The sequence below is a fragment of the Sphingopyxis sp. LC81 genome, assembly GCF_000756375.1.
Taxonomy (GTDB): Bacteria; Pseudomonadota; Alphaproteobacteria; order Sphingomonadales; family Sphingomonadaceae; genus Sphingopyxis.
Genome location: NZ_JNFD01000036.1, coordinates 56,722 through 114,392 on the forward strand (window position 1 = coordinate 56,722; position 57,671 = coordinate 114,392).

Consider the following 57,671-nt stretch of genomic DNA (forward strand, 5'->3'; position numbering starts at 1 on the left):
GCGGGCGCCTTCGGCGCCGAGGCCGAAGAGACGGTATCGGTCGTCGGCTGCCTCTGCACCCCGCTCGACCGCCTCGGCGACCAGGTCGCGCTGCCGCGCGCCGAGGTCGGCGACCTGATCGCGATCTTCCTCGCCGGAGCCTATGGTGCGAGCGCCAGCCCCGCGACCTTTCTGGGGCAGGGGCCGGCGCGCGAAATGCTCGTCTGATACGCCTGAATCTGTTCCTTATCGGGACATCTTCCGACAAGCGCGGTCCAAACTTAGTTCAATACTAACATTATGTTCACCCTTTTCGAGCAATGGCGGAAGCTGACGCAATGGCTGTCGCCGCGGAGTTTCCGGACCGCGGTTCCCCTGACGGCTCGAAAGGTTGATGGATTATGGCTTCGTTCCCCTCGCTCCGCATCGCGCGCACCGCGCTCGTTTCGGGCATCGCCGCGACCGCGCTGACGGGCTGCATGGGCGCCGGCGGTAACGCGCCGCAACTGCCGAGCGCGAACTTCGTCCAGAACCAGGAAGGGCCGGGCGAGGAATATATCATCGGCCCGCTCGACGAGCTTCAGATCTTCGTGTGGCGCAACCCCGAACTCGGCGGCAAGGTGCAGGTGCGCCCCGACGGCCGCATCACCACCCCGCTGATCACCGACATGCCCGCGGTGGGGAAAACCCCCACGATGCTGCAACAGGACCTCAAGCTCCAGCTCAGCCAATATATCACCGACCCGATCGTCAGCGTGATCGTCACCAGCTTCAACAGCACCTTCTCGCAGCAGGTGCGCGTCGTCGGCGCGACCGAAAAGCCCGCGTCGATCCCGTTCCGCGCCAACATGACCGTGCTCGACGCAATGATTGCAGTCGGCGGTCTCGGCGAATATGCCGCTGGAAACAAAGCGCGACTCGTCCGCTTCGACAAGGGCAGCGGCAAGCAGCAGGAGTTCGGCCTGCGGCTTAATGACCTGATCAAGCGCGGCGATATCAAAGCGAACGTGCGGCTGCAGCCCGGCGATGTGATCATCATCCCCGAAAGCATGTTCTGATATCGACCGGCCGCCACCCACCCATCTCCCAAGGATAGATTGCGAGCGATGACCAGCCTTTACGACGAATTCAGGGTAGCGCTGCACAGCGTCTGGACGCGCCGGTGGCTCGTGCTGGCGGTGGCGTGGGGCATCTGCATCCTCGGCTGGCTCGCGATCGCGTCGATCCCCAACCGTTATGACAGCCGCGCGCGGCTGCTCGTCGACGTCAACGAAATCCTGCCCGACGACGCGCAGATCGGCGGCGGACGCCCGCAGATCGACCAGATCCGCGAAACGCTGACCAGCGCGCGCAACATGGAAAAGGTCGCTGCGACGACCGGCCTGCTGCCCGCCGGCGCGAACGAACGCGAAAAGGCCGGCGCGGTCGGCATGCTGCAAAAGAGCATCAAGGTCATCCCGCAGCAGGACAATATCTTCGAAATCACCTCGAGCGTCGCGGTCGGCAGCCTCTCGGACGCCGACAATGCCAAGCTCGCCTCGGGCGTGCTCGATAGCCTGATTACTGTGTTCCGTGACGACCAGCTGCGCGGCGGCCGGATGAACGCGCGCGAGGGCCTGAAATTCCTCGACGCCCAGATCGCCGACCGCGAAAAGGCGCTGCGCGAGGTCGAAGCGCGCCGCGCCGCGTTCGAGGCGCAGAATATCGGCCTGATCCCCGGTGGCAGCGGGTCGCCGGCGCAGCGCGTCGAAGCCGCGCGAGCCGAACTCGGCCAGATCGATTCGCAGCTCGTGTCGGCGCAGGCGCAGCTCGCGGCGGCCAACGGCCAGCTCTCCTCGACCCCCGCGACGATCAACATCCCGGGCATGGGCAGCGTCGGCGGCGGCGTCGCGCGCCAGCAGCTTGCCGGCGCGCAGAATGAACTCTCGTCGATGCGCGCGCGCGGGCTGACCGACGCGCACCCCGACGTCATCGCGCTGAAAAGCCAGATCGCCTCGCTGAAGGCCATGGCCGACCGCGAAGGCGCGGGCGGCGGTGGCGGCGGCAATTCGCAGAACCCCGCCTATGCCTCGCTGTCGGCGATGCGCGCCGAGCGGCAGGCGACGGTCAGCGCGCTGTCGTCGCGCAAGGCGCAGCTCACCGGCGACATCGCGAAGATCACCTCGCAGCAGATCCAGAATCCCGGCATCGCGGCCGAATACGACCGGATCAACGGCGAATATACCGCGTTCAAGGCGCAGTATGACAAATTGCTCGCGCAGCGCGAGCAGGTCCGCATGCGCGGTGAGGTGCAGACCGAAACCGACGCGATCAAGATCGAACTGCTCGATCCGCCGTCGAAACCGACGAGCCCCGCGGCGCCCAACCGGCCCTTGTTCCTGACGCTCGTGCTGCTCGCGGGCATCGGCGGGGGTGGCGGCGCGGCGTTCGGTCTCGGTCAGGTGCGCACCAGCTATGCGACCGCGGCGAAGCTCGAACGCGCCAGCGGCCTGCCGGTGATCGGATCGATCACCGAAGTCGTGACGCCCGACCGCCATCTCGACCGGCGCAAGAAACTCGTCTGGCTGGCGAGCGGTGGGGGCGCGCTCGTCGGGCTCTACGCCTTGCTGCTGGTCGCCGAATTCATCCAACGCGGCATGGTTGCGTGACGGGGGACGATGACATGAACGACCAACGCAAAGTCAAGCGCCCGCCCTCGCTCCTCGAACGCGCGGCCGACATGTTCGGTCTCGATCCCGCGGCCAATGCGCCGACGATCGACGTCTCGAAGCTGCCGCCCGAAGCGCCCAAAAAGGCGAAGACGGCCAAGCAGGAACCCGCCGCGGAAGCGCCGCAGCCTGAAATCCTCGATCCCGTCGTCGAGGCGGCACTCGCTGTCGAGGCCGCGCCCGCCGCGCCCAAGCCGTCGCCGCGCAAGGACGTCGCCAAGGCCGCGCCCGCCGTCGTCCCGACGCGGCAGGGAACGATCGACCGCGCGCGCCTCGCCTCGCGCGGCATGATCGTGCCCGGCACCCCGGTGACCGGCATTTCCGAAGAATATCGCATCGTGAAGCGCGAGCTGATCCGCAATTTCGGCGGCAGCGGCAATCGCCCGATCCTGCCGCGCGGCCACCGCGTGCTGATCGCGTCGGCGAACCCGGGTGAGGGCAAGACCTTCTCGGCGGTCAACCTCGCGCTCAGCCTCGCGGTCGAGGCCGATCACGACGTGCTGCTGATCGACGCCGACATCGCGAAGCCGAGCGTGCTCGAAGCGCTCGGGCTCGACGACGGCCCCGGCCTGATGGACGCGCTCGCCGATCCGCACCTGCCGCTCGGCGACTGCCTGATCCAGACCGACATTCCCGGCCTGAAAGTCATGCCCACAGGCACCGGGCATATGCACGACACCGAACTCCTCGCGTCGGCGCGGACCGAGGCTTTGCTCGCGCAGCTCGAACAGGGCGCGCCGGGCCGCATCCTCATCATCGATTCGCCGCCGGTGCTCGCGGCGTCGCCCGCGGCGGTGCTCGCGGGGCATGTCGGGCAGACGATCATGGTCGTACGCGCCGACGAAACGCTCGAATCGGCGCTGCGCGACGCGATCGGCCTGATGGGCGCGTGTCCGCACATCCAGCTGCTCCTCAACGGGGTCAAATTCTCGCCGGGCGGCCGCCGCTTCGGCACTTATTACGGACAGGGAGGCGCGTGATGCGCACGGCGACCACCATGCGTCATGGGGCGACGCTGGCGGCCCTCTTGCTCGCCGGGACGGCGACGGGCGCGCACGCCCAATTTTCGGGCGATCCCGGAACGGGCAGCGGCAACGCGCCCGCGGCCGGCGCGCCCGCATCCGAAGGCCGTGCGGCGAAGCGCGCCGAAGGGCGCCGGTCGCAGCGGCAGGTCGACGTCAGCCCCTATCTCGAAATCGGCCAGGTCTTGACCGCCGACCTCAAGAACGGCGGCGATGTCCTCACCTATACGAACCTTGCGGTCGGCATCGACGCGTCGATCGTGACGAACCGCGCCGAACTCGCGGGCACGCTGCGCTACGAACATAATATCGGATGGAATGGCGGCCTCGGCGATTCGGACACGATCAGCGGCCTCGCCCGCGGACGGATCGAGGCCGCGCGCGGCCTCAATCTCGAAGGCGGCGCGCTCGCCACCCGCTCGCGCGCCGACGGGCAGGGCGCCGCGAGCGGTCTGTTGATCGGCGACGCCAGCAACGTCGCGAACCTCTATTCGCTCTATGCTGGCCCGACCTTCGCGCGCCGCATCGCCGGGCTCGACGTCGGCGCCGGCTATCGCTTTGGCTATACCAAGGTCGATGTGGACCAGCCCCCGATCCTCTCGCCGGGCGCGCAGCCGCAGGATATTTTCGACAGCTCGACGAACCATGTCGCATGGGCCAGCGTCGGCGCGCGGCCGGGCGACCTGCCGTTCGGATGGCAGGTGTCGGGCGGGTACGAGCGCGAGGATGCGAGCCAGCTCGACCAGCGCTACGAGGGTAAATATGCCCGCGCCGATGTGACGGTGCCGATCGGCCCGACCGTCGCGCTGCTCGGCGGCGTCGGTTACGAGGATATCGAGATCGGCCAGCGCAATCCGGTGGTCGACGCCAATGGCGTCCCGGTGCGCGATGCCAGCGGCCGCTTCATCACCGACAAATCGACCCCGCGCCAGCTTTCGTTCGATACCGACGGGCTGATCTGGGACGCCGGCGTGATGTGGCAGCCGAGCCGCCGCACATCGCTTACGGCAAGAGTCGGCCGCCGCTATGGCGATACCATCTACACCGGCAGCTTCACCTATCGCGCCGATCATGCGACCTCGATCCAGGTCGGCGTCTATGACGGGCTGTCGAGCTTCGGCCGCGGCCTGTCGGGCGGGCTTGCCGCGCTGCCGACGCAATTCGACCCGATCCGCAATCCGATCAGCGGCGACATCAATCCGTGCGTCTTCGGCCAGCAGGGCGGCGGCTGCCTCAGCAACCAGCTCGGCAACGCGACCTCGGCGCAATATCGCAGCCGCGGCGTGCAGGCGACTTTGTCGTCGCGCTTCGCCGGCTGGAGCTACGGCGTCGGCCTCGGTTACGACCGGCGTAAGCTGCTCGCGCCCTTGCTGTCGCCGATCGGCAGCCTCAACGGCATCAAGGACGAGAATTATTATCTCTTCGTCTCGGCGGCGCGTCAGCTCGACGTCGATTCGGACCTCTCGCTGTCGGGTTACGTCAATTATTTCGACAATGGCGCGCCGGGCGCCAGCGACGTCCAGTCGGCCGGCCTGACCACATCCTATTCGCGGCGCTTCTGGCGCGGCCTCACGGGGACCGCGGCGGCCAGCCTCAACGCCTTCGACCAAGAAGGCTTCAACAGTCAGCTTATCGGTTCAGCTTTGGTGGGACTTCGTTACAACTTCTGACCAAGCAACGGGAATTTTTGCGATGTACGATCAGTTCTATGGTTTCACCGGGCGTCCGTTCCAGCTGACGCCAGACCCGCATTTCTATTTCGAAAGCGGCACCCACCGCAAAGCGATGTCCTACCTGGGTTACGGCCTTGCGCAGGGTGAAGGCTTCATCGTCATCACCGGCGACGTCGGCGCGGGCAAGACGACGCTCGTCGGCCATCTGATGAACACGATCGACGCCAATCGCCTGACCGCGGTCAAGCTGGTGTCGACGCAGGTCGAGGGTGACGATCTTCTCCGCCTCGTCGCCGAACAGTTCGGCATCGAGTGGGAAGGGCAGAGCAAGGCCGAACTGCTGCGCTCGATGGAGCAATATCTGCGCGAACAGGCGCGCGCCGGCCGCCGCACGCTGTTGATCGTCGACGAGGGGCAGAACCTCGCGATCTCGGCGCTCGAAGAGCTGCGCATGCTGTCGAATTTCCAGCTCGGCGGCCATTCGTTGCTGCAGATCTTCCTGCTCGGCCAGCCCGAATTCCGCCAGACCTTGTTCCATTCGCCGGCGCTCGAACAGCTGCGCCAGCGGGTGATCGCGACGCACCACCTCGATCCGATGGAACCCGAAGAAGTCGAACCCTATATCCTCCACCGTCTCGGCAAGGTCGGCTGGACGGGCAACCCCAGCTTCAGCCCCGACGCGTTCGAGGAAATCTTCGACTATAGCGAGGGCGTGCCGCGCAAGCTCAACGTCCTCGTCAGCCGCCTGCTGCTCTACGGCGCGGTCGAGCAGATGAACCGCATCACCGCGCAGAATGTGCGTTCGGTCGTCGCCGAGATCGAGGCCGATCGCGGCATCGACGCGACGACACTCGCGCCGCTGCCCGTCGAAGAGGTTGTTGCCGCCGCCGCCGCCGCCGTGGCACCGACTCCCGCACCCTTCGCCGTTCCGACGCCCGCGAATGAAGCGCCGCTCGAATGGCCGCAGCGCGCCGCCGAGCCCGCCGCCGATGGACGTCCGCCCTTCGCCGCGCCCGCCGAACCGGCGCGCGTTGTCCCGCTGACCCCGCCGAAGCCGGTGGAGCCCGAGGCCGAGGTTCTGGAGCTCGCGCCCGAGGCCGCGGCCGAAGCACCCGCTCCGGCGGCACCCGCGATCGACCCCGAACATCTTGCGGCGCTCGAAGGGCAGATCGCCTCGCTCGAGGCGCGGCTCGTCGAACAGGATGCCGCGCTGCGCCGCGTGCTCGACCTGTTGATCGAATGGGTCGAGCGCGATCCGGACAATGCACCCAACCCGCAGAATTCGCGGACCTGGGCTGCCTGACAACCCGGCCAAAATCGGCTATCCCGCTGATGAAGGTGAGGAAAAATGCAGAACGGCCTGTCGGTCGATGTCGAGGACTGGTTTCAGGTCGGCGCCTTTGAGCGCACGATCGACCGCGCCGACTGGCCGACGCTCGAATGCCGGGTCGAGGCGAATTGCGACGCGGTGCTGCAGATTTTTGCCGATGCGGGCGCCAAGGGCACCTTTTTCACCCTGGGCTGGGTGGCCGAACGCTATCCCGCGCTGATCAGGCGCATCGTCGCGGCGGGGCACGAACTTGCCAGCCACGGCTATGACCATAAGCGCGTGTTCAACATGACCGCCGACGAATTCGCCGCCGACCTGAAGCAGACACAGGCGATCCTTGAAGACCTCGGCGGGGTCGCCGTGCGCGGCTATCGTGCACCAAGCTTTTCGGTCGATACGCGCACGCCATGGGCGCATGCCGTGCTCGCCGAACAGGGCTATGCCTATTCGTCGAGCGTCGCGCCCGTCGTCCACGACCATTATGGCTGGCCGCAAAGCCCGCGCCATGCGTGGCGCCCGCTTCCCGATAGCGACCTCGTCGAATGGCCGGTCACGACCGCGCGCTTTGCGGGGCGGACATTGGCCGCGGGCGGCGGCGGCTTCATGCGGATGCTGCCCTATCGCTTCACGCGCTGGGCGATCGCGCGGATGAACGAAGAGGGGCATCCGGCGATCCTCTATTTCCACCCATGGGAAATCGATCCCGGCCAGCCGCGCGTCGCCGATGCGCCGATCCGGTCGAAGATCCGCCATTACAGCGGCTTGTCGGCGATGGCCGGCAAGCTCTCGAAATTGCTCGCCGATTTCGAATGGACCCGCGCCGACGCCTTGCTCCCCGCGCAGCAGCAGCGCGCGCAGCCGTGGCGCGCCGCGGCGTGAACGCGCCCGTGTCGATCGACCAAAGCTTCACCGCCGCACCGCTGTCCGACACGGCGGCGTGGGACGCCTATGTCGCCGCGCACCCGGACGCGACGCCCTTCCACACCCGCGCATGGTGCGAGGCGATCACCAAAGCCACCGGCCACCGCTGCCACCTCGTCACCGCGCGCGATGCGGGCGGCAAGCTGACCGGCCTCCTGCCGCTCCACCACATCCGCTCGCCCCTGTTCGGTCAGGCGCTCGTCGCCAGCGGCTTCGCGGTGGGCGGCGGCATCCTCGCCGACAATCAAGCCGTGGCGGCAACGCTCGCGCAGGGCGCGGCCGACATGGCGCGCTCACTCGGCGTCCCGTCGGTCGAACTGCGCGGCGGCCCGCTGCCCGAGGGCTGGCAGGTCGAGGAAGGCACCTACGCCGGCTTCGCCCGCGACCTCGCCGCCGACGACGACGCCGAACTCCTCGCCATCCCGCGCAAGCAGCGCGCCGAGGTCCGCAAGGCCCTCGAAAGCGGTCTCACCGTCACCACCGGCCGCTCCGAACAGGACCGCCGCGACCATTATCGCATCTACGCGACGAGCGTCCGCAACCTCGGCACCCCCGTTTTTCCTAAATCATTGTTTTCATGTGTTATTGAAGCCTTCGGCGACGACGCCGACATCCTCAATGTGCGCAACGATCGTGAAGTTGTCGCCAGCGTCCTCAGCCTATACTGGCGCGGCACGGTGATGCCCTATTGGGGCGGCGGCACCACCGACGCCCGCCGCCTCCGCGCCAACGAACTCATGTACTTCGCCCTCATGCGCCATGCCCGCGAACGCGGCTGCACCCGCTTCGATTTCGGCCGCTCAAAGCTCGGCACCGGCCCCTTCGCCTACAAGAAGAACTGGGGCTTCGAACCGCAACCGCTCGTCTACGCCCGCTGGCTCGCGCGGGGCGAAGCGCCGCGCGACACCAATCCGAACAGCGCCAAATACCGGTTTCAGGTCGATCTCTGGAAGAAGCTGCCTTTATGGGCGGCGAACCGAATCGGCCCGCTGATCGCCCGCGGACTCGGCTAGTGGCCGAAATCCTGTTCCTCGTTCACCGCGCGCCCTGGCCCCCCGACCGCGGCGACCGGATCCGCAGCTGGAACATGTTCGAAGCGCTGGCGAAGCTGGCGCCGGTGCATGTTGCGGCACTTGCCGACAATGCAGAGGATGCCGAGACTGCCCGCGCAAAGATGGCGCCGCTTTGCAAGAGCCTGACGATCGAAGTGCGCAAAGCTTCGCGCCCTGTCGCATTGGCGCAGGCCGTCCTGCTCGGCGAGCCGGTGTCGAACCATTTGTTCCGCAGCGCCGCGTTGTCCCGCCAAGTCGACAACCTCGTCGGGCGGGGCGGCATCACCCATATCGTCGTCTTCTCGGGCCAGATGGCGCAATATCTGCCCGCCCGGTTCGATGGCCCGGTGCTGATGGATTTCGTCGACGTCGATTCCGCCAAATTCGCTACCTACGCCGAACAGGACAAGCGGCAGCCGCTGAACTGGGTGCATGCGCGCGAGGCCCGCATTCTGGGCGCTTATGAGTCGGAAGTGGCGCGCCGCGTCGACACCAGCCTGTTCGTGAGCGAAGCCGAGGCGGCCCTGTTTCGCAAGCACAGCGAGCTTGGCGACGGCAAGGTGCGTGCTGTCGAGAATGGCATCGACACCGACCGGTTCGACCCGGCGATCGAGCTCGACGCGGTCGGGGCGGGCGATGGGCCGCTTGCCGTCTTCACCGGTCAGATGGACTACCGCCCCAATATCGACGCGGTTCGCTGGTTCGCGGCCGACATCCTACCGCTGATTCGTGGGCGCCACCCGCAGGCCCGCTTTGCGATCGTCGGCCGCGCGCCGACCGACGAGGTGCACTCGCTTGAAAAATTGCCCGGCGTGACGGTCACCGGCGAGGTGCCCGACGTGCGGCCGTGGCTCGCCGCCGCCGATACCGTGGTCGCGCCGCTGCTGCTCGCGCGGGGGGTGCAGAACAAGCTGCTCGAGGCGATGGCGATGGCGCGGCCCGTGGTGGCAAGCGCCGCCGCCGCAACAGGAATCGATGCGACGCCGGGCGAACATCTGCTCGTCGCCGACGATGCGGCCGCGATGGCCGATGCCGTGTGCTCGCTCTTCGACGACCGGTCCGGGGCGACAAAGATGGGGCAGGCGGCGCGCGCGCGGATGATTGCGCGCTATGGCTGGGACGCGCGTCTTGCGCCGCTCGGCGAATTGCTGGGACTGCCCGCATGACGCTGTGGCAACGCCATCTTGCTGTGCTCGCCTTCTTGTCCGCGGCGATCTTCGCGATCTTCTGGCGCGAAGCCGCCGACGTGGCGGGTATCTGGTGGAACAGTTCGACCTTTACCCATTGTCTGCTGATCGTGCCGATGATCGGGTGGCTGGTGTCGCAGCGTATCGAGCTACTGCGGCAGCTGACGCCGGTCTATTGGTGGCCTGCGCTGATATGGATGGCCGGCGCGGGGCTAGTCTGGCTGGTCGGTGAAGCCGCGGGCGTCGGCTTGTTCCGCCAACTCGGCCTTGTCCTGATGTTACAGGGCGCAGTCGCGGTAACGCTCGGCGAAAAGCTCGTGCGCGCTTTGCTCTTCCCACTCGGCTATGCGCTGCTGCTGGTGCCGTTCGGCGAAGAACTTGTGCCGCTGCTCCAGACGCTGACCGCGCATATGAGCATGGTCCTGCTCCACCTGTCGGGCATTCGTGCCGAGATGGAGGGTGTCTTCATCACCACACCGGCGGGCTTTTTCGAGGTCGCCGAAGCCTGCTCGGGGGTCAATTTCCTGATCGCGATGCTCGCTTTTGCGGTGTTCGCGGCGCATCTCTGCTTCCGCAGCTGGACGCGGCGGATCGTCTTTGTCGTGGCCGCGCTCGCGACGACGATCCTCGCCAATGCGCTGCGCGCTTACGGCACGATGGTCGCGGCGGAAATCTGGGGGATTGAGGCGGCGGGCGGGATCGACCATATCTTCTACGGCTGGTTCTTCTTCGCCGCCGTGATCCTGCTCGTCATGCTCGTCGCGCGTCGCTGGTTCGACCGGCCGGCGAATGACGCCGCGGTCGATGTGCGCGGACTGGGCGGGGTGCCGCGTTTTACCGGGCCGGCGAAAGCGGTGCTGCCCGCCGCGCTCGCGGTTCCGCTGCTTTTTGCCGGTTGGGGGACGCTGGTCGGCGGACGCAGCACACCCTTGCCCGAGACAATGACGGTCGAAGCGCCGCCGGGCTGGGGCGACGCGCGCGCCGAAACCATGGAATGGCAGCCGCGCTTCGATGGCGCCGATCAACGGCTGATCCGCCATTTCTCTAACGACAAAGGGCAGATGGTGACCGTCGCGGTCGGAGGGTACGAGCACCAGGCTGAGGGCCGCGAAGTCGTCGCCTTCGGGCAAGGCGCGATCGACCCCGACAGCAAATGGGCATGGAGCGCCTCGCTGCCCGCGGTCGAGGGCGCAAAGACCGAGCGGCTGCTTCATCCCGGCCCGGTGCTGCGCGATGCGGCGACCTGGTATGTCGTCGATGGCAAGGTGACCGGCGATCCGCGCCGCGCAAAGCTTGCGGGCCTCAAGGCGCGGCTACTCGGCGGCGATCCGCGCGCACTGTCGCTGATCATATCGAGCGAAGAACGGAACGGCGGCCGCAATGCGATAGAGGATTTCCTTTCCGCGTCGGGCGGAGCCAAGGCAATGGCTGACCGCGCGCTGAAAACGCGTTAAGAGCGGTTCCTATATGTGTGGGATCGCCGGCATCTATCATCTGGAAACGGCGAAACCGGTCGATCCGGCGCGCCTGCGCGCGATGCTCCAGCCGATGCAGCATCGCGGCCCCGACGGATCGGGCGAGTGGACCGCGCCCGGGGTCGGGCTCGGCCATTTGCGCCTCTCGATCATCGACATCGCGGGCAGCCCGCAACCGATGGCGAGCGACGACGAGATCGTCACGCTGACCTACAATGGCGAAATCTATAATTTCCGCGAGCTGCGCGCCGAGCTGGAGGATCGCGGCCACCGTTTCCGTACCAGCGGCGATACCGAGGTCATCATTGCGGCGTGGCGCCAATGGGGGCCCGATTGCCTGTCGCGGCTCAATGGCATGTTCGCCTTTGCGATCCACGATCATCAGCGCGGGTGCTTGTTCCTTGCGCGCGACCGGCTGGGCGTAAAGCCGCTCCATCATGTGCGCCTGTCGGACGGATCGGTGGCGTTCGCGTCGGAACTGAAAGGGCTGCTGCGCAATCCGCTGCTCAGGCAGGAAGCCAATCTGACCGCGATCGAGGACTTCCTCGCCTTCGGTTATGTCCCTGACGACAATTGCATCGTCGCGGGCGTCGAGAAGCTGCCCGCCGGCCATTATCTGATGCTCGAACGTGGCAAACCGGTGCCCAGACCGACGCGCTGGTGGGCGCCCGATTTCTCGAAGCGCGTCCGCGCCAGCGAGGGCGAGGCGACCGAGCATCTCGTCCATCTGATGCGCGCCGCGGTGACCGACCGCATGGTGTCCGACGTTCCGCTCGGCGCCTTCCTGTCGGGCGGGGTCGATAGCAGCGCGGTCGTCGCGCTGATGGCCGAGGCGAGCGCGAAGGCGATCAAGACCTGCACGATCGGGTTCGACCAGGCGGCGCTCGACGAAACCCAATATGCCCAACAGATAGCCGAACGCTTCGCGACCGATCATCGCACGCGCACCGTGTCGTCGGGCGACTTCACGCTCGTCGACAAGATCGCCGACCAGTTCGACGAACCCTTTGCCGATGCGAGCGCATTGCCGACCTATCGCGTCTGCGAGCTCGCACGCGAAGAGGTGACGGTGGCCTTGTCGGGCGACGGTGCTGACGAAGCCTTCGCGGGATACCGCCGTCTGGTGTTCCAGCATCAGGAAGAGAAGCTGCGCGGACTGATCCCGGGCTTCCTGCGCCGCGGCGTGCTCGGGCCATTGTCGCATGTGTGGCCGCAGTTGGATTGGGCGCCGCGCCCGCTGCGCGCGCGCGCGACGCTCGCCAGCCTGTCGAAAAGCGGCGCGGAGGGCTATGCCGAAGCGGTCGGGGTGACTGGGCAGGCGCAGCGCTCGCGGCTGTTCAACGATGCCGCGCACCATGTGCTCGGCGATCATGTCGCCGAGACGCGATACTGGAAGGCGATGGCCGAGGCGCCCGCGCGCGAGCCGCTCGACCGCGCGCAATATGCCGATCTCCAGATATGGCTCCCCGGCGACATCCTGACCAAGACCGACCGGATGAGCATGGCGGTCAGCCTTGAGGCGCGCGAGCCGTTGCTCGATTACCGGCTGATCGAATTCGCCGCGAGCCTGCCCGCATCGATGCGCGTCAAGCGCGGGACGGGCAAGGCGATCATGAAGCAGGCGATGGAACGCTATCTGCCGCACGACATCCTCTATCGGCCCAAGATGGGGTTTGTGACGCCGGTGTCGCACTGGTTTCGAGGGCCGCTTGTCGAGGCCGCGAAGGGGTTGGCGACCTCGTCGACGCTCGCGCGCTCGGGCTGGTTCGACATGGCCGAAATCGAACGCATCGTCGCGGCGCACCAATCGGGGCGGCGCGATCATGGACGGCTGATCTGGCAATTCTTCATGCTGGAAAAGTCACTGGCCAAACTGTTCGGGATCTGATTCTTCCTCCTTGGAAGGGAGGAGGATTAGATGATTTGCCACCCATCCTTAACGCTTGGCTGCTAGGCTCGCTGCCGATGACGGTCCATCCTGCCTTTCCGACAAGCGCCGCCGAAGCCGCGCCGCTCACCGTGCGCGTTGTCGATCCGCTGGCGCTGTCATCCGACCTTGCCGCGCAGTGGGACCGGTTGGCCGACGAGGCAAGCGAGCCCAATCCCTTTGCCGAGCGCTGGTGCCTGCAATCGGCGCTGCACCTGCTCGATCCCGACCGACACGCGCGGCTGGTGCTCGTGCAAGGCGGCAGCGACGGGCCGCTGATCGGCATCATGCCGCTCGCCTCCGCCGCGCACTATGGCCGCGTGCCGCTGCGGCATGTCACGGGCTGGGCGCACCACAATCATTTCCACGGCGCTCCGCTGGTGCGCGCGGGTTTCGAAAATTTGTTCTGGTCGATCCTGCTCGCGTGGTGCGATGCTGCGCCGTGGGCGCGCACGCTGCTGCATGTGCCGCGGCTGACCGAGGACGGCCCGCTCCACCGCGCGCTCGTCGATGTCGCGCGGATGCGCGGCGGCTTGGCCGAAGTCGTGCACCGCGAGGAACGCGCACTGCTCGAAAGCAATCTGTCGCCCGAGGAATATTGGGATGCCGCGGTGCGCGCAAAGAAGCGCAAGGAATTGCGGCGGCAGGCGAACCGGCTGGCAGAGCAGGGCGTAGTGGAATTTCGCCGGTGGCGGCCGGGCGAGGCGATCGATCCGTGGGTTGATGCCTTCCTCGACCTCGAAGCGCGGGGCTGGAAGGGACGCGCCAAATCGGCGCTCGCGAGCCAGAGCGACACGCAGGCATGGTTTCGCGCGATCCTCATTGCGGCGGGCGATGCGGGCCGGCTCGACATGCGCGCGCTCGACCTCGGCGGCCATCCGCTCGCAATGCTCGTCAACTTCCTTTGCCCGCCGGGCGGCTTCTCATTCAAGACCGCGTTCGACGAGGATTATGCCCGTTTCTCGCCCGGCGTACTGCTGCAACAGGCGAACCTCGACCTGCTGGGCGACCCGCAAATCGACTGGGTCGATAGCTGTGCCGCGCCCGGCCATCCGATGATCGACAGCGTCTGGCGCGAACGCCGGGCGCTGGTGTGGGTCAATGTTCCGTTGGCGGCGACGACCGACCGACTCCGCTTCGCCATGCTGACGAAGACCGAGCGCCTCTGGCGGCGCTGGAAGGGTGCCGCGGCGCCCGAAAATGAAGCAGGAAGCCCATCATGACCGCGCACCAGCCAATCACTCGTCCGGTGTTCCCCGCCGAAACGCTCGAACGGATGGCCGCGCTCTATCCGCTGCAGGCGGGGCTGCTGCATCATCATCTGCCCGACCACCCCTTGCTCTCGCTCGAAGCGCTGGCGCAGCTCGGCGAAAGCCTGCCCGCAAGCGAGGTCGAATATAATCCGGGCAATGTCCCGATTGGCATCCGCCCTGAAGATATCCCCTCGAACGGCCTGTCAATCGGCGAGACGATCCGCACGATCGACAGCAACGGCAGCTGGGCGGTGCTCAAGAATATCGAGAATGTCGAAGCGTATCGCGCGCTGCTGATGGACCTGCTCAGCGAACTGGAACCCGTGGTCGAACCGCGCACCGGCGCGATGCTGACGCCGCAGGGTTTCATCTTCATCTCGTCGCCGGGGTCGATCACGCCCTTCCACTTCGATCCCGAGCATAATATCCTGCTCCAGCTCAGGGGCACGAAGGTGATGAACGTCTGGCCGTCGGGCGACGAACGTTTCGCGCACCGCCGCGAGCATGAACGTTACCACACTGGCGGCCACCGCAACCTGCCTTGGCAGGACGAATATCACGACGATGCGCAGCAGGTGCCGCTCGGCCCCGGCGACGCGGTGTTGATGCCCGTGATGGCGCCGCATTTCGTCGCCAATGGCGATGCGCCGTCGATCTCGCTGTCGATCACCTGGCGCAGCGAGTGGAGCTATCGCGAGTCCGAGGCGCACGCCGCCAATGCGACGCTGCGCCGCATGGGGCTCGACCCCGCGATGCCGCCGCGCTGGCCGAGCTATGCGTGGATGAAAACAATCGGCTGGCGCATCGCGCGCAGGCTCAAACTCGTGTCCTGAAACCGCCTGTGACAGATTGCTTTCAATTGGCACAAATTGGCGTTATGGGCCCGCATCCTTGATTTCGAGCCCATAGAGGACTGATGGCGAAAGAAGAACTTCTGGAAATGCGCGGCCAAGTGGTCGAACTGCTGCCCAACGCGATGTTTCGCGTCAAACTGGAAAATGACCACGAGATTCTGGGTCACACCGCCGGCAAGATGCGCAAGAACCGAATCCGCGTTCTGGTGGGCGACGAAGTGCTCGTCGAACTCACCCCCTATGACCTGACCAAGGGTCGGATCACCTATCGCTTCAAGTGAGCGGCGCGGCGAACTTTCCCGTGCTGGTGCTTGCTTCGACATCGCCGCGCCGGCGCGAATTGCTGGCGCGGATCGGCCTTGTGCCGGCGCGCATCGCCGCGCCTGAAATCGACGAGACTCCGCTGAAGGCCGAGCTGCCGCGTGATTATGTCGCGCGGCTTGCGAAGGGCAAGGCGCTCGCGGTCGAACGCGCGCCGGACGAGGTCGTGCTCGCGGGCGATACCACTGTCGCGGTGGGCCGCCGCATCCTCGAAAAGCCCTCCGACGAGACCGATCTGCGCCGGATGCTCGGGCTGCTGTCGGGGCGGCGACACCATGTCTATTCGGGGATTTGCGTTGTCGGGACCGACGGCAAGGCGCGTGTGCGCGTCGTCGATACGGTCGTTGCGTTCAAGGCGCTGAGCGCCGCCGAGATCGACCGCTATGTCGAATCGGGCGAAGGCATGGGCAAGGCCGGCGGCTATGCGATCCAGGGCCGCGCCGAAACCTTTGTCCGTTTCCTGTCGGGCAGCCATTCAAACGTCGTCGGCCTGCCATTGTTCGAAACGCGCGCACTGCTGACCAGCGCCGGAATCGCGCTTGGCTGAGTGGCTCTACGAAGCCGGAATCGGCGAAGCGCGCGCGGCGCTGGTCGAGGATGGCGCGATCGTCGAAGCCCGGATCGAGCGTGACCATGAAGGACCGCCCGTCGGCACCGTGCAACATGCCCGGCTGATCGAGGCTGGGAAAAAGCCGCTGTCCATGCTCGACGGGCCTGGCGAACAGCTTGTCTCGCTCGCCAGATTGCCACCGGGCATCCCGATCGGTTCGCAGTTAAAGGTAGAAATCACGCGCGCGGCGCTGATGGAGCGCGGCCGCGACAAGCTCGGGCGCGTGAAGATCGCCGATCCCGACGCGGCGGTGGGCCCCGGCCCCGACTTGCGCGCACGGATCGCGGCGACGGGGGTGAAGGTCGTCGATCTCGGGGCACCGGGACCCGACCGGTTGGAAGAAGCGGGCTGGTCGGAGATCGTCGGCCATGTGCAAGCCGGCCATTGGCCGTTCGGCGACGGCGCGCTGTGGGTCGACGCGACGCCGGCGATGGTGCTGATCGACATCGACGGCGATGATGACCCGCTGGCGCTGGCCAGAGCGGGCGCGACTGCCGCGGTCAGGGTGATCCGCTGCTGCGACATCACCGGATCGATCGGTATCGATTTTCCGTCGCTGGCAAGCCGGGCCGACCGGCTTGCGATCGATGCGCTGATCGATACGCTTTTGCCGCAGCCCTTTGAGCGCACCGCAGTCAACGGGTTCGGCCTGATGCAGATCATCCGCCGCCGCGTGCGACCCTCCTTGATCGAACAGATTCGGCTCGATCCCGTCGCCACCGACGGCGCGTTGCTGCTGCGGCGGGCGGAACGCGCGGTGGGGGCAGGGGTTTTGAAACTGACCGCGCGCCCTGCGGTGATCGATCATATCGGCCGCCAGCCGCTCTGGATCGAAATGCTGCAAAGACGTACAGGCCGGCCGGTCGAACTGATCGCCGACGCCCAGATCAAAGGAATGGGCCATGCCCAATAAGACATCCGCCAAATCGCAATCCTGCCCGCTGTGCGGCAAGCCGCGCGAGCCCGAATATAAGCCCTTTTGCAGCCGCGGCTGCCGCGATCGCGACTTGCTCACCTGGTTCGGCGAAGGCTATCGCGTGCCCGTCGACCAGGCGCCCGACGGCACTGCCGAGGACGATCGTTTCGACGAAGGCTGACCTCGAAATAGAGCGTCACAAAGCCTCTGGACAGGATGCAAAGCCCTGCCTATAGCCGCCGCTCGCCAGCGCGACCGACCGGTCGTAGCGGCCGTGCCCGGGTAGCTCAGTTGGTAGAGCATGCGATTGAAAATCGCAGTGTCGGCGGTTCGACCCCGTCCCCGGGCACCACTTTCCTCCTCTTCGACTTGCCACGCTCTGCACGCGGATCGCTATCGCCCGCAAGCACCCGGATTTCGCCGGCAAGAAGCGTCCTGAAAGGACGCAAATGCGTGGATTTTCGCCTCTACCAATGGGCTGATGTGCGTGTTACTGCCGCGTGATGAACAGGATCGTGAACAAACTCAACCGGTTGTGGAAGGAGCGCGCGCACCGCGCGGCGGCCAATGCGGTGCTCGATACGCCGCCGATCGTGCCGGCCGATGACGGACTGATCCTGTTTTCCATGATCGGCACGCGGGTGCTGCTCCCCTATCTGGTCGCGGTCAAATCGCTGCACGCGCAGCTTCGCAAAGGGCGCATCGTCATCCTCGACGACGGTACGCTCACCGACGCCGACCGGCAGATATTGGCGGCGCACCTTGGAAATCCGCACATCGTGTCGATCGCGGATATCGATACCGCGCCCTGTCCGCGCGGCCAGGTCTGGGAACGCCTCCTCGCGCTTCTGGACATGCGGGCAGGCGATTATGTGATCCAGCTCGATTCGGACACGGTAACGCTGGGCGACGTGCCGGAGATCGCGGCCGCGATCGTGCAAAATCGCAGCTTCACATTGCGCGGCGATCCCGATTCCGAGTTGTTGTCCTTCGCTGAGATGGCGGCAAAGTCCGATGACGACGAGTTTCTCCACAATCCCGAGGCGCATGTGCAGGGTGCGATCGAATGTGGTCTCGACCGGGTTTCGCTGCCTGCGCTCACAAACCCGCTCTACGTGCGCGGATGTGCGGGTTTTGCCGGTTTCGCGCGTGGCGGCGACGGCCGCGCGCTTGCCGAGGCGTTTTCACGTGAAGCCGAACGATTGCTCGGGGCCGAGCGCTGGACGCGATGGGGCAGCGAACAGGTGACGTCGAACATCGTCATCGCCAACGAACCCGATCCGTTGCTGCTGCCTTACGATCATTATCTCAACTTCTGGGACGAAGGCGTGCCGGCCGACGCACGGTTCGTCCATTTTATCGGCAGCTATCGCTTTAGCGGCAATGCCTATATCGACGCGACGCGTACGGCGATCGCGGCGCTGGGTCGCGCCTAGACGGCGACAACGGGATCGGCCGGCATGCGTCGTCCGCGCACCAGTTCGATCAGATCCCGCACCGTCTCGCGCGCGAACAACGCCAGCCACAGGCAATAGATCGGTCCCCCGGTTGCGATGAGCACCGCCAGCCGCATGGGCTGGGGCAGTGCGGGCAGCATGCGATCGACCAGCGTCACCACCGCCGCCATGGCGGTGCCGGCGAGAACCGGCGGTGCGACCGCGCGCAACAGCTCGCCCGCCCGGATGCCGATCACGGGCAAGCTCCGTACGGCGGCAAAGGCGAGCAGCAACGGATAGGCGATCAGCCAGGCCCATGCGATGCCGATGATTCCCCACTGCGCGCCGGCCAGAAATACGACCGGCATCAGCAGCGCCCCTGCCGCGGCATTGCCCGACGCGATACCCGGGCGGCCGAGCGCGTCGGTTGCGGGCCGAAGCAGGGTGAACAAGGTCCAGAAGGGCATGGCGAGCGCCAACGGCAGCAGCAGTGGCACGATCTCGCGCCATTTTTCGCCGAGCAGCGTGAGTACGAGCGGTTCCGCCACGGCGGCGAGGCCAAAGAAGAACGGCATCGCCGCGACCATGATCGCGCGCGTCGAGCGCGTAAAGCCCGCGGCTAGCGCGGGCCGGTCGTTCTGCATTCGCGAATAGGCGGCAAAGGCCACCTCGTTGAGCGGCGGCACGACCTTGTTGTTGAAGATCTGTGTCAGCAGCAGCGCGGTCGTATAGATGCCGACCAAGTGTGCCTCGAACCAGCGGCCGGCGACCAATATGTCCGCCTGGCTCTGGACGAAGCCGAAAAACTGCGCGACCGCGATCAGCCCGCCATAGCGCGCGATCGAACCCGCGCCGCGGAAGTCAAAGCTGGGCCACATCCAGCTGCGCGCCGCGATCGTCAGGCCCAAGGCCCGCGTCGCGAACATGGCAATCGGTGCCCAGACCAGCGCCCACACGCCCCAGCCGGCCAGCGCGCCGCCGAGCGCCACGCCCGCGCCGATGAGCGCGGAGACGAGGTTGACCTGCGCCTGACGCTGGAATTCCAGCGAGCGTGCGAGCTGCGCATAGGCGAGTGCCGAGAAGGGAATAGTGAGATAGATCAGCGCCTGCACCCGCAGCAGATCGGCGACCATCGGCTGGCGATAATAGGCGGCCGCCAAGGGGGCGCAGGCAATCTGGGCCACCGCGAGCGCGCCGTTGAGCAGCAGCAGCAGCCCGAAAATCTGCCTCAGTTCGTGCGCGGCGACCTCGTCGCGCTGGATTACGGCACTGGCGAGACCATAGCCGTTGAGCAGGTTGAACAGCATCAACATCACTTGAGTGAGCGCGAACAGGCCATAATCTTCGGGCGTCAGGATGCGGATGACGAGGAAGGTGGAGGCCCAGGCGACGATCTGCCCCGCAATCTGCGACCCCGAACGCCAGATCACCGCGCGGCGGATCCGCTGACCGAAGTCGGGTTCGGTTGCGATATCCGGGCCGAGTGCTGTTTCGGGGGGGCTGGAGGGACCTGACATGGCGGCGAGCCTAGCAACTATTCGTTGGCAAAGCATTGCACGCGCGTGTCATCGCGGTGCGGCGCCGTTTTGGCGCACGGCATAATCGCCAACCGGCGGCCGGGCCACCGATGCGCGCTCCACCTTGACCCATATCGGCTTGCGCCCCAGCCGTGCGTTGAAGAGGCTGTTGAACGTCGCCGGATCGGGGGCGGGGGAGTCGAGCGCGTCGCCATATTCGCGGCGCACCGCCGCGCGATCATAGCCCATCGCATTCAGCAGCGTCGGAAAGATGCGATAATGGCTTGAGGCATCGAAATGACGCTTCGCGGCGGCGTCCCAGCGGCCGGGCGCGCCGATGATGGCGAGGGGCACCGCGCCCTCCTCGCCGGCGGGCGACGGGCTGCAATGAGTTGTCGTTCCCGAATCGCCGCGCTCGTGCAGATTCTGTCCGTGATCGGACGTATAGATGATCAGCGCGCCGTCGAGCCGGGTGTCGGCGAACAATCGGTCGAAGAAGCCGCCCACCGTCCATGCGACCGTGTTGCGATAGGCGTTGCGATAGAGGCGCCAGCTTTCGGCACCGCTGTACAGATTTTCGGGAAGCTGGGTTTCGGTCACGACCTGGGATTCGTCGCGCGGCAGTGCGGGGCTGAAGATATGGCCGCTGTCGGGATATTTGTCGGCGACAGGGAAATGCGCGCCCATCTTGTTGACGAGGATGAATTCGCGCCGGTCGTTGCCCAGCGCCGCGATCAGTGCATCCGCCGCCGCCATGTCGCGGTCGACGACGGGTATATCGTCAAACTGGACGATATGATCGATGTGCCGCCGCTCGGTATCGTCCATGCCGTTCTGATAGGCGCCGCCGGTTCGCTGCGCGTCGATGTAGATCGTCGCGAAGCCGGCGTGCTTCGCATAAGCGAAGATCGACGGCATCGTGGCATTGATCCGGTGATAGGCGTCGCGTGTCCCGCCGTAGCGAAGCGTCAGATTGCTTCCGAAACTGCAATTGGCGATCGACGCGGCGAGCCCGAAATTGCTGACGGCGATGCCGGGCGGCGGCGATGTCAGCCCGGATCGCACGCCCGCGGTATCGTTGATGTCGAGGTATCGGCCGGCGATGCTTTCGTCGACGATCAGGATGATGTCGCCCTGTTTCGGCTCCGGGCGATGCGCGATGGTCACCGGTTGGCGCGTCGTCGACGACTGCGTTGCGGCTTCGAATGCCGCGAGCGCCGAATAGGCGGTTCCGACCCAGGCGTTCGGCAGCCCGCGGCCACCTTCGCCCCCGCGCACGAACAGCAGGATGGTTAGCATCGTGAGCCCCGCCAGCGGCGCGAGCGCCGCAGCGAAGTTGGGCAGGGGGCGCCGGGCGCCGGGTTTCAGCCCGACGCCGACAAAGAGGAAGAATGCACCGGCGGCGGCCCATGCGATCGACGCGCCATATTGCGCGACGGCATCGTCGGCGAAGCCTGCCGAATGGACCATGGTGACGAAGGCGTCGTAGCTCATGGCATCGGCCGTGGCATCCTGAAAGCTGCCGACGAAGATTGTGGCGAGCGCAAACACCACGGCCCAGCCCCAGCGCAGCAATGGCCGGCGGATGAAGGCCGCGCCCCACAGGCAAGCGATCAGGCCGCCGTAGAGGCCGGCGTAGAGCAGGAGGGGCGGGGACAGTCCCAGCATGGCGATCCGCGCGGCGATGCCGGGAAGCTCAAAGGCCAGGCCGAATGCCAGCAGCAGTGTTTTGATCAGCGTGTTCGGGCTCGGCCGGGTCTGTGCCCGCATCGCTTGTCCTTCGTCTTCCGGGGCTGAGCTATTTGGCAGATTGCCTAATACACGTTTCGCATTTGACACATAACTGTAACCAACTCGGACGTTCGCCGTAACGTAAACTGTTGCTTTTTAGTCACGAATTCACGGAAAATCGGCCGTTTCGCGCGTGCGCGCGTTGACGCTGCCGGGGCGGGCGTTAGACCGGGTGTTTACCACCGGGCATCTCCCGATAAGCCTTTGGCTGCGCTTCGGTGGGTTTGGAGAGAGAGACTGACCATGACTTTGCGCAACATTCTGTTGGGCGCCACCGTGCTGTGCGCCGCCACCACCCCCGTCTATGCCTTTGCCCAGGATGCCGCGCCGGCCGGCGCCGGAACGACGGCCGATGACACCGATTATGGCAACGACATCATCGTCACCGCCAGCAAGCGTTCGCAGACGCTGCAGGACACGCCGGTCGCGGTCTCGGTGACGTCCGCGGCACAACTTGAAGAATCGCAGATCCGCGACCTCATCGACCTGCAATCGTCGGTCCCCAGCCTGCGCGTCTCGCAGCTCCAGTCGAGCGCCAACACCAATTTCATCATCCGCGGCTTCGGCAACGGTGCGAACAATGCCGGCATCGAACCGTCGGTCGGCGTGTTCATCGACGGCGTCTATCGCTCGCGCTCGGCCGCCCAGATCGGCGATCTTCCGAACGTCGAGCGCATCGAAGTGCTGCGCGGCCCGCAGTCGACTTTGTTCGGCAAGAACGCGTCGGCGGGCGTCATCAGCATCGTCACGCAAAAGCCGCAGTATGAATTCGGCGGCTCGGCCGAAGTTACCTATGGCAATTACAACGCGATCACCGTCAAGGGCGACGTCACCGGCCCGATCAGCGAAACCATCGCCTTCTCGCTCGGCGGCAGCTACAACCGCCGCGACGGCTATGCGCAGGATCTGAAGCTCGACACCGACGTCAACGACCGCAATCGCTGGGGCGTTCGCGGCCAGCTTTTGTTCGAACCGACCGACGCGCTGTCGATCCGCCTGATCGGCGACTATGACAAGATCGACGAAAATTGCTGCATCGCGGGCAATGTCATCGCCGGCCCGACCGTCGCGATCACCAACGCGCTCGCCGGCGGCCCCAGCGTCGATGCGAACGACCCCTTCTCGTACGACGTCTACAACAACTTCCTGTCGTCGAATAAGATCAAGAATTACGGCGGTTCGGCGCAGATCGACTATGACCTCGGCAACCTCGCGCTGACCTCGATCACCGCGTACCGCAAAGTGCAGGCCGACACGAACCAGGATTCGGACTTCACCAGCGCCGACCTGATCGGCGAGAAGAGCGACAATGTCGGCATCGACACCTTTACGCAGGAAGTTCGTCTGACCTCGGACTTCGACGGCCCGCTCAACTTCCTGATCGGCGGCTATTATTTCAACGAAAAGGTCGACCAGCAGAGCGCGATCAAGTTCGGCCAGCACTTCCGCCCCTATGGCGACGCGCTGATCCGGGCGGCGAGCGGCAATGCGCTCAACGTCGGCCTGCTCGAAGGTACGTTCGGCGCGCTCGAAGGCAATCCGGCGAAATATCTCGGCACCTTCTTCCGCGCGGGTAACGGGCTCGACGAAGATTATCAGATGAAGAACGAGGCCTTCTCGATCTTCGGCACCGTCGATTTCGAAGTCACCGATCGCCTGACGCTGACCCTCGGTGGCAACTACACGAAGGACCGCAAGCGCTTCTCGACTGACGTCGTCAGCAGCGATGTCTTCTCGGGCATCAACCTCGACGCCGCCGCATACGCGCCGTTCCGCAACCAGCTGCTCTTCCAGGGCGGTCGGGCGCAGGCCATCGGCACGCAGTTGGGTCTTGGCCGGCCGGCTACGGCGGCTGAAATCGGTGCTTTCGCCGGCGCCAATCCGGCCGCCTTCGCTGCCATTTCCGCGGGCGCGCAGGCGAATGCCAACGCCAATCAGAACAACCCCGCGGCGAACCCGCTCAACGGGTTGAAGGCGTTCCAGTTCCTGCCGCCCTTCCTCAACGTTCCGAACGCGGTCGAAAGCGGCAAGACCAACGACGGCGACTTCTCGTACAGCGTCCGCGCCGCTTATGAGCTCACCGACACGGTCAACATTTATGCGACCTATGCGACGGGCTTCAAGGCGAGCTCGGTCAACCTGTCGCGCGACAGCCGCCCGCTTGCTTCGGATCTTGCGGCGATTACCGCCGCGGGTCTGCGTACCCCGAACCTTGTGGCGGGTTCGCGCTTCGCCAATCCTGAAGAATCGACCGTCTATGAGTTCGGCCTGAAGGGCCAGTGGGACGTTGCGGCGGTGAACGTCGCGGTGTTCAAGCAGTCGATCAAGGGCTTCCAGTCGAACATCTTCACCGGCACCGGCTTTGCGCTCGCGAATGCCGGCAAGCAGTCGACGTTCGGGATCGAGTTCGACGGCTCGGTGCGTCCGGTCGCCGGCCTCAACCTGACGCTCGCGGCGACCTATCTCGACGCCAAATATGACAGCTTCGTCAATTCGGCATTCGGCGACATCTCGGGCAGCACGCCCGCGGGTATCCCCGAACTGTCGCTGTCGCTCGGTGGCACCTATACGCATGAATTCGCGGGCGGGACGAAGGCGATCGCGCACGTCGACTATGCGTATGAAAGCCCGGTTCAGATCGTCGAAGGCATGGGCGGCTTCCCGACGCAGGCGCAAGGGCTGCTGGTCGCGCAAAACCTGAAGCGCGAGGTCAACTCGCTCAACGCGTCGTTCACGATCCGGCTGACCAACGGCATCGACGTGGGCGTGTGGGGCCGCAACCTCACCAACGCGCAATATCTGACGACGGTCTTCCCGGCGGTCGCACAGGCGGGCAGCGTCTCGGGTTACCCGAGCCAGCCGCGCACCTATGGTGGCACCATCCGCTACAAATTCTGATCGTGAGCAGGGCCGGGGGCTCCTCGCTTCCCGGCCATCACACGGAAGATAAAAAGAAACCCCGGCCTCTCGATCGAGAGGCCGGGGTTTTTTTGTTGGCGTTGCCGCCCGTGCTTTAGAATTTCACCCCGGCCGCGATGCCATAGCGGCGCGGTTCGAGGGTGAAGATATTGGTGTAGTTACCCGACGACTGGTCGGTGATGTAGAGGCCCGTGACGCTGTTGGCGTCGAAGATGTTCTGGATGAACCCCCTCACATACCATTTGTCGTCGGCGCCGTTCAGCTGCACCTGGGCGTTGACCTGGGCATAGCCCTTGATCCGGTTCACATTGCCGTTGAAGATGCTGCCATAGCTTTCGCCGGTGTAGGCCATGTCGACGCGCGGGACGAGTGTCATGTCGCCGTCGCCCAGCCGCATCGTATGCTGGATGCCCGCGCTGAACTTATAGTTCGGCGCCTGCGGCAGCTGGTTGCCCTTGATATTGACCGGAACGCCGGCGGAGAAATATTCGATCCCGCCGAACGCGGTCGGATTCAGCCCCGCGGCGGCAAAGGCGCCGGCCGCGGCCGCTTCCATGACCCCGCAAATGCTGAAGGCTCCGGTCGAAGCGATACCGCCGTCGGCCGGGAAAGCGGTGGTCGGCCGAAGGTTCGCGCCCGCCTGTACACCCGGGACGAAGCCGCCGTTGATGACCTGCTGGACCCCGTTCACAAAGGCGTTGACCCCCGCGACATTGCCCGAGCGCGATGCGACGGCGCAGTTGGCGGCGTTGGTGATATCCTTGATGATCACCGCATCGGAGCGGCCGCCGCCAAAGTCGCGCGGGTTGCTCGTGAGTTTGTCTTCGGACACCTTGCTATGCAGGTAGCTGAAGCCGAGGTTGACGACCAGATCGGGGTCGGGGCGAACGATGGCTTCGGCTTCGAAGCCGTAGATGTCGGCGCTGACATTGTCGTTCACCGCGGTACGGGCAACGATCTTGCTGAGCTGCAGATCCTTATACTTATAGTAGAAGGCCGTCAGGTTCAGCTGGAGCGCGCCATTGTCGAAGCTGTTCTTCGACCCGATTTCGAAGGCGTCGACCTGTTCGGGCTTGAACGATTCGGGCACCGCGAAAATCGGCTGGAGCGGCGGGTTGATACCGCCCGATTTGTAACCGCGCGAATAGGAAGCGTAGAGCAGATTGTCGTCGGTTACCTTGAAATCGAGCACCGCGCGGCCCGTTAGCTTGTTGAATTTGACGCTGCGCTCCTGAATGATCTGGTTGCCCGGCGTGCCCGGATCGGCGTCGAATGATCCGACGAACGGCGAACCGAAGACGGTGTCGGTTGTTCCCGCGTGCGGTGCGAGGAAGCTCGCCAGCGTCGAACGCGCCGACACACTCTTCTTGTCGTTGTTGTACCGCAGCCCCGCCGTCAGCTTCAGCCGGTCGCTGAACTCGAAATAAGCTTCGCCGAACAGTCCCCATGACTTGATATTCAGGTCGTCGGTGTTGTTACGGAAGAAGGGTGTGGCAAGGAACGACGGCGGCAGCGGGCCACCGGCGGCCGGCGGGTTGGTCGCCGCCGTGAACGCGCCGAGAACCCCCGTCAGATAATCGATCGGGAAGGCGTTCACATAATAGCTGTTCTCGGTCAGATGGTAATCGGCATAGATCCCGCCGACCAGGAAGTTGAACGGCCCGTCAAGGTCGCTCGACAGGATGCTTTCGACCGACCAGCTGCTGTTATACTGGTTCGACCGGTCGAATTGCAGCGACTGGTCGCTACAGATTTTGTTGCCGCCAAAGCTGCCGTAGCCGCTTTCTTCCGCCAGCGACGTGCAAAGCTGGCCGGTGGGGCCATTGGGGATGATCGCCGCGGCGACGGGCCGGAAATAGGGCGCGAGGCCGGCGCCCAGCGCGCCGTTCGCCGCAGCCTGCAGTGTCGCGAGACCCGTGGCATAGAGCGCGCGGTTGCCGATATTGCTGTTATAGTCCTGCGATGCGTCGAGCTTGACCTTCTGATACTGGCCCGACACCTGCAGCGACACCGGACCGAAATTATGCTCGATCTGGCCCTGCAGCGTCAGTTCGCTGGTGAAATAGCTCGGCGTGTAAGCGGTATTCACCTCGCGGGGATCCGACGGGATCGTCGTGTTGGCATAAACGTCGGGGCCATAAAGGCTGCCGAGCGCAAACGCTTGCGGGATGCCGCGGATCGCCAGGAATTCGCGCGAGGTTAGCGCCGCGGTGAAGGTCGCGTTGCCGTTGAAGGGCGAATTGTCGAGGCGGCTGTTCAAACAGCCAAGGATGCCGGTCGGGTCGCGCTGGCAAAGCTGTTTCTGGATGCGCGTGCGCTTGTCCTTTTCGTGGAAATAGGATGCCAGCAGGTCGATCGTCGTGTCTTCGCTGGGCTCCCAGCGGAACGAGCCGCGGACCGAGTACAAGTCGCGGTCGTCGATGCGCGTGTCGAGGAAGGCGTTCTTCGTATAGCCGTCGCGGTTGAGGTAAATGCCCGCAACGCGAATGCCCATCGTGTCGCCGAGCGGGATGTTGACCATCGCCTTGCCCTTCATGGACTCATAATTTCCATATTCGGCTTCGGCGGCGGCTTCGAATGTTCCCAGTTTCGGCTTGGCGGTGATCACGTTGACCACGCCCGACGTCGCGTTGCGACCGAACAGCGTGCCCTGCGGGCCGCGCAGCACTTCGACGCGTTCGAGGTCGAAGAATTCGGTTTCGAACAGGCGGGTCGAAAACAGCGGGTCGCCGTTCAGGTGGATCGCGGTCGCACTGTCGCAGGTCGTGCCGACGCAAAGGTCGCCGATGCCGCGGATCGTGAAGCTCGCGCCGGTGAAATTGGTCTTGGTGAAGGTGACGTTGGGCAGGGTCAGCTGAAGATCGGACGGCGTCTTGATCTGCTGTGCTTCGAGCGCCTCGGTCGAGAAGGCGCTGACCGCGATCGGCACGTCCTGCAGACGTTCCGACTGGCGCTGCGCCGTGACGACGATTTCGCCGCCGAAAGCATCGCGTTCCACTTCATCCGCCGCGTCCTGCGCAAATGCCGGCGTCGCCACCGTCATCGCAAGGATCGAGGTTCCGATCAGTGCCTTGAACTTCATCTATAGCCTCCCTTTTTCGATCCCGCGCGATGCGGGGCCGCCCAACGTCAAATTGTGGTAAGGGGAGGGGAAGCGACCAGACATGGCAAAGGGCACCGGGCCAGAACGACCATGTGCCCTCGTGAATCCCACTTGCCAGCTGTGCTGGTCATCGTCCTCTCCCACCGGCGTCGGGGAAAAACGCCGGCCTCTCCGGAATACGACCCGCTTGAGCGAGTTCTGTATGACTTAAAGGTGCGCCGAGTTGACGAAAGCGTCAAGTGACTTGTTCGGCCCAAAAAAGGACGCGAAACCGCGCGTCTTGGAAAAGTGAAAAAGCCAAGATTCCGCAACGTAAAGTTGATGGGAGAGGACAATTTCTTCTTCGCCGGCCCTTGCTTATCGTCGCATTCGCCCCGAAATGTGCGACATGAAGGCAACAGTGAAAGCGGGGCGATGAGCGACAACGGACAAGAGTTGGGACCGGACGGCAAGGTGGTGGTCCCCGACCATGTCGCAGATGCCGTGCGCACGCTGATCGAGTGGGCAGGCGACGATCCGGCGCGCGAGGGACTGCTCGACACGCCGCGCCGCGTCGCGCGCGCGTGGAAGGAATATTGTTCGGGCTATGCCGACGATCCGGCGCTCCACCTGTCGCGCACCTTCCAGGAGGTTGGCGGGTATGACGAGATCGTTCTGCTGCGCGACATTCCGTTCCAGTCGCATTGCGAGCATCATATGGCGCCGATCACGGGCAAGGCCTCGATCGCTTACCTGCCGCGCGACCGTGTCGTCGGCATTTCGAAGCTGGCCCGCGTGCTCAACGGCTTTTCGCGGCGGCTGCAGGTGCAGGAGCGCCTGACCGCCGAGGTCGCGAAATGCATCTGGGACAATCTCCAGCCGCACGGCGTCGCGGTCGTCATCGATGCGCAGCATGGCTGCATGACCGGGCGCGGCGTGCGTACCCCGGGCGTTGGCATGGTGACGAGCCGCCTGCTCGGCTGTTTCCTCGAGGACCAAAGCAGCCGCAAGGAAGTGCTGAGCCTGATGGGCTATTGATGGGCGGGCGGGCTTAGCGCCGCCACATCCGCAGCAGCTGATACTGGACCGCCTGCAGCCGCGTGAAGTTCGCGGGTTCCATTTTGCTGCCCTCGATCGCGGCAATCTCGTTCAGTTCGTACATCAAATTCCGGTGCGCGACGTCGGGGATCAGGCTCTGGATGAAGGTGATTGCGACGAGCCGCTCGCCGCGCGTCACCGGTTCGACCTCGTGCAGCGTGTGCGAGGGATAGACAACCGCGACCCCTGGCGCTTCCTTGAAGCGCAGATCGGCATTGCCGAGCTGCACATGTAGCGCGCCGCCGTCATAATCGGCGGGATCGTTCAGGAAGATAGTGCAGCTGACGTCGGTGCGCAGCTGGCCGTCGGGCAACGGTATATAGGCGGCATCGGGGTGCAGCCCATAATGCATCCCCGGCGTGTACCGCGTCATCAACGGCGGCGCGATCCGCGCGGGAAAGGAGAACTCCATGAAATCGGGGTTCTGCACCATCGCATCGAGCAATATCTTCGACGAGCGTTCATAGGCGCCCGCGTCGTGAAGTTGCAGGTTGTTCTTCACTTTCGAATGCGGGTTGCTGATCTTTCCGTCGACGAACTTGCCACTGGCGGCAATCTCGCGCAGCGCGCGGACCGCGCCATCGTCGAGCAGCTGGACGAGCTTGAACATTATACGCTTTCCTGGTCGCCGTGGATCGGCAGGTCGCCGAGGCTTGTATAGCGTGCGGCGAGCGCTTCAACCCACGCGATCGCCTCGGCGATGGCCGGCGCATTCTCGGCGGCGGCCTGCGCCTGCAACTCGCGGCGCAGATCGGGGCTGTAGCCATGCTCGGGCGCCTTTGAATATTGGCGCATGACGGGGCCGGCGAGCGCGGCGTCGATCCGCGCAGCATCGACCGAAAGCCCAAAATGCCCGCACTGCGCGGCGAGTGCGGCGGCGGGATCGGCCAGCACCGCCTCGAAATCGGCCCACAGATGCCGCGGATCGCTGCGCGGCAAGGTCCGCTGTGCCGTCGCCATCTCGCAAAGCCAGCTCATCGCGACGCGCGTCACCGGCGGCAACTGCCACAATGCGAACGGGAAATCGGGCAGCAGCGCGGCTAGGCGCGCCATGCGTGCCGGGGCTTGCGCCAGCGTCTCGGCCATCGACGCCTCGCCGGCCAGGATCGTCTCGATGTAGCGTGCGAGCGGGACGTAGAGGAACAGCGCGCGGCCATCGCCGCCCGTCAGGTGGTCGGCGATCGCTGTGATCACGCTCGATGCCTTCACCATCGCACGCTGGCCGGGAGCAAAACCGCGGCCCAGCCATCCGACCGCTTGGGCAAGGCGCCCGCGGTAAAGTTCGGGCGACCAGACCGACTCGGGCCGGTCGATCCGCTCGGCGACCTGCGCCAATGTGCGGAGCAACATCGGCTCGCGCAGCGGCAGCACGTCGCTCGCCTCGGCCAAGAGACGCGACACGAGCGTCGATCCGACATGGCCGATATGGAAGATGAAGTGCGGCGCAGGCGCCGCGGCACCCAGGTCGGGCAGGGCGTCCCAAGCCATCCACTCGCGCCCGATGCGATCGGTGAGCAGTCGCTGGTCGAGGAAGCTTGCGGCGCGATAATCGGCCTCGGTCAGTAATGCGATCAGCAGTCGGTCGTTCGCAAGGTCCACCATATGCGGCAGCAGGCTCGCATCGGTGGCAAAGCGGCGCTGGAAAGGATCATCGGCCATCGCCGAGCCATAGGAAAGGGCGGGCCATAAGAAAAGGGCCGCGCTCCCTTTCGGAAACGCGGCCCTTTCAAAAGGCTTTGGCCAGAAGAAGCTTAAGCTTCTTCGGCTTCGTCCGCAGCAGCTTCGGGAGCGAGTTCCGAAGGCGGCGTTGCGTCTTCGAATTCGTCTTCGCTGTCGGGTTCCAGTGCCGTGGCGACTGCCTCGGCCTGTTCTTCCTCGAACATCGCCGCGATGACGTCGATGCCCTGCTTCTGCATTTCGGCTTCGTCGGGCGAACGTGCGACGTTGACGCCGACAGTCACGACGACTTCGGGGTGCAGCTTGACCTTGACGTCGACCAGGCCGAGCGACTTGATCGGACGTTCCAGTTCGACCATCGATTTGCCAATGCCTTCGACGCCGTCTTCGGCGAGCGCGTCGACGATGTCACGGACCGAAACCGAACCATAAAGCTGGCCGGTGTTCGATGCCTGACGGATCAGGACGATCTGCTTGCCGTTGATGCCGCTGGCGCGGCCCTCGGCGTCGGTGCGACGTTCGGCGTTATCGGCTTCGATCTTGCCGCGGTTCGCTTCGAACAGCTTCTTGTTGGCGTCGTTCGCACGAAGCGCCTTGTTGTTCGGCAGCAGGTAGTTACGGGCAAAGCCGTTCTTGACGGTGACGACGTCGCCGATACCGCCCAGTTTCTCGATGCGTTCGAGCAGGATGATTTCCATCGGTCAGCCCTCCTTACTTCACAATGTAGGGGAGCAGGCCGATGTGGCGCGAGCGCTTGATCGCTTTTGCCAGCTCACGCTGCTTCTTGGTGGACACCGCGGTGATCCGCGACGGGACGATCTTGCCACGCTCCGACAGGTAACCCTGGAGCAGACGGACGTCCTTGTAATCGATGACCGGTGCGTCCTTCTGGCTGAAGGGGCAGGTCTTGCGGCGGCGGAAAAAGGGTCGTGCCATGGTCGTTATCCTTATTCTTCGCCGTCGCGGTCACGGCCGCGGCCGCCACGACGTTCCTGCTTGCGCATCATCACCGACGGACCCTTTTCGAGTTCGTCGACCTTGATGGTGAGCCAGCGGATGATATCTTCGTTGATCGCAGCCTGACGCTCGATCTCTGCGATCGCTTCGCCCGACACTTCGGCCGACAGCATCACATAATGACCCTTGCGGTTCTTCTGGATCTTGTAGGCGAGCTGCTTGAGGCCCCAGGTCTCGGTCTTGTGAACCGTGCCCTTATATTCGCCGATGACGTTGGTGACGGTTTCCGCCAGCGCGTCGACCTGAGCCTGGCTCAGGTCCTGACGCGCGATAAAAACATGCTCGTAAAACGGCATGATGCGCTTCCTTCGATTTGGCCGATCGCTGGTTCCGCGCCAATCGCGAAACCCCTCCGGCTGTCGTCAAGCTTTACGGATTGGTGCAAAGCAAACGGGGCGATGGCAACGTGGCCTCGCCCCGAATGAGCGCGCCTATACAGATTCGCGAGAAGAAATCAAGCGCGGACGGCCAGCTTTTCCAACAGTTCGCGCCCGAATTCGGTGAGCGTGTCGTCGCGCGCGCCGAGGATGAGGATGCGGTCGCCCGCTTTGGCCTCGTCGAGCATCGCGGCGCCGCATGCCGCGCGGGTGGTCAGGTGCACCGCATCAGCGCCACCAGCGACGATGTCGGCGACCAACGCCTCGCTGCCGATGCTGCGGTCGACCGTGCCGCCGAAATAGACGGGGTCGCAGACGAACAGCCGGTCATCGGGGCGCATACCGGCCGCGAAGCTCGCCGCCAGTTCCTTGCCCATCTGGCGCAGCGGGCCATAGCCGTGCGGCTGGAAGAAGAGCAAAGCGCGGCCGGGCAGTTCGGCGACGGCCGCCAGCGTTGCGGCCACCTTGTCGGGGTTGTGCGCGAAATCGTCGATCACGGTCACGTCATTCGCTTGTCCGAGCACCTCGTAGCGGCGCGCAAGGCCGGCGAAGTCCGCCAGCGCCTCGACCGCCTGTGCGACGGTCGTGCCCGCCGCGTGGGTGGCGGCGATGGCGGCGAGCGCGTTGGCGGCATTGTGGCGGCCGGGCATGCGAAGCTTGACCCGATAGGCGGTGCCATCGGCATGGACGGCGAAGCGGCAGCCGTCGGGCAGCGCTTCGAAATCGCTGCCGCGGATCGTCGCCGCGTCGTCGAAGCCAAAGGTCACGACATTGTGCTCCGACCGCAGCGGGGCGGACTCGGCATCATCGGCGTTGACCACAGCGACGCGGGCTTTCGCGGCAAAATCGCCGAAGAGCTGGTGCAGTTCGGCGAGGCTTTTGTGATCGAGGCTGATGTTGGTGATCACCGCGACATCGGGCCGGTAGAGCGCGATCGATCCGTCGCTTTCGTCGACTTCGCTGACATAGATCGCGGCGTCACCCACCAGCGCGCTGGCAAAGGGCCTGTCGTCGCCCGAAAAATTGCGCATCACCGCGCCGTTCATCACGGTGGGTTTCCGGCCCGCACTTTCGAGGATCCAGCCGATCATCCCGGTGACGGTCGACTTGCCGCTCGTCCCGCCGACGCCGATCGCGTTGTCGGCCGCGTTGAACAAGGCGGCATTCAGATCGGCGCGCGTCATCCGCGGCAGGCCGAGCGCATTGGCCGCGGCGATATCGGGAACGCTGTCCTCGATCGCCGCCGAGGCGACGAGAATCTGGCCGGCTTGGGGCCCGCTGCCGTCCTGCGGGAAAAAGGCGATGCCCTGCTGTTCCAGCCACGCGAATTTTTCGCGCGTCCGGCCCTGGTCGCGGCTGCGATCGGACCCCGAAACCGCGTCGCCGCGCGCCGCGACGATCATCGCGAGCGGCAGCATCCCCGACCCGCCGATGCCGCAGAAGAAATAGGATTTGTTTTCGGCCATCGCGGCGCGATATGGCTTTGACGAAGGCTTTGCAACCGCACCCGCCGCAATAACCGCTCGTACCGGGCGGATCGAGGAATCAGCCAGTCCATGCGTATCGGCATTGTTGCCCCGTCGACCCCGATCCTGCCCGACGATGCGGAGGCGGTGCGCGCGCTCGCCAGTCTCGGCTACCCCGACGTCGAACTCGTCTTTGACCCGCAATGCTTCGCCGTCCACGGCCATTTCGCCGGCGAGGACGGCCACCGCTTCGCCGCGCTTGTCGAAATGGCGAACCGCCCCGACATCGACGCGGTTTGGTTCGCGCGCGGCGGCTATGGTGCATGCCGGATCGCCGAGGATGCGGTCGCGGCGATGACCGACGCGGCGCGGGCCAAGGCGTTCCTCGGCTATTCGGATCAGGGCAATCTGCTCGGCGCGCTCTATCGCGAGGGGTTCGACCATGTCGCACACGGCCCGATGGTTGCCGACATCCGCCGCGAAGGCGGCGAGGCGGCGGTGCTGCGTGCGCTCGACTGGCTCGTTGCGCGCGATCCGGCGGCGTGCGAGCCGGGCCTGCAGCACGGCGCGCGCCATGCGGCGTTCAACCTGATGACGCTGTCGATGCTGCTCGGCACCCCGCTCGAACCCGATCTTTCGGGCCATGTCGTGCTGGTCGAGGAGGTGAGCGAATATCTTTACGCCTTTGACCGCGCCTTCTTTCACGTCGCGACCTATCTGGGCCCGCGCGGGCTGGCGGGGTTGCGGCTGGGGCGCGTCGGCGACATTCCCGAGAACGACCGCCCGTTCGGGATGGAGGCCGACGAGATCGCCCGCGATTGGTGCCATCGGGCCAGCATCCCCTGGCTCGGCCGCGCGGACATCGGCCACGACGCGGCGAACAAGGTCGTGCCCTTCGGCTTGCATCGCGCGGGGTGAAGGAATAGGCGCGCGGTAACGAATATCACCGCAGGGGACGCATCATGCGCGCATTTATTTTTCCGGGTCAGGGCAGCCAGGCCGTCGGCATGGGCAAGGCATTGTCGGACGCTTCGCCGGTCGCGCGCGAAGTGTTTCAGGAGGTCGACGACGCGCTCGGCCAAAAGCTGTTCCAGCTGATGAGCGAAGGGCCGGCGGAAGATTTGATGCTCACCGAAAACGCGCAGCCGGCGATCATGGCCAACGCCATCGCGACGCTGCGCGTGCTCGAAAAGGAAGGCGGCGTCACGCTGTCGGCCAAGGCCGATTATGTCGCGGGCCACAGCCTTGGCGAATATAGTGCGCTGTGCGCCGCGGGCGCGTTCGACCTCGCGACCACCGCGCGCCTCCTCAAGACGCGCGGGCAGGCGATGCAGGCGGCGGTGCCCGTCGGCGTCGGCGCGATGGCCGCGCTGATCGGCGCCGATATCGAATCGGCGCAGAAACTGGCCGATGCCGCGGCCGAAGGCGAAGTCTGCACCGTCGCGAACGATAACGACCCGACGCAGGTCGTGATCTCGGGCCACAAGGGCGCGATCGAGCGGGCGGTCGCGCTGGTCAAGGATTTCGGCATCAAGCGCGGGCTGCTGCTGCCCGTCTCGGCGCCCTTCCATTGTCCGTTGATGCAGCCCGCGGCCGACGCGATGGCCGAAGCGCTTGGCGCAAATCCGCCCGCGGCGCCGTTCGTGCCCGTCGTCGCCAATGTCACCGCCAGCCCGGTCAGCGATGCCGACACGATCCGCGACCTGCTCGTCCAGCAAGTCACCGGCCGCGTCCGCTGGCGCGAAAGCGTCGGCGCGATGGAGAGCATCGGCGTCGGCCAGTTCGTCGAATTTGGCGGCAAGGTCCTCTCGCCGATGGTCAAGCGCAGCGCGAGCGAAGAGGTCGAAACGGTCAGCGTCATCTCGATGGACGACATCGAAGCGTTGCTCAAGACGCTCTAAGATTCAGATTTCAGGAGACTAAATATGTTCGATCTCACCGGCATGACCGCCCTTGTCACCGGCGCTTCGGGCGGCATCGGTTCGGCCATAGCGCAGGCGCTCGCGGCGCAGGGTGCGCGGCTCGCGGTGTCGGGTTCCAACGCCGACAAGCTGAACGCCTTTCGCGACACGCTCGGCGGCGATCATGTCGCGTTGCCGTGCAATCTCGGCGATGCCGCCGCGGTCGATGCGCTCGTCCCCTCGGCGGTCGAGGCGCTCGGTCAGCTCGATATCCTCGTCAACAATGCCGGCGTGACGCGCGACAACCTGATCATGCGCATGAAGGACGAGGAGTGGATGGACGTCATCCGCATCAACCTCGAGGCCAATTTCCGCCTCGCGCGCGCGGCCGCGAAGCCGATGATGAAGGCGCGGTTCGGGCGCATCATTTCGGTCACCAGCGTCGTCGGTGCGACGGGCAATCCGGGGCAGGCCAATTATGCCGCGTCGAAGGCGGGCGTCACCGGCATGACCAAGGCGCTGGCGCAGGAACTCGCAAGTCGCGGCGTCACCGCAAACTGTGTCGCACCGGGCTTTATCGCCACCGCGATGACCGACGACCTGCCCGACGCGCAGAAGGAAGCGCTCAACCAGCGCATTCCGGCCGGCCGGATGGGTGCTGGCGACGATATCGCTGCCGCCGTCGTCTATCTGGCGTCGAAGGAAGCGGGCTATGTCACCGGTCAGACGTTGCATGTGAACGGCGGGATGGCCATGCTGTCCTGACGGGTCGCACCTAAAGGGCGGAAGGATTCGTCGATGCATAAGGGTCTGATCGCGGGCGTTGCGCTGGCTTTGGCGATGCTGCCGGGCGCCGTCCGGGCGCAGGAAGGCGAGAAGTTCGATTGCGTCGTCACATCGGTTACTGATGGCACCAGGAACTCGATCGGCGCCGCGATGGCGGGTGGCGGCGACGAAGCATCGCGCGAGGCGCTGTTCAAACAGCTGGGCGCGGTTGCCGACGATTGCGTGACGCGCCATGGCATCACGGCCGAACAAAAGGCCGTTTATTTCGACTACAGCCTTGCGCGCATTTCGCGCGAATGGCTGATGGGCGACATCGCAAAACTTGGTCTGGCGAGTGTGGTCGTCGACAAGGCGCTCGATTTCGGTCCCGGCGGCGCGAACCCCGATCTGTCGGGCGACATGACCGAGGATCAGATCATGAAGATCGTCCAGGCCTATATCGAAAGCGGCGTCGACATCGAAAAGGTCGACGGCGTCGCATGGGAAAAGGTCGGCGCCTATGCCGCCGCGACCTCGATCTACTGGAACAAGCGCAAGCAACTCGCCTTCTGAATCCGAACGGGCCGGATCCGGCTGAACCGGACCCGGCCCTCGGGACGAGCGGAGAGAGGGGTTAGAAGCTCGCCCGGGCTGTCAGCCGGAAATCGCGTCCGGCCAGTGGCACATAATCCTTGGTAAAGCTCGCGTGGCGGCGTGCTTCGACGTCGAAGATATTGTTCGCCGACAGGCTCAGCGTCAGATTCTTCGTATCGGGAAGTGGGCGCCAGCTGATCGAGGCGTTGACCAAAGTGAAGCCGTCGGTCGGCGTCTCGAACTGCGCGACGCGCGTCTGGTCGTCGGTCCATTCGACCTCGACGCGCGCATCGACGCGTTCGCCTTGCGCCTCGAGGCCCCCCAGCACGCGGAGCGCGGGGATGCGGGGCACGTTGCGGTCGAGGCCAGCATTCTTGATCTTCGCGCGCGTCATGTCGGCGGTGACGTCGCCGACGATGTTGAACCCGCCGATCTGCGCCAGCCGCGCGCTCGCTTCGGCCTCGAAGCCATAGACGCGCGCGTCGCGCTGGAAATACTGGAAGACGGGCAGCTCGTCCTCTTCCGCTCCGGTAGCGGCAGAATAGATGAAATTGTCGAACCAGTTCGAATAGCCGGTCAGGCTGAGGTTGAACGCGTCGGTTTTGATCTTGAATGAGGCTTCGGCGCCCCAGTTGGATTCGCGCTTGAGGTTCGGGTCACCAAGCTCGAAGCTCTGCGTCGCGATGTGCGGACCGTTCGACAGCAGTTCCTCGGCCGACGGCGCCCGCACCGCCCGCGATACCGAAACGCCGAATTTCGCGCCTTCGAAGATATCATAGGTCGCGCCGAGTGCGCCCGAGAAGCTGTCGAAATTACGTTCGAAGCCCAGCGTCTGCGCCCGCACATTGGTCTTTTCATAGCGCGCCGCGGCTTCGAGGCCGAGCGGGCCCATCGTATATTCCTGCAGCGTGAAAAGCGCGAACTGGTCGGTCAGGTTGCGCGGCACGAATGCCTCGGCGCCGACCGCATCGAAGTCGCGGTGGCTGTACTGCACGCCGCTCGCGCCGCGCCAGCCGCCGCGGTCGTTCTGCGCCAGCTCGATCCGGCCTTCGACGCCCTGGTTGGTGAAGACGGTGCCGACCTCGTCGCCTTCGAACTCGGTGTGCTTGTAATCGGCGAAGCCCGCACGGATGCGCAGCTTGTCGAAGAAGCCGTCGCCCAGCTCGACCTCGCCGCGCAGGTCCGCGCGCCACTGCTTCAGGCCGATGGTGACGGGGCCTTCGCCATGCTCATGGCCGCCTTCTTCTTCCTCGCCGCCATGATCATGCGCGGTGTTGGGGCGATCGGGCACGCCATAATTGGTGTCGTAATAACCGATCGAAATGCCGAGCTGCCCGCCGTCGTTGATCAGCGAGATGCCGCCGCCGGCGGTCCAGGTTTCGCTCTGTGTGTTGTCGATCTTGCCGCGCTTGCCCGCCTGTGCGGTCAGTTCGGCCGCTTCGTCGAGATGCCCGTCCTCGACCGCATGTTCGGCCAGGTGGAGCAGGTCGCCGCGAATATCGGGGGCATAGACAAAGCCGCCGCTGCGCGTGTCGCCCGTCTTGCGCCAGCTGCCGTCGAGATGCGCGACGATCTGCGGGCTCAGCGCGACGTCGATCGAGCTGCCGATGTTGCGGTCGTTCGCCGCGGTCGCATAGCCGCCGATCGCGTCGATATGGACATGGTCGGCGGGGACTTTCCTCGGAATGCGGCGGTCGAACATGTTGACCGCGCCGCCGATCGCCTGGCTGCCGAACAGCAGCACCGCGGGGCCGCGCAGGATTTCGATGCGCTCGACGGTCAGCGGGTCGATGGTGACCGCATGGTCGGCGGAGGTGTTCGACGCGTCGATCGACCCGATGCCATCGGTCAGAACGCGCACGCGTTCGCCCGAAAAGCCGCGAAGGACGGGGCGCGAAGCGCCGGGGGAAAAGCTCGTGGCCGATACGCCGGGCTGACGTGTCAGCGTGTCGCCGATCTGGCCGCGGATATCGCGAGCCAGCTCGTCGCCTTCGAGCACCGACACATTGCCGAGAATGTCGAGGCTGCGAACATAGGGTGCGGTGACGACGATCGGTCCGCCGGCGTGCACATCGTCATCGCTGCTTGCTGCTGTGCTGTCTTGCGCAAAGGCGGGGGCGGCGAGGAAAAGGGCAAAGGTAAAACCGGCAGAGCAAAGCAAACGCATGAGGGGAGAGTCCTGTTGTTATGGCGACCTGTCGGCGCACCCAGTAATGATATACTGTTACAATCGCAACCCTTGACGTGACGGCCGGCTGTCGTTCGTCGGACGTCGATGCCCGTTGGTCGACAAAGGCCGAACATTGGCAGGGCAAGCGAAGCTGTCTTGCGGGGCTGCGGGCGGCGCCCTAGATCATGCGCATGACTATTGCTGCAAACAGCCTCGACCTCATCGGCAACACCCCGCTGGTGCTGCTCAAGGGGCCGAGCGAAGCCACCGGCTGCGAAATCTGGGGCAAGTGCGAATATGCCAACCCCGGCGGATCGGTGAAGGACCGCGCCGCGCTCTATATCGTCCGCGATGCGGAGGCGAACGGCAGTTTGCGTCCCGGCGGGACGATCGTCGAGGGGACCGCAGGCAACACCGGCATCGGGCTGGCGCTCGTCGGCAATGCGCTCGGCTACAAGACGATCATCGTCATGCCCGACAACCAGAGCGCCGAGAAAATGGCGACGATCCGCGCTTTGGGTGCCGAGCTGGTGCTCGTGCCGCCCGCGCCCTTCGCCAACCCCGGCCATTTCGTCCACACCTCGCGCCGCATCGCCGAGGAAACCGATAATGCGATCTGGGCCAACCAGTTCGACAATATCGCCAACCGCAAGTCGCACATCTTCGGCACCGCCGAGGAAATATGGGAGCAGATGGACGGCCGCATCGACGGCTTCACCTGCGCGGCGGGCACCGGCGGCACGATCGCGGGAACCGGGCTGGGGCTGAAGGCGCATGATCCGGACATCGTCATCGCGCTCACCGATCCGCATGGCGCGGGGCTCTATAACTACTACCAGTGCGGCGAACTGCGCGCCGAAGGCAACAGCGTCGCCGAAGGGATCGGTCAGAACCGCATCACCGCCAACCTCGACGGCGCGCCGATCGACACCCAGTTCCGCATCTCGGATGCCGAGGGGCTCGCGGTGGTCCGCCAACTGCTCGATGAAGAGGGGCTGTGCCTCGGCCTGTCGTCGGGGATCAACGTCGCCGGCGCGATGGCGCTCGCGCGGCAGCTGGGTCCGGGCAAGCGCATTGCAACCATCCTCTGCGACAGCGGGTTTCGCTATCTCTCGACGCTCTACAACCCCGAATGGTTGGCGAGCAAAGGACTGGAGACAGCTGCATGAGCGTGCGGATCGAAATACCCTCGCCCCCCAAAGAGGCGCCGCCGCCACCCGCCACCGCGCCCGTCAACGACACGATGCGCCGCTTGCAGATCGGCATCGCCGGGGTGCTCACGGTGCTGCTGCTCGTCGGCATGGCCGGGTTGATCGGCGATCGCGCCCGGGAAAGCGCGGCCGGAGACGCGACGGCTGCCGCCGAAATCAAGATGCCGGGAGAGGAGGAGAAAACCAGCGGCGCGCCGCTCGAGGAACTGGGCGTCCAGGCGGTGTCGCCCTCGTCGAAGGATGAAAATGCCGCGACGCCGGTGAAGGTGCCGCAGGCGACGCCACCATCGTCGACCGTGCCTGACCTCGAGCCCGATCCCGCACTTCAGCGCGCGCGCCAGTCGAACCAGTGACGGCGGCATCGCGCCGGCCCATGCTGCGCGCTTTTATAATTGCCGCCACGATAGCTGCGCTGGCCTGGGTTGCGGGCGGGCAGGCACTGCTTGGCCGCATCGATCCGGCGCTCGCGGTCCCGTTGCTCGCGCCGCCGATGCTGCTTTTGGCCTGGTGGCAGCGCGGCGAGCCCGTCGCGATGCGGCGTCGCGCGTGCCTGCTCACCCTCGCGCTTCTGGCGATAACGCAGGCTTCGCTCGGCATCATGCTCGCCGGATCGGCGGCGGGGTTGCAATTGCTCCTCGCGATCGTATCGGCTGGCATCGCGGCCTGGCTTGCGGATCGGATCGTCCAGTGGCGCAGCCGGTTCAAATTGCTGCCGTGGCTCGCCGGATTTTTGCTCGTGGCCGGCTGGTTCGGGGCGGGGCACGCGCTGCTGGCGGCCCTCTATCGGCCCGCGTCGGCCTCGGCGGATGCGCCCGCCGCCACCATGCTCACCGGCCTGCCGCTGCGCTGGTCTGCAAGCCCGAGCATCGCGGCGATGATTGCCGAAGGCACGAATGACGATCCGGCGCTCGCGCGGCTGATCGCAGCCGGGCCGATATCGCTCGTCGACAGCCTCGCCGATCATGTGCCATCGCCGGGCGGGGCGCTGCTGATCGCGCATCCGCGTGCGCTGGCGCCGCAGGAGCTGGTCGCGATCGACGCGTTCGTGCGCGGCGGCGGACGTGCGGTCATACTCGCCGATGCGCTATCGGGCTGGCCGGCGCGCCATCCGCTCGGCGATCCGCGCAACGCGCCGGTGACGAGCCTGCTCACGCCGCTGCTCGACCATTGGGGTGTGACCTTGGCCGCCGCGCCCGCGCAGGAGAGCATGGCGTTGCCGGTCGATGTCGACGGTGCGCGTCTTCGCCTGTTCAGCGCGGGACGCCTCGATCGCCTGCCGCAGGCGTGCCGTGTCTATGCCGATCGCCGCGTTGCGCATTGCCGGATAGGGCAGGGCGAGGTCTGGCTGGTGGGCGATGCCGACCTGCTCTTTGCACCGCTATGGCGTCCGCTCGTTCCGGGCGCACATCACCTGCGGCAGGCCGACACGATGGAATGGCTTTCGGTCCGTCTGTGGCGCGGTGCCGGAAACAGCTTTCTGCATCCGCTCTGGATTCGCGCCCGCGCCGCCTGAGTCGGGCGTATCCGCCCTAATTTACCCCGATCGAAGCATGTCTCGCGGTGCCGCTGTGCGCCGTGGGACCGGTATTTACCCAATTCGGAGGTCTTTTTGCGGTAAATGGGGGTTAGATTCCCTATTTCACCCTAAATTACCCCTTTCCACCCCGATCTTTAGTTGATACTCAGGAATCGGAGAGGGGCATTCTCCACCTGTGCCGAACTAGCTGGAATCATGCGATTCCGGGGACGGGGAAGTTTTGCCCGGTGGCGCGAATACGGGGGGCAGAGCGATGGCGATTGTGACGCCCGGCCAGTATGCGGGCACCAGTTTCGCCGCGATCGATGGCAAGGGGCGCATCGCCGTCCCCTCACAATTCCGCAACAATGTGCCCCTCATTGCGGACGGCCAGCGCGTGCTTTGGGTCGGCTTTCACGAAAAGCTGCCCTGCCTCGTCGCCTATGGCCAGGATCAATATGACCGGCTGAACGGCGAGATCGAACGCGACCGCGAAACCGCGCGGCTGCGCAACCTCGACTTCGACGAGGACAGCGAGTTCAAGAAGCGCTTCAGCTACACCGAGCCCTATACGCTCGACGACAGCGGTCGCTTCCTTCCCAGCTTCATCCACCGCGACCGCGTCGGCGATGCCGGCGCGACCGCTTTTGTGGGCTCGGGCCGCCGCCTCGAAATCTGGTGGCTGCCGACCTTGGCCGAATGTGCCGAGGCCGACCCGGTGCTGCGGCGCCTCGCGGCGTCGTGGGATGCGACAAAAGGGAAGGGGCGCAAGTGACCGACCTTCCGCGCGATCCCCGCCACGATCCGGTCCTCCGTGAAGAAGTCCTCGCCGCACTCGCCATCCAACCCGGTGAACGCCACGTCGATGCGACCTTCGGTGCCGGCGGCTACACGCGTGCGATGCTCGCCGCGGGCGCCGACGTCGTCGCCTGCGACCGTGATCCCGACGCGATTGCCGGAGGGCAGGCGCTGGTAGAAGAGGCTGGCGGCAAGCTGACATTGATCCACGGTCGCTTCAGCGAGATCGACCGGCTGCTCGCCGAGCGCGGGATCGACGCGGTCGACGGCATCACCTTCGACATCGGCGTGTCGTCGATGCAGCTCGACCAGGGCGAGCGCGGTTTCTCGTTCCAGAAGGACGGCCCGCTCGACATGCGCATGGCGCAGGAGGGCGAAAGCGCCGCCGACTGGCTGAACAGTGCCGACGAAACCGAAATCGCCGACGTGCTTTTCCATTATGGCGACGAACGCCAGTCGCGCCGCGTTGCGCGCGCGATCGTCGCGGCGCGTCCGCTGACGCGTACCGGCGAACTCGCGACGGTGATCCGCAAGGCGCTGCGCCATCCGCCGGGCGCGCCCAAGGATCCTTCGACCAAAAGCTTTCAGGCGATCCGCATCCATGTGAACGGCGAGCTCGATGAATTGATCGCCGGCCTCAATGCCGCCGAGCGGCTGCTTCGTCCGGGCGGCCGCCTCGCGGTGGTCAGCTTTCACAGCACCGAGGACCGCATTGTGAAGAACTTCCTGCGCGAACGTAGCGGTGGCGATGCCGCGGGTTCGCGCCACCGGCCCGCGCCGATCCCTCTGGCGCGGGCCGCAACGTTCGAAACCCCGGCGCGCAAAGTGCGCCCGGGCAAGGCCGAAGAGGCGCGCAATCCGCGCGCCCGTTCGGCAACGCTGCGCAGCGCGGTCCGGACCTCGGCTCCGGCGCATTCGACGATGAAGGAGGCGATGTCATGCTGATGGCGGCCCGCAAGCTCCAGGGGATCGGCCTGGTCCTGCTCGTGCTCATCTTCGCGATGATGCTTTATCCCGTGTCGCTGAAAGTCGCGGCGACGCGCAGCGAACTGACGCGCATCGAACGGCAGATCGACCGGACGCGCGACAATATCCGCTATCTCGAATCCGAACTCGCGGTGCGCGCCTCGATGCGTCAGCTCGAACAATGGAATGCCGACACCTTCGGCTATTCGGCGCCCGATGCGGGTCAGTATCTGGCGAGCGAGCGTCAGCTTGCGTCGCTCGACCGCCTGCCGCGGGCCCGCGGCGCCAACGAGGTCGCGCCGGTGCTGATGGCGATGGTGTCGCCCGTCGGCACGCCTGCCGTCAGCGCGCCGAAAGAAAGCCCGGTCGCCGGCAAGCCCGCCGCGGCGAAGCCCTCCGCCAAGCCGGTCGTGCTCGCACAGGCCGACACCGCGATCCGCAGCGATGTGGCACCGCGGATGGCGCCCACGCGCCGCCGCGAACAGCTCAAGATGATCGAGGACCAATTGCTCGCCGAATCGACGCTCGCCGACCTCAAGCGCGCGGCGGCGGCCGAAGCGGCAGGAGGCAAGTCCGGCCGATGAACACGCTGGTCGTCCGCCCAACGAGAGTCCGAACTGCCGGGGTGCGGCAGCAGATATTGCTGACCGCACAACAGCGTTTGATGATCCTGATGCTGCTGTTCATGGCGGCATTTTTCGTTGTGTCGGTGCGGCTGCTCTATTTCGCGCTGTTCGATACCTCGTCGAGCGCCCACGCGGCGACCGCCTTTGTCCCAGCGCGCGCCGACATCGTCGACCGCAACGGCGTGCCGCTCGCGCGCACGATCGACGGCTATTCGATTCGCGTCGTCCCGTCGAAGCTGCTCAACAACCGGCAATATCTCGCGGACGAGCTGCACAAGATTTTCCCCGACACGCCGCGCGAGGAATTGCTCGCAAAGGTCAGCGGGTCGCGCCCGACCTATATCCGCCGCCGCGCGCTGCCCGATCAGGTCGCGGCGGTGAACGCGATCGGCGATGTCGGTTTCGACTTCCCGCGCGAAAAGGAACGCCTCTATCCGCAGCTGACCCTGGCCGCGCATGTGCTCGGCTTCACCAATGCCGAGGGGCATGGCGTCACGGGGGTCGAAGGCGCATTCGACCAGCGGCTGATCGACAAGGCGACGCGCGGCGAGCCGCTCGCGCTGTCGATCGACGCGCGCGTGCAGGGCGTGCTCGAAAGCGAGCTGAGCTCGGCGGTCGCCAACCTCGAGGCGATCGGCGGCGCTGGGATCATTCTCGACGTCCACACCGGCGAAGTCGCGGCGATGACATCGCTCCCGACCTTCAACCCGAACAAGCTGACCGGCAGCGACCCGGCGACGCGCCGCAACGCCGTCACCTATAATCTCTACGAGCTCGGTTCGACCTTCAAGCCGCTGTCGATCGCTGCCGCCATCGACGACGGCACGATCACCAGCATGGCACGCCGTTACGATGCGTCGGCGCCGCTACCGATCGCCGGTTTCCGCATCCGCGACAGCCATCCCGGCCGCTGGTACAATGTGCCCGAGACGCTGATCGAAAGCTCGAACATCGCCACCGCACGTATCGCCGACGAACTCGGGCGCGAGAATCTGGAACGGCTCTTCCGCAACCTCGATTTCGACAAGCGCCCGCAGATCGACCTCAAGGAACGGGCTTTCCCGCTGTGGCCGAAGGACTGGGGCCGCGTGACCACGATGACGACCAGCTATGGCCACGGCATCGCGGTGACCCCGATGCATCTCGCGAGCGCCTATGCCGCGCTCGTCAACGGCGGCATCTATCGTCCCGCGACGCTGATGAAGCTCGGCGACAAGGCGCCGCCGCAGGGCCGCCGCGTGTTCAAGGCGGCGACCAGCGCGCGGATGCGCCAGCTGCTTCGCCTCATCGTTTCGGATGGCACCGGCAAGCAGGCGAACGCGCCGGGCTTCCGCGTCGGGGGTAAGACGGGTTCGGCAGAAAAGCCGGGTGCGGGCGGCTATCGTCGCCATTCGCTCGTCTCGACCTTCTCGGCGGCTTTCCCGATGGACAACCCGCGCTATGTGGTGATCGTGATGATCGACGAGCCGAAGGGGAACGCGTATAGTTCGGGCCAGCGCACTGCAGGCTGGACCGCAGCGCCCGTGGTGCGCAAGGTCGTGACGCGCGCGGGGCCGATGTTGGGCGTTTTCCCCGACGAAAGCCGCGACGTCGATGTCTCCGAGCTCATCCCCTTGCTGCGGAGAAATGAGGAAACGCACTGATGCGTCTCGCCGCGCTGCTCGACGATCAGGGGCGGGGGGGTAGCGATCCCGTCGTTACGGGACTTGCGATCGATCATCGCAAGGTCGCGCCGGGGACGATTTTCGGCGCCTTCGTCGGTGAAAAATTCAACGGCGAGGATTTCATCGCTGCCGCGATCGAAGCGGGCGCCGTCGCGATCGTCGCGCGTCCCGAAGCGCGGGTCGAGGGTGCGGTGCATATCGCCGACGCCAACCCCCGCCGCGCCTTTGCGCATATCGGCGCGCGCTTCTTTCACCGCTTTCCCGCGACCTGCGTCGCGGTAACAGGCACGAACGGGAAGACCTCGACCGTCGAGATGACGCGCCAGCTGTGGCGGATGGCCGGGTTCAACGCCGCATCGATCGGCACGCTTGGCATCACGACCTCGATGGACAGCGCCTCTACGGGGCTGACGACGCCCGATATCGTCACCTTCCTTTCGAACATGTCGGGTCTCGCGGCCGAAGGTATTACGCACGCCGCGTTCGAGGCGTCGAGCCACGGACTCGACCAGTATCGCACCGAGGGTCTGCCGGTGAAGGCGGCCGCATTCACCAACCTCAGCCACGATCATCTCGACTACCACGGCACGATGGAGACCTATCTCGCCGCCAAAATGCGGCTTTTTGACGAAGTGGTCGAGCAGAATGGCGCGGCGGTGATCTGGGCCGATGACGCCTATTCGGCCGAAGTGATCGAAGCGGTGATCGCGCGCGGCGTCCACCTGCTGAGCGTCGGCACGAAGGGCGAAACGCTCCGCCTCGTCTCGCGCGAACCGACGCAACTCGGCCAGTCGCTCGTCATCGCGGCGGGTGACCTCACGCAAAAGGTCGATCTGCCACTGATCGGCGCCTATCAGGTCGCGAATGCGCTCGTATCTGCGGGCCTCGTGATCGCGACCGGCGGCGACGCAGCGCAGACGCTCGGCAATCTCGCGCGGCTGCAGCCGGTGCGCGGCCGCCTCGAGCGCGCGGCGATCACTCGGACGGGCGCGCCCGTCTATGTCGATTATGCGCATACCCCCGACGCGATCGAGGCCGCGCTCGACGCGTTGCGCCCGCACGCGAGCGGCCGCCTGATCCTTGTTTTCGGCGCCGGTGGCGACCGCGACCAGGCGAAGCGCCCTGAAATGGGCAAGGTCGCCGCGGCAAAGGCCGACGTGCTGATCATCACCGACGACAATCCGCGCGGCGAAGATCCCGCCGTCATTCGAGGCGCAATCGCTGCCGCTGCACCTGCCGCGCAGGTCATCGGCGACCGCCGCGCCGCGATTGCCGCCGCGATCGGGGAAGCGCGCGCCGACGACATCGTCTGCATCGCGGGCAAGGGGCACGAACAGGGCCAGATTGTCGGCCGCGGGGACGCCATGCGCGTCATTCCCTTTGACGATGTGACCGTTGCGCGCGAGGAGGCGGCATGAACCCGCTCTGGACCGCGCGCGCCATCGCAACTGCCACGGGCGGGACCGCCAGCGCCGACTTCACCGTGCAGGGCGTCGCCTTCGACTCGCGCGAGGTGACAAAGGGCGACCTCTTCGTCGCGATGAAGGGCGAGGTCGCCGATGGTCACGCCTTCATCGACAAGGCGATTGCCGCGGGCGCCGTCGGCATTGTGTGCGAAACCGCGATCGATCATCCCCACGTCCGCGTCGCCGACAGCGCCGCGGCACTGAACGCGCTCGGCATCGCATCGCGTGCGCGCAGCCATGGCCGGATCATCGGCGTGACCGGCTCGGCGGGCAAGACGGGGACGAAGGAAGCGCTGTTTGCGGCGCTCGACCGCTTCCGCCCGGGCAAGGCCCACCGCTCGGTCAAAAGCTACAACAACCATGTCGGCGTGCCACTCAGCATCGCGCGCATGCCGTCGACCGCCGATTTCGGCGTGTTCGAAATGGGGATGAACCATGCGGGCGAACTCGCCGAACTGACGCGCATGGTGCGCCCGCACGTCGCGATCGTCACCACCATCGCCCCCGCGCATATGGAATATTTTGGCAGCGAAGAGGCCATCGCCGACGCGAAGGGCGAGATTTTCGAAGGGCTCGAACCCGGCGGCACCGCGATCGTCCCGTTCGACAGCCCGCATTATGCAAGGCTGCGCGCCAAGGCGGAACAGCATGCCGCCCATGTCGTGAGCTTCGGCCTCGGCGACGGCGCCGACGTCCGCGCGGTCGACTGGCTTTCGGACGGGAAGGGCGGCTCGCTCGTCACCGCGCAGGTGCAGGATTCGCTCCTCTGCTACACGATCGCGCAGGCGGGGGCGCATTGGGTGTCCAATTCGCTCGCCGTGCTTGCGGCGGTCAAGGCTGTCGGCGGCGCCCTGCCCGCCGCGGGCCTTGCCTTTGCCGAGATGGGCGGCCTCACCGGACGCGGCGCACGCCACCGCGTCGCGGTGCCCGGCGGCCACATCCTCGTCATCGACGAAAGCTACAACGCCAATCCGGCCTCGATGGCCGCGACGGTCACCCAGTTCGGCACCGAATCCGCCGACCGCAAGGTCGCGATTCTCGGCGCGATGAAGGAGCTGGGGCCGGGCGGCGAGGCGTATCACGCGGGTCTCGCGGCTCCGCTCGTCGCGGCGGGGGTGCAATTCGCCCTGCTTGTCGGCGAAGAGATGGCGCCGCTCGCCAAAGCGCTTGAGGGACGCATCGATTTCGAGCATGTGCCCGCCCACTCGGCCGCGGTAGGGCGGCTGAAGGACCTGATCCGTCCGGGCGACGCCGTGCTGGTCAAGGGGTCGAACAGCGTCGGGCTGTCGCATGTCGTGACGGCGCTGACCAACGGGGACTATTGATGCTATATTGGCTGGCGGAATGGCTTGGCTTTCCGGGGGCTCTCAACCTCATTCGCTACCTGAGCTTCCGCTCGGGGGCCGCGGTCGCGACTGCGATGATCCTGGGCCTGTGGATCGGCCCGCGCTTCATCCTGATGCTGCGGATGCGGCAGGGCAAGGGACAGCCGATCCGCGAGGACGGCCCGCAAAGCCACCTCGCCAAAAAGGGCACGCCGACGATGGGTGGGCTGATGATCCTCATTTCGCTGATGATCTCCGCGCTTTTGTGGATGGATCTGTCGAACCGCTTCGTCTGGGCCTGTCTGTTCGTCACCGCGGGTTTCGCCGTCGTCGGCTTTCTCGACGATTTCGACAAGGTGACCAAGGCCAGCCATCGCGGGATTCCGGGGCGCGTGCGGCTGCTGATCGAATTTGCCATCGCCGCAGTCGCGGTGCTGCTGATCGTGTCGCGCACCGGCACGGACCTGTATCTGCCCTTTTTCAGCGGAATCGTCGTCCCGCTCGGGCCGCTCTATTATGTCTTTGCGATGGTGCTGATCGTCGGTTTCGGCAATGCGGTGAACCTCACCGACGGACTCGACGGCCTCGCGACCTTCCCCGTGATCATCGCCAGCCTGACCTTCCTCGTCATCGTCTACCTCTCGGGCAATGTGAAGTTCGCGGGCTATCTCGGCATTCCGCACGTCCCCGGCGCGGGCGAGCTTGCGGTGTTCGCCGCGGCGATCATCGGCGCCTGCCTCGCCTTTCTGTGGTTCAACGCGCCCCCCGCGGCGGTGTTCATGGGCGATACGGGCAGCCTCGCGCTCGGCGGGGCGCTCGCGACAATCGCGGTCACCGCGCAGCATGAACTCGTCCTCGTCCTCGTCGGCGGGCTGTTCGTCGTTGAGGCGCTGTCGGTGATTATTCAGGTCTTCTGGTACAAGCGCACCGGCAAGCGTGTGTTCCGCATGGCGCCGATCCACCATCATTTCGAGCAATTGGGCTGGCCCGAATCGACCGTCGTCATCCGTTTCTGGATCGTCTCGATCGTCCTTGCACTCGCGGGGCTCGCGACCTTGAAACTCCGTTGATCTCCTCGCGCGCCTTTGCCGGTCGCCGCTACGCGGTACTGGGACTGGCGCGCTCGGGCCTCGCGACCGTCGAGGCGCTCGTCGCGAGCGGCGCGGGCGTCACCGCATGGGACGACCGCGAGGAAGCGCGCGACGATGCGATGGCACTCAGCGCCGATATCGGCAATCCGCTCGAGATCGACCTGATCGGCTTTGCCGGTGTCGTCGTGTCGCCCGGCGTGCCGCTCAACCGCCACCCGATCGCCGTGCATGCGCGCGAGGCGCATGTTCCCGTGATCGGCGACATCGAGCTGTTTGCCGAAGCCCGTGACGAATTGCCCGCGCACAAGGTCGTCGGCATCACCGGCACGAACGGCAAGTCGACCGTCACCGCGCTGATCCAGCATATGCTCGAAAGCGCCGGGGTGCCGTCGCTGATGGGCGGCAATATCGGCCTGCCGATCCTGTCGCGTGACCCGCTCCCCGAGGGCGGGGTTTATGTGCTCGAACTGTCGAGCTATCAGATCGACCTTTCGCACAGCCTTGCGTGCGACATCGCGGTGCTCACCAACCTCAGCCCCGACCATCTCGACCGCTACGACGGCTTCGCGGGCTATACGGCATCGAAGGCGCGGCTGTTCGGCCTCCAGCACCGCGATCAGGTCGCGATCGTCGCGGTCGACGACGATCCGTCGAAGATGATCGCGAGCCGCATCAATCACCGCCTCCACCGCGTATCGGCAAAGGATGTCGATCCGGTCGATCAGGCGCGCTGGCCCGCATTGCAGGGGCCGCACAATGCCCAGAACGCCGTGTGCGCGATCGCCGTGTGCCGCGTGCTGGGGCTGAACGACGAACAGATCGAACGCGGCCTCGCGACGTACAAATCGCTGCCGCATCGTATGGAATTGGTCGGCGAAGTCGGGGGGGTCAGCTGGTTCAATGACAGCAAGGCTACCAATGCGGCTTCCGCTGCACCGGCGCTGGCGGCTTTCCCGCCAGCGCCGGACCAGCGTTTGCACTGGATTGCGGGCGGCAAGGCCAAAGGCGACGGCCTCGCGGCGTGCCGTCCGTGGTTCGGCCATGTCAAACGCGCCTATCTGATCGGCGAGGCGATGGAGCCGTTCGCGGCCGAGATCGGCGATGCGATTCCGGTCGAACGGTCGGGCGACATGGCGACGGCGGTGAAACAAGCCGCGGCGGCGGCGAAACCCGGCGATATCGTCCTGCTCTCGCCGGCGTGTGCGTCGTTCGACCAGTTCAGGGATTATGAGCAGCGCGGCGATGCGTTTCGCGCCGCCGTTCAGGCGCTCGGGGCATGAGCGGGGGAGACAATATGGAGAGCGCGACCGAAAGGCCGGTGATCGCCGCCACGCGCACCACGAAACGCCGCGGACCGCGCCTCAGCCGCGCCGACCGCACCCCGCTCGGCCTCTGGTTCTGGGAAATCGATCGCGTGCTGTTGCTGCTCGTGTCGATTCTCGTTGCGGTCGGGCTGGTCGCAGTGGCCGCGGCGTCGCCCGTCGCGGCGCAGAAACTGTCGACTTCGACCGCGTCGCTCGACCCGCTCTATTATTTCTATCGCCAGCTGATGTGGGTGATCGTCGGCGTGCCGGTGATGCTGATGGTGTCGATGCTGCCCAAGCCGCAGGCGCGGCGCTTCGCCATCTATGGCACGATCGCCTTCCTCGTCCTCCTCTTCCTCGTGCCGCTCGTCGGCACGTCGGTGAACGGTGCGCAGCGATGGATCGGCAGCGGGGTGTTCCGCCTCCAGCCGTCGGAATTCCTCAAACCCTTCTTCGCCGTGTCGCTCGCGTGGGTGTTGTCGCTGCGGCTGCACGATCAGAGCCTGCCCGTCGTGCCGCTCGCACTCGCGCTCACCGGCGTCATCGCGCTGCTGCTGATGGGCCAGCCCGATCTGGGGCAAACGGTCATCTTCGTCGCGACCTGGCTGGTGCTGGTGATGGTCGCGGGGCTGTCGATGCGCATCCTAGCCGGTTTGGCGGGAGCGGGGGTCGTCGGGCTCGTGCTCGCCTATTTCTTCTATCCCGTCGCGCAGCAGCGCATCAACATCTGGCTCTTTGCCGAGGGTGACAGCTTCCAGGTCGACAAGGCGCATGCGACGCTCACCGCGGGCGGGCTGATCGGCACCGGCCCCGGCGCGGGGCTTGCGAAGTTCCAGCTGCCCGAAGCGCACACCGACTATATCTTCTCGGTCATCGGCGAGGAGTTCGGGATGATCGCGTGCATCGCGATCGCCGTCCTCTATCTCGCGATCATCGTGCGCGTCCTCGTCCGCCTGCTCGACGAGGAAGACAGCTTCCTGATCCTCGCGGTCGCGGGCCTGATCGCGCAGTTCGGCGGGCAGGCGGTGATCAACATGGCGGTGAACACGCAGATCTTCCCGTCGAAGGGGATGACGCTGCCGTTCATCAGCTATGGCGGCTCGTCGTTCATCGCTTTGTCGATCGGCATGGGTTTGCTCTTGTCGCTGACCCGCCGGAACCCCTATGCGGCACGGGTGTCGATGACCCGAAACTGGAACAAGAAATGACCGCAACGCGCCACTTCCTTCTCGCCGCCGGCGGGACGGGAGGACATATGCTGCCCGCCTACGCTCTCGCGGGCGAACTGATTTCGCGCGGACACCGCGTCGCGCTGGTCAGCGACGACCGCGGGCTCAAGATTCCGGGCGCGCCCGCCGAGATGGAAACGCACGTCCTGCCCGCGGGCCGGGTATCGGGCGGCCCCGTCGGCTGGCTGAAGGCCGCACTCGCGATCCGAAAGGGGCGGCGCATGGCGATCGACCTGATCCGCGAGTTCGATCCCGCTGTCGTTGTCGGCTTTGGCGGCTATCCCTCGCTGCCCAGCCTGCTCGCCGCGGGCGCGATGAAGCGGCCGCGCGTGCTCCATGAGCAGAATGCCGTGCTCGGCCGCGTCAACCGGATGATGGCGCCGCGCGTCGATGCGGTGGCGGTCGCCTATCACAACATCCAGCGCTATCCCGCGGGGCATGAGCTGAAGAAGCATATCACCGGCAATCCGGTGCGCGACGAGATCATCGCGATCCGCGACGACGGCTTCCCGCCGCTGCCCGAAGATGGCATCTTTCGCCTGCTCGTCGTCGGCGGCAGTTTGGGCGCAACGGTGCTCAGCGAAGTCGTGCCCGCGGCGATCGCGATGCTGCCGCGCGCGTTGCTCGACCGGCTGCAGGTCGTCCAGCAGTGCCGCGAAGACGATATCGAAGCGGTGCGCGCCAAATATGCCGAGCTGGGCGTCGCCGCCGAATGCGCTTCCTACATCAAGGATTTCCCCGAACGGCTGCGCTGGGCGCATATGGTGATCGCGCGCGCGGGCGCCTCGACCGTCGCCGAACTCGCCTGTGCCGGGCGCCCGGCGATCTTCGTGCCCTATCCGCACGCGATGGACGATCATCAGACCTATAATGTCGTCGACCTCGTGGAAGCGGGCGGGGCGATCGCGTTTCAGCAGCCGGCCTTCACCCCGGCCGAGGTCGCGAAGCATATCCAGCGCATGGCGCTCGAACCCGGCGCGCTCGAAACGGCGGCCGAGCGTGCGGCGAGCTGCGGGCTTCCCGATGCGACGCGCGATCTTGCCGACCTCGTCGAATCGCTCGTCGCGCCGCCGATGATGGACGTGATCCGCGTCGGAGCGCCTTCGGGCCAGCGTGCGGCCGCAAGCGGCATGGCCTCCGCCCGCACGGGAGATAAATGATGCGCGGCGTTGCGACCGACATCGGCACCATCCACTTCATCGGCATCGGCGGCATCGGCATGTCGGGGATTGCCGAGGTGATGCACAATCTCGGCTATCAGGTGCAGGGCAGCGACATCGCCGATGGCTATGTCATCGAGGGTCTGCGCAAGCGCGGCATCAAGGTCGCGATCGGGCATGAGGCGTCGAACGTCGACGGGGTCGCGGTCGTCGTGACCTCGACCGCGGTCAAGCGCGGCAACCCCGAAGTCGAGGCGGCGCTCGCCGGGCGCATACCGCTCGTCCGCCGCGCCGAAATGCTCGCCGAGCTCATGCGCCTGAAATCGACCGTCGCGATCGCGGGCACGCATGGCAAGACGACGACGACCAGCCTCGTCGCGGCGCTGCTCGACGCCGGCGGGATCGACCCGACCGTGATCAACGGCGGCATCATCAACAATTATGGCTCGAACGCGCGCCTCGGCGCCAGCGACTGGATGGTCGTCGAGGCCGACGAGAGCGACGGCAGCTTCCTGCGCCTCGACGGCACGATCGCGGTCGTCACCAACATCGATCCCGAACATCTCGACCATTATGGCAGCTTCGACGCGATCAAGGACGCCTTCGTCGAATTTATCGAGAACGTGCCCTTCTATGGTGCCGCGATGCTCTGCCTCGACCATCCCGAGGTGCAGGCGATCATCCCGCGCATCCGCGACCGCCGCATCATCACCTATGGCTTTTCGGCGCAAGCGGACGTGCGCGGCACCAATGTTGTGCCTGGCCCCGACGGCAACCGCTTCGACGTCGTCGTGCGCGACCGCGACGGGAACAGCCGGACGATCGAGGGCATTCATTTGCCGATGTCGGGCCGCCACAATGTCCAGAACTCGCTGGCGGCGATTGCGGTCGCGCTCCACATGGGTGTTTCGGACGACAAGATCGTGTCGGGCTTCCACGGCTTTGCCGGGGTCAAGCGCCGCTTCACCAAGGTCGGCGAGATTGCGGCGGGCGAGGGCATCGTCACAGTGATCGACGATTACGCGCACCATCCGGTCGAAATCCGCGCTGTCCTCTCGGCTGCGCGCGAGGGCGTCGGCGCGGGCCGCGTCGTCGCCGTCGTCCAGCCGCACCGCTTCACGCGCCTGCGCGACCATATGGACGATTTCCAGCAGGCGTTTAACGACGCCGATATCGTGCTCGCGCTGCCCGTCTATGCCGCCGGCGAAAGCCCGATCGACGGTGTGTCGTCAGATACGCTCGTCGCGGGGCTGCGCGATCGCGGGCATCGTCAGGCGAATGTCGTCGCCGACGCCGGCGCGCTCGCATCCGCCATCGCTGCGAGCATCGCCGCGGGTGACCTCGGCGCGGGCGACAAGATCATCTGCCTCGGCGCGGGTGACATCACCAAGATGGCGGCGGGCCTCGCCGCTGCGGTGGAGGGGGCATGAGCGCCGTCGCAACCCTTCCCACGGTGCGCGGCAAGCTGACGGCCAAGGCGCCGCTCGCGCCGCTCGTCTGGTTCAAGTCGGGCGGCCCCGCCGACTGGCTGTTCGAGCCCAGGGACGCCGACGACCTCGCCGATTTCCTGCGCGATCTCGATCCCGCCGTTCCGGTAATGGCGCTCGGGCTCGGATCGAATCTCATCGTCCGCGACGGCGGCTTTCCGGGTGTCGTCGTCCGGCTCGGCAAAGCGTTCGCCAAGGTCGAAGCGCTCGACGCCACGACGCTGCGTTGCGGCGGCGGTGCTTCTGGCATTCTCGTTTCCTCGACCGCTCGCGATGCGGGCATCGCCGGGATGGAATTCCTGCGCTCGATCCCCGGCACCGTCGGCGGCTTCGTGCGCATGAACGGCGGTGCCTATGGCGGCGAGGTCAAGGATATCCTGATCGACTGCGACGTCGTGCTGCGTTCGGGCGAGCAGAAGACGCTGCCGCTCGCGGACCTCGGCTATACCTATCGCCACAGCGAATTGCCTGAAGGCGCGGTCGTGACCGGTGCGACCTTTCGCGGCCAGCACGGCGAACCCGCCGCCATTCAGGCCGAAATGGACCGCATCTCGGCGAGCCGCGAAGCCTCGCAGCCGCTGCGCTCGAAGACCGGCGGTTCGACCTTCAAGAACCCCGACGGGCACAAGGCTTGGCAGCTCGTCGACGACGCGGGCTGCCGCGGTTTCGCGGTCGGCGGCGCGCAGGTCAGCGAGAAGCACACCAATTTCCTCATCAACACGGGTGAGGCCACGAGCGCCGATATCGAGGCGTTGGGCGAGGAAGTCCGCCGCCGCGTGAAGGACAAGAGCGGCGTCGAACTGCAATGGGAGATACAGCGCGTGGGAGTGGCGAAGTGAGCCGGGGTCCGTGGCATGTCGCCGTCCTGATGGGCGGCTGGTCGGCCGAGCGCGAGGTGTCGCTGATGAGCGGCAACGGCGTTGCCGACGCGCTGGAGTCGCGCGGGCATAAGGTCACGCGCATCGACATGGACCGCGACGTCGCTTTGCGCCTCGCCGAGGCGAAGCCCGACGTTGTGTTCAACGCGCTCCACGGCGTTCCGGGTGAAGACGGCACCGTGCAGGGCATGCTCGACCTGATGGGTCTCAGATATACCCACAGCGGTCTCGTCACCTCGGTGATCGCGATCGACAAGGAATTGACGAAGCAGGCGCTGGTGCCGCATGGTATTCCCATGCCGACGGGGACGATGGTCGACAGCGAAAGCCTCTTTACAGTCGACCCCTTGCCGCGCCCCTATGTGCTGAAGCCCGTCAACGAGGGCTCGTCGGTCGGCGTCGCGATCGTCAAGGACGACAGCAATTACGGCAACCCGATCGCGCGCGAAGCCGTAGGGCCTTGGCAGGAATTCGACCGGTTGCTCGCCGAGCCCTTTATCAAGGGCCGCGAACTGACCGTCGCGGTGCTCGCCGATCAGGCGCTCGCGGTCACCGAACTGCGCGTCAAATCGGGCTTCTACGACTATGACGCCAAATATACCGACGGGCTGACCGAACATGTCTGCCCCGCCGACGTGCCCGACGACGTTGCGCAGCGGATGAAGGATCTGGCACTGCAATCGCACCGGCTGCTCGGCTGCAAGGGCGCCTCGCGCTCCGATTTCCGCTGGGACGACGAACATGGTCTCGCGGGCATCTTCCTGCTCGAGGTCAACACCCAGCCGGGAATGACGGCGCTCAGCCTCGTGCCTGAACAGGGGCGCGCCGTCGGCATGGATTATGCCGAACTCGTCGAACGCATCGTGGGGGAAGCGTTATCATGAGCAAGACACAGATCAAGCGTGGGAAGGCGCCGCCGCGCCGACCGGCGCGCGCGCCGAAGAAGCGGCGGAAGGTCCAGACATCGCGCCTCAACGCGATCATCAACGCGCTGCCGATCAGCCCGCAGCGGCTGCAGAAGGTCGCGAACTGGACGATCGGTCTCAGCCTGTGCGCCGTCGTCGCGATCGGTGCGCATGCCACCGGCGTCACCGCGAAGATTCACGAGGAATATGCGCAGGCCGTCGGCCGCGCGGGTTTTCAGGTGAAGAAGGTCGAGGTGGTCGGTGCCGACCGCATCGACCGGCTCAAAGTCTATGACATCGCGCTCGCGCAGAAGGACCGCTCGATGGCGGCGGTCGACCTCGAGGACGTGCGCGGCGACCTGATGCGCTATGGCTGGATCAAGGATGCGCGCGTGTCGCGGCGCCTGCCCGACACGCTCGTCGTCGACATCGTCGAGCGCACCCCGGCGGCGATCTGGCAGCATAACAACCGCCTGTCGCTGATCGACGAAAAGGGCGTCGTGCTCGAACCCGTCACCGTCGCGACGATGCCCGACCTGCCGCTCGTCATCGGACCGAAGGCGAACCAGCGCTCGCAGGACCTCGACCGCTTGCTGACCGAGGCGAGCAGCCTCAAGGAATTGCTCGCGGGTGCGACGTGGGTCGGCAACCGCCGCTGGGACCTGCGTTTCCGCAGCGGCGAGACGCTGTCGCTTCCCGAAGGCGAAGCCGAAGCCAAGGCGGCGCTCGCCAAATTCGCGCATATGGACGGCGCCAACCGCCTGCTCGGGCGCGGCATATTGCGCTTCGACATGCGCGACCCCGCGCGCTTCGTGCTGCGCCTGCCGCACGAAGGGCAGGTGGCGCCCGCGAAGCTCGACGATGCGCGCGCCGTGGTCGATGCGGTCGCCCAAGCCTCGGCGGAGAAGGGGTAAGCCATGGCGCCGCCGCGCATCGAAAAGATCATCACCGCGCTCGATGTCGGGTCGTGGAAGGTCTGCGCGCTGATCGCGGGGCAGACCGCCGAC

52 protein-coding genes and 1 tRNA gene (2 of these 53 only partly in view) are annotated in these 57,671 nt (G+C 65.8%); 43 read left to right on the plus strand and 10 right to left on the minus strand.

Features of this window, described 5'->3' with window-relative positions:
* The 19 genes from FG91_RS17535 to FG91_RS17625 form a co-directional block, all read left to right on the plus strand.
* On the plus strand, positions 1–207 hold the 3' end of the coding sequence (locus tag FG91_RS17535; RefSeq protein WP_037517538.1) for a pyridoxal-dependent decarboxylase, exosortase A system-associated. It extends 1,023 nt beyond the left edge of the window; only the last 207 of its 1,230 coding nucleotides appear in the window; the start codon falls outside the window, past its left edge; it ends in the stop codon at positions 205–207.
* Positions 208–380: 173 nt separating this feature from the next.
* Positions 381–1,037, plus strand: coding sequence for an XrtA/PEP-CTERM system exopolysaccharide export protein (locus FG91_RS17540; RefSeq protein ID WP_037517541.1), 657 nt, complete (start codon positions 381–383; stop codon positions 1,035–1,037).
* A gap of 48 nt (positions 1,038–1,085) precedes the next feature.
* On the plus strand, positions 1,086–2,627 hold the full coding sequence (locus FG91_RS17545) for an XrtA system polysaccharide chain length determinant (protein WP_037517543.1): 1,542 nt from the start codon (positions 1,086–1,088) through the stop codon (positions 2,625–2,627).
* A gap of 14 nt (positions 2,628–2,641) precedes the next feature.
* Entirely contained in the window at positions 2,642–3,667 is a 1,026-nt protein-coding gene (locus FG91_RS17550; protein ID WP_037517664.1) for a P-loop NTPase, read from the plus strand.
* Complete coding sequence (locus FG91_RS17555) at positions 3,667–5,379, plus strand: hypothetical protein (RefSeq protein WP_037517546.1); 1,713 nt, start codon at positions 3,667–3,669, stop codon at positions 5,377–5,379. The genes FG91_RS17550 and FG91_RS17555 overlap by 1 nt, the downstream gene beginning before the upstream one ends.
* A gap of 22 nt (positions 5,380–5,401) precedes the next feature.
* The gene (locus tag FG91_RS17560) at positions 5,402–6,685 is read left to right on the plus strand and encodes an XrtA/PEP-CTERM system-associated ATPase (protein WP_037517548.1); all 1,284 of its coding nucleotides are present in this window, start codon (positions 5,402–5,404) and stop codon (positions 6,683–6,685) included.
* A 45-nt stretch (positions 6,686–6,730) separates the two neighbouring features.
* A complete protein-coding gene (locus tag FG91_RS17565) occupies positions 6,731–7,591 on the plus strand; it encodes an XrtA system polysaccharide deacetylase (protein WP_037517551.1) in 861 nt (286 codons plus the stop codon).
* Positions 7,573–8,646: a FemAB family XrtA/PEP-CTERM system-associated protein gene (locus FG91_RS17570; RefSeq protein ID WP_235212085.1), complete on the plus strand. Its 1,074-nt coding sequence runs from the start codon at positions 7,573–7,575 to the stop codon at positions 8,644–8,646. Before FG91_RS17565 ends, FG91_RS17570 begins: the two co-directional genes overlap by 19 nt.
* Positions 8,646–9,851 (plus strand): TIGR03087 family PEP-CTERM/XrtA system glycosyltransferase, encoded by a 1,206-nt coding sequence (locus FG91_RS17575; protein WP_037517555.1) that lies wholly within the window; start codon positions 8,646–8,648, stop codon positions 9,849–9,851. The genes FG91_RS17570 and FG91_RS17575 overlap by 1 nt, the downstream gene beginning before the upstream one ends.
* Positions 9,848–11,326 carry an exosortase A gene (xrtA, locus tag FG91_RS17580; RefSeq protein WP_052187835.1) on the plus strand — a complete coding sequence of 493 codons (1,479 nt, stop codon included), beginning with the start codon at positions 9,848–9,850 and terminating at the stop codon, positions 11,324–11,326. The genes FG91_RS17575 and xrtA overlap by 4 nt, the downstream gene beginning before the upstream one ends.
* Before the next feature lie 13 nt (positions 11,327–11,339).
* Positions 11,340–13,235, plus strand: coding sequence for an XrtA/PEP-CTERM system amidotransferase (locus FG91_RS17585; RefSeq protein ID WP_037517558.1), 1,896 nt, complete (start codon positions 11,340–11,342; stop codon positions 13,233–13,235).
* A gap of 77 nt (positions 13,236–13,312) precedes the next feature.
* The gene (locus FG91_RS17590; protein WP_037517560.1) at positions 13,313–14,497 is read left to right on the plus strand and encodes a GNAT family N-acetyltransferase; all 1,185 of its coding nucleotides are present in this window, start codon (positions 13,313–13,315) and stop codon (positions 14,495–14,497) included.
* On the plus strand, positions 14,494–15,360 hold the full coding sequence (locus FG91_RS17595; protein ID WP_037517562.1) for a cupin-like domain-containing protein: 867 nt from the start codon (positions 14,494–14,496) through the stop codon (positions 15,358–15,360). The genes FG91_RS17590 and FG91_RS17595 overlap by 4 nt, the downstream gene beginning before the upstream one ends.
* Positions 15,361–15,443: 83 nt before the next feature.
* The gene (gene infA, locus FG91_RS17600; RefSeq protein WP_010162480.1) at positions 15,444–15,662 is read left to right on the plus strand and encodes a translation initiation factor IF-1; all 219 of its coding nucleotides are present in this window, start codon (positions 15,444–15,446) and stop codon (positions 15,660–15,662) included.
* Positions 15,663–15,682: 20 nt separating this feature from the next.
* Positions 15,683–16,249: a Maf family protein gene (locus tag FG91_RS17605; RefSeq protein ID WP_037517673.1), complete on the plus strand. Its 567-nt coding sequence runs from the start codon at positions 15,683–15,685 to the stop codon at positions 16,247–16,249.
* A complete protein-coding gene (locus FG91_RS17610; protein WP_037517564.1) occupies positions 16,242–17,225 on the plus strand; it encodes a ribonuclease in 984 nt (327 codons plus the stop codon). Before FG91_RS17605 ends, FG91_RS17610 begins: the two co-directional genes overlap by 8 nt.
* Complete coding sequence (locus FG91_RS17615; protein ID WP_037517566.1) at positions 17,215–17,409, plus strand: DNA gyrase inhibitor YacG; 195 nt, start codon at positions 17,215–17,217, stop codon at positions 17,407–17,409. Before FG91_RS17610 ends, FG91_RS17615 begins: the two co-directional genes overlap by 11 nt.
* 95 nt (positions 17,410–17,504) lie before the next feature.
* A tRNA-Phe gene (locus FG91_RS17620) sits at positions 17,505–17,580 on the plus strand.
* Positions 17,581–17,743: 163 nt separating this feature from the next.
* A complete protein-coding gene (locus tag FG91_RS17625; protein ID WP_152568168.1) occupies positions 17,744–18,664 on the plus strand; it encodes a hypothetical protein in 921 nt (306 codons plus the stop codon).
* On the opposite strand, the gene FG91_RS17630 is transcribed toward FG91_RS17625, so the two are convergent.
* Both FG91_RS17630 and FG91_RS17635 read right to left on the minus strand, forming a co-directional pair.
* Entirely contained in the window at positions 18,661–20,181 is a 1,521-nt protein-coding gene (locus FG91_RS17630) for a lipopolysaccharide biosynthesis protein (protein WP_052187837.1), read from the minus strand. The two genes, FG91_RS17625 and FG91_RS17630, sit on opposite strands and share 4 nt — an antisense overlap.
* A gap of 48 nt (positions 20,182–20,229) precedes the next feature.
* A complete protein-coding gene (locus FG91_RS17635; protein WP_052187839.1) occupies positions 20,230–21,951 on the minus strand; it encodes a sulfatase-like hydrolase/transferase in 1,722 nt (573 codons plus the stop codon).
* 264 nt (positions 21,952–22,215) lie between these two features.
* Here FG91_RS17635 and FG91_RS17640 point away from each other — a divergent pair, with 264 nt between their 5' ends.
* Complete coding sequence (locus FG91_RS17640; RefSeq protein WP_037517568.1) at positions 22,216–24,870, plus strand: TonB-dependent receptor; 2,655 nt, start codon at positions 22,216–22,218, stop codon at positions 24,868–24,870.
* 115 nt (positions 24,871–24,985) lie between these two features.
* Here the strand turns inward: FG91_RS17640 and FG91_RS17645 are convergent, their stop codons facing one another.
* On the minus strand, positions 24,986–27,973 hold the full coding sequence (locus tag FG91_RS17645; protein WP_037517570.1) for a TonB-dependent receptor: 2,988 nt from the start codon (positions 27,971–27,973) through the stop codon (positions 24,986–24,988).
* A 435-nt stretch (positions 27,974–28,408) separates the two neighbouring features.
* Between FG91_RS17645 and folE the strand changes: the two genes are divergently transcribed.
* Positions 28,409–29,011, plus strand: coding sequence for a GTP cyclohydrolase I FolE (gene folE / locus FG91_RS17650; protein WP_037517572.1), 603 nt, complete (start codon positions 28,409–28,411; stop codon positions 29,009–29,011).
* A 13-nt stretch (positions 29,012–29,024) separates the two neighbouring features.
* On the opposite strand, the gene FG91_RS17655 is transcribed toward folE, so the two are convergent.
* From FG91_RS17655 to FG91_RS17680, 6 genes are all read right to left on the minus strand, one after another.
* Complete coding sequence (locus tag FG91_RS17655) at positions 29,025–29,681, minus strand: Fe2+-dependent dioxygenase (protein WP_037517574.1); 657 nt, start codon at positions 29,679–29,681, stop codon at positions 29,025–29,027.
* Positions 29,681–30,730 (minus strand): hypothetical protein, encoded by a 1,050-nt coding sequence (locus tag FG91_RS17660; protein ID WP_037517576.1) that lies wholly within the window; start codon positions 30,728–30,730, stop codon positions 29,681–29,683. The genes FG91_RS17655 and FG91_RS17660 overlap by 1 nt, the downstream gene beginning before the upstream one ends.
* A 92-nt stretch (positions 30,731–30,822) precedes the next feature.
* Positions 30,823–31,446: a 50S ribosomal protein L9 gene (gene rplI / locus FG91_RS17665; protein ID WP_037517578.1), complete on the minus strand. Its 624-nt coding sequence runs from the start codon at positions 31,444–31,446 to the stop codon at positions 30,823–30,825.
* Between the two features lie 13 nt (positions 31,447–31,459).
* Positions 31,460–31,684, minus strand: a complete 225-nt coding sequence (gene rpsR / locus FG91_RS17670; protein WP_037517582.1) for a 30S ribosomal protein S18 — start codon at positions 31,682–31,684, stop codon at positions 31,460–31,462.
* An 11-nt stretch (positions 31,685–31,695) separates the two neighbouring features.
* A complete protein-coding gene (gene rpsF / locus FG91_RS17675; RefSeq protein ID WP_037517585.1) occupies positions 31,696–32,061 on the minus strand; it encodes a 30S ribosomal protein S6 in 366 nt (121 codons plus the stop codon).
* Positions 32,062–32,219: 158 nt separating this feature from the next.
* Entirely contained in the window at positions 32,220–33,608 is a 1,389-nt protein-coding gene (locus FG91_RS17680; RefSeq protein ID WP_037517588.1) for a Mur ligase family protein, read from the minus strand.
* 90 nt (positions 33,609–33,698) lie between these two features.
* On the opposite strand from FG91_RS17680, the gene FG91_RS17685 reads away from it, so the two are divergent.
* From FG91_RS17685 to FG91_RS17700, 4 genes are read left to right on the plus strand one after another with little or no spacing between them, the layout of a single operon-like run.
* A complete protein-coding gene (locus FG91_RS17685) occupies positions 33,699–34,526 on the plus strand; it encodes an LD-carboxypeptidase (RefSeq protein ID WP_037517590.1) in 828 nt (275 codons plus the stop codon).
* A 44-nt stretch (positions 34,527–34,570) separates the two neighbouring features.
* Positions 34,571–35,509 (plus strand): ACP S-malonyltransferase, encoded by a 939-nt coding sequence (fabD, locus tag FG91_RS17690; RefSeq protein ID WP_037517593.1) that lies wholly within the window; start codon positions 34,571–34,573, stop codon positions 35,507–35,509.
* 24 nt (positions 35,510–35,533) lie between these two features.
* Positions 35,534–36,274, plus strand: coding sequence for a 3-oxoacyl-[acyl-carrier-protein] reductase (fabG, locus tag FG91_RS17695; protein WP_037517594.1), 741 nt, complete (start codon positions 35,534–35,536; stop codon positions 36,272–36,274).
* Positions 36,275–36,307: 33 nt separating this feature from the next.
* On the plus strand, positions 36,308–36,847 hold the full coding sequence (locus FG91_RS17700) for a hypothetical protein (RefSeq protein ID WP_037517595.1): 540 nt from the start codon (positions 36,308–36,310) through the stop codon (positions 36,845–36,847).
* A gap of 61 nt (positions 36,848–36,908) precedes the next feature.
* On the opposite strand, the gene FG91_RS17705 is transcribed toward FG91_RS17700, so the two are convergent.
* A complete protein-coding gene (locus FG91_RS17705; protein WP_037517598.1) occupies positions 36,909–39,035 on the minus strand; it encodes a TonB-dependent receptor in 2,127 nt (708 codons plus the stop codon).
* 194 nt (positions 39,036–39,229) lie between these two features.
* Here FG91_RS17705 and FG91_RS17710 point away from each other — a divergent pair, with 194 nt between their 5' ends.
* The 18 genes from FG91_RS17710 to ftsA form a co-directional block, all read left to right on the plus strand.
* Entirely contained in the window at positions 39,230–40,207 is a 978-nt protein-coding gene (locus FG91_RS17710; RefSeq protein ID WP_037517680.1) for a cysteine synthase A, read from the plus strand.
* On the plus strand, positions 40,204–40,602 hold the full coding sequence (locus FG91_RS17715; RefSeq protein WP_037517600.1) for a hypothetical protein: 399 nt from the start codon (positions 40,204–40,206) through the stop codon (positions 40,600–40,602). Before FG91_RS17710 ends, FG91_RS17715 begins: the two co-directional genes overlap by 4 nt.
* A 20-nt stretch (positions 40,603–40,622) precedes the next feature.
* Positions 40,623–41,762 (plus strand): Gldg family protein, encoded by a 1,140-nt coding sequence (locus tag FG91_RS17720; RefSeq protein ID WP_037517602.1) that lies wholly within the window; start codon positions 40,623–40,625, stop codon positions 41,760–41,762.
* A gap of 277 nt (positions 41,763–42,039) precedes the next feature.
* Positions 42,040–42,540, plus strand: coding sequence for a division/cell wall cluster transcriptional repressor MraZ (locus FG91_RS17725; protein ID WP_037517605.1), 501 nt, complete (start codon positions 42,040–42,042; stop codon positions 42,538–42,540).
* On the plus strand, positions 42,537–43,508 hold the full coding sequence (rsmH, locus tag FG91_RS17730) for a 16S rRNA (cytosine(1402)-N(4))-methyltransferase RsmH (protein ID WP_037517607.1): 972 nt from the start codon (positions 42,537–42,539) through the stop codon (positions 43,506–43,508). Before FG91_RS17725 ends, rsmH begins: the two co-directional genes overlap by 4 nt.
* Positions 43,502–44,113, plus strand: coding sequence for a hypothetical protein (locus FG91_RS17735; protein ID WP_052187840.1), 612 nt, complete (start codon positions 43,502–43,504; stop codon positions 44,111–44,113). Before rsmH ends, FG91_RS17735 begins: the two co-directional genes overlap by 7 nt.
* Positions 44,110–45,798, plus strand: coding sequence for a peptidoglycan D,D-transpeptidase FtsI family protein (locus FG91_RS17740; protein WP_037517610.1), 1,689 nt, complete (start codon positions 44,110–44,112; stop codon positions 45,796–45,798). Before FG91_RS17735 ends, FG91_RS17740 begins: the two co-directional genes overlap by 4 nt.
* Positions 45,798–47,237, plus strand: a complete 1,440-nt coding sequence (locus tag FG91_RS17745) for a UDP-N-acetylmuramoyl-L-alanyl-D-glutamate--2,6-diaminopimelate ligase (protein ID WP_037517612.1) — start codon at positions 45,798–45,800, stop codon at positions 47,235–47,237. The genes FG91_RS17740 and FG91_RS17745 overlap by 1 nt, the downstream gene beginning before the upstream one ends.
* Positions 47,234–48,610 (plus strand): UDP-N-acetylmuramoyl-tripeptide--D-alanyl-D-alanine ligase, encoded by a 1,377-nt coding sequence (locus tag FG91_RS17750; RefSeq protein ID WP_037517614.1) that lies wholly within the window; start codon positions 47,234–47,236, stop codon positions 48,608–48,610. Before FG91_RS17745 ends, FG91_RS17750 begins: the two co-directional genes overlap by 4 nt.
* A complete protein-coding gene (gene mraY / locus FG91_RS17755; protein WP_037517617.1) occupies positions 48,610–49,680 on the plus strand; it encodes a phospho-N-acetylmuramoyl-pentapeptide-transferase in 1,071 nt (356 codons plus the stop codon). Before FG91_RS17750 ends, mraY begins: the two co-directional genes overlap by 1 nt.
* Positions 49,677–50,981, plus strand: a complete 1,305-nt coding sequence (gene murD, locus FG91_RS17760) for a UDP-N-acetylmuramoyl-L-alanine--D-glutamate ligase (protein ID WP_037517620.1) — start codon at positions 49,677–49,679, stop codon at positions 50,979–50,981. The genes mraY and murD overlap by 4 nt, the downstream gene beginning before the upstream one ends.
* The gene (locus FG91_RS17765; protein ID WP_037517622.1) at positions 50,978–52,213 is read left to right on the plus strand and encodes an FtsW/RodA/SpoVE family cell cycle protein; all 1,236 of its coding nucleotides are present in this window, start codon (positions 50,978–50,980) and stop codon (positions 52,211–52,213) included. The genes murD and FG91_RS17765 overlap by 4 nt, the downstream gene beginning before the upstream one ends.
* Positions 52,210–53,394: an undecaprenyldiphospho-muramoylpentapeptide beta-N-acetylglucosaminyltransferase gene (murG, locus tag FG91_RS17770; RefSeq protein WP_037517624.1), complete on the plus strand. Its 1,185-nt coding sequence runs from the start codon at positions 52,210–52,212 to the stop codon at positions 53,392–53,394. Before FG91_RS17765 ends, murG begins: the two co-directional genes overlap by 4 nt.
* Positions 53,394–54,824, plus strand: coding sequence for a UDP-N-acetylmuramate--L-alanine ligase (gene murC / locus FG91_RS17775; RefSeq protein WP_037517627.1), 1,431 nt, complete (start codon positions 53,394–53,396; stop codon positions 54,822–54,824). The genes murG and murC overlap by 1 nt, the downstream gene beginning before the upstream one ends.
* The gene (murB, locus tag FG91_RS17780; protein ID WP_037517630.1) at positions 54,821–55,720 is read left to right on the plus strand and encodes a UDP-N-acetylmuramate dehydrogenase; all 900 of its coding nucleotides are present in this window, start codon (positions 54,821–54,823) and stop codon (positions 55,718–55,720) included. The genes murC and murB overlap by 4 nt, the downstream gene beginning before the upstream one ends.
* Positions 55,717–56,643 carry a D-alanine--D-alanine ligase gene (locus tag FG91_RS17785; protein WP_037517632.1) on the plus strand — a complete coding sequence of 309 codons (927 nt, stop codon included), beginning with the start codon at positions 55,717–55,719 and terminating at the stop codon, positions 56,641–56,643. Before murB ends, FG91_RS17785 begins: the two co-directional genes overlap by 4 nt.
* Positions 56,640–57,578 (plus strand): cell division protein FtsQ/DivIB, encoded by a 939-nt coding sequence (locus FG91_RS17790; RefSeq protein ID WP_037517634.1) that lies wholly within the window; start codon positions 56,640–56,642, stop codon positions 57,576–57,578. Before FG91_RS17785 ends, FG91_RS17790 begins: the two co-directional genes overlap by 4 nt.
* Positions 57,579–57,581: 3 nt before the next feature.
* Positions 57,582–57,671 carry the beginning of a cell division protein FtsA gene (ftsA, locus tag FG91_RS17795; RefSeq protein ID WP_037517636.1) on the plus strand. 1,167 nt of this gene lie beyond the right edge of the window, so the window shows 90 of its 1,257 coding nt (coding positions 1–90); its start codon is at positions 57,582–57,584; the stop codon falls past the right edge of the window.

Bases quoted from the DNA above. Each gene is read 5' to 3' on its own strand.
- FG91_RS17540 (WP_037517541.1), top strand. From the start codon at position 381: ATGGCTTCGTTCCCCTCGCTCCGCATCGCGCGCACCGCGCTCGTTTCG.
- FG91_RS17545 (WP_037517543.1), top strand. From the start codon at position 1,086: ATGACCAGCCTTTACGACGAATTCAGGGTAGCGCTGCACAGCGTCTGG.
- FG91_RS17550 (WP_037517664.1), top strand. From the start codon at position 2,642: ATGAACGACCAACGCAAAGTCAAGCGCCCGCCCTCGCTCCTCGAACGC.
- FG91_RS17555 (WP_037517546.1), top strand. From the start codon at position 3,667: ATGCGCACGGCGACCACCATGCGTCATGGGGCGACGCTGGCGGCCCTC.
- FG91_RS17560 (WP_037517548.1), top strand. From the start codon at position 5,402: ATGTACGATCAGTTCTATGGTTTCACCGGGCGTCCGTTCCAGCTGACG.
- FG91_RS17565 (WP_037517551.1), top strand. From the start codon at position 6,731: ATGCAGAACGGCCTGTCGGTCGATGTCGAGGACTGGTTTCAGGTCGGC.
- xrtA (WP_052187835.1), top strand. From the start codon at position 9,848: ATGACGCTGTGGCAACGCCATCTTGCTGTGCTCGCCTTCTTGTCCGCG.
- FG91_RS17585 (WP_037517558.1), top strand. From the start codon at position 11,340: ATGTGTGGGATCGCCGGCATCTATCATCTGGAAACGGCGAAACCGGTC.
- FG91_RS17590 (WP_037517560.1), top strand. From the start codon at position 13,313: ATGACGGTCCATCCTGCCTTTCCGACAAGCGCCGCCGAAGCCGCGCCG.
- FG91_RS17595 (WP_037517562.1), top strand. From the start codon at position 14,494: ATGACCGCGCACCAGCCAATCACTCGTCCGGTGTTCCCCGCCGAAACG.
- infA (WP_010162480.1), top strand. From the start codon at position 15,444: ATGGCGAAAGAAGAACTTCTGGAAATGCGCGGCCAAGTGGTCGAACTG.
- FG91_RS17615 (WP_037517566.1), top strand. From the start codon at position 17,215: ATGCCCAATAAGACATCCGCCAAATCGCAATCCTGCCCGCTGTGCGGC.
- FG91_RS17630 (WP_052187837.1), bottom strand. From the start codon at position 20,181: ATGTCAGGTCCCTCCAGCCCCCCCGAAACAGCACTCGGCCCGGATATC.
- FG91_RS17635 (WP_052187839.1), bottom strand. From the start codon at position 21,951: ATGCGGGCACAGACCCGGCCGAGCCCGAACACGCTGATCAAAACACTG.
- FG91_RS17640 (WP_037517568.1), top strand. From the start codon at position 22,216: ATGACTTTGCGCAACATTCTGTTGGGCGCCACCGTGCTGTGCGCCGCC.
- FG91_RS17645 (WP_037517570.1), bottom strand. From the start codon at position 27,973: ATGAAGTTCAAGGCACTGATCGGAACCTCGATCCTTGCGATGACGGTG.
- folE (WP_037517572.1), top strand. From the start codon at position 28,409: ATGAGCGACAACGGACAAGAGTTGGGACCGGACGGCAAGGTGGTGGTC.
- FG91_RS17655 (WP_037517574.1), bottom strand. From the start codon at position 29,681: ATGTTCAAGCTCGTCCAGCTGCTCGACGATGGCGCGGTCCGCGCGCTG.
- FG91_RS17660 (WP_037517576.1), bottom strand. From the start codon at position 30,730: ATGGCCGATGATCCTTTCCAGCGCCGCTTTGCCACCGATGCGAGCCTG.
- rplI (WP_037517578.1), bottom strand. From the start codon at position 31,446: ATGGAAATCATCCTGCTCGAACGCATCGAGAAACTGGGCGGTATCGGC.
- rpsR (WP_037517582.1), bottom strand. From the start codon at position 31,684: ATGGCACGACCCTTTTTCCGCCGCCGCAAGACCTGCCCCTTCAGCCAG.
- rpsF (WP_037517585.1), bottom strand. From the start codon at position 32,061: ATGCCGTTTTACGAGCATGTTTTTATCGCGCGTCAGGACCTGAGCCAG.
- FG91_RS17680 (WP_037517588.1), bottom strand. From the start codon at position 33,608: ATGGCCGAAAACAAATCCTATTTCTTCTGCGGCATCGGCGGGTCGGGG.
- FG91_RS17685 (WP_037517590.1), top strand. From the start codon at position 33,699: ATGCGTATCGGCATTGTTGCCCCGTCGACCCCGATCCTGCCCGACGAT.
- fabD (WP_037517593.1), top strand. From the start codon at position 34,571: ATGCGCGCATTTATTTTTCCGGGTCAGGGCAGCCAGGCCGTCGGCATG.
- fabG (WP_037517594.1), top strand. From the start codon at position 35,534: ATGTTCGATCTCACCGGCATGACCGCCCTTGTCACCGGCGCTTCGGGC.
- FG91_RS17700 (WP_037517595.1), top strand. From the start codon at position 36,308: ATGCATAAGGGTCTGATCGCGGGCGTTGCGCTGGCTTTGGCGATGCTG.
- FG91_RS17705 (WP_037517598.1), bottom strand. From the start codon at position 39,035: ATGCGTTTGCTTTGCTCTGCCGGTTTTACCTTTGCCCTTTTCCTCGCC.
- FG91_RS17710 (WP_037517680.1), top strand. From the start codon at position 39,230: ATGACTATTGCTGCAAACAGCCTCGACCTCATCGGCAACACCCCGCTG.
- FG91_RS17715 (WP_037517600.1), top strand. From the start codon at position 40,204: ATGAGCGTGCGGATCGAAATACCCTCGCCCCCCAAAGAGGCGCCGCCG.
- FG91_RS17720 (WP_037517602.1), top strand. From the start codon at position 40,623: ATGCTGCGCGCTTTTATAATTGCCGCCACGATAGCTGCGCTGGCCTGG.
- FG91_RS17725 (WP_037517605.1), top strand. From the start codon at position 42,040: ATGGCGATTGTGACGCCCGGCCAGTATGCGGGCACCAGTTTCGCCGCG.
- FG91_RS17735 (WP_052187840.1), top strand. From the start codon at position 43,502: ATGCTGATGGCGGCCCGCAAGCTCCAGGGGATCGGCCTGGTCCTGCTC.
- FG91_RS17740 (WP_037517610.1), top strand. From the start codon at position 44,110: ATGAACACGCTGGTCGTCCGCCCAACGAGAGTCCGAACTGCCGGGGTG.
- FG91_RS17745 (WP_037517612.1), top strand. From the start codon at position 45,798: ATGCGTCTCGCCGCGCTGCTCGACGATCAGGGGCGGGGGGGTAGCGAT.
- FG91_RS17750 (WP_037517614.1), top strand. From the start codon at position 47,234: ATGAACCCGCTCTGGACCGCGCGCGCCATCGCAACTGCCACGGGCGGG.
- mraY (WP_037517617.1), top strand. From the start codon at position 48,610: ATGCTATATTGGCTGGCGGAATGGCTTGGCTTTCCGGGGGCTCTCAAC.
- FG91_RS17765 (WP_037517622.1), top strand. From the start codon at position 50,978: ATGAGCGGGGGAGACAATATGGAGAGCGCGACCGAAAGGCCGGTGATC.
- murG (WP_037517624.1), top strand. From the start codon at position 52,210: ATGACCGCAACGCGCCACTTCCTTCTCGCCGCCGGCGGGACGGGAGGA.
- murC (WP_037517627.1), top strand. From the start codon at position 53,394: ATGCGCGGCGTTGCGACCGACATCGGCACCATCCACTTCATCGGCATC.
- murB (WP_037517630.1), top strand. From the start codon at position 54,821: ATGAGCGCCGTCGCAACCCTTCCCACGGTGCGCGGCAAGCTGACGGCC.
- FG91_RS17790 (WP_037517634.1), top strand. From the start codon at position 56,640: ATGAGCAAGACACAGATCAAGCGTGGGAAGGCGCCGCCGCGCCGACCG.